Annotated in this window: 53 protein-coding genes and 5 pseudogenes (1 of these 58 cut by a window edge); 21 read left to right on the top strand and 37 right to left on the bottom strand. The window is 61.2% G+C overall.

What is annotated here, in order from left to right:
• A protein-coding gene (locus ABIE33_RS27230; protein ID WP_429130898.1) for an ABC transporter substrate-binding protein crosses the window boundary here: on the top strand, window positions 1-1,173 show its 3' portion. Its footprint begins 447 nt before the window's first position; only the last 1,173 of its 1,620 coding nucleotides appear in the window; its start codon lies off the left edge, out of view; its stop codon occupies window positions 1,171-1,173.
• A 166-nt stretch (window positions 1,174-1,339) separates the two neighbouring features.
• Window positions 1,340-1,561 (top strand): hypothetical protein, encoded by a 222-nt coding sequence (locus ABIE33_RS27225; protein WP_429130897.1) that lies wholly within the window; start codon window positions 1,340-1,342, stop codon window positions 1,559-1,561.
• A gap of 242 nt (window positions 1,562-1,803) precedes the next feature.
• On the opposite strand, the gene ABIE33_RS27220 is transcribed toward ABIE33_RS27225, so the two are convergent.
• Window positions 1,804-2,277 (bottom strand): hypothetical protein, encoded by a 474-nt coding sequence (locus ABIE33_RS27220; protein WP_429130896.1) that lies wholly within the window; start codon window positions 2,275-2,277, stop codon window positions 1,804-1,806.
• Between the two features lie 352 nt (window positions 2,278-2,629).
• On the opposite strand from ABIE33_RS27220, the gene ABIE33_RS27215 reads away from it, so the two are divergent.
• The gene (locus ABIE33_RS27215; RefSeq protein ID WP_429130895.1) at window positions 2,630-3,607 is read left to right on the top strand and encodes an AraC family transcriptional regulator ligand-binding domain-containing protein; all 978 of its coding nucleotides are present in this window, start codon (window positions 2,630-2,632) and stop codon (window positions 3,605-3,607) included.
• Window positions 3,608-3,669: 62 nt separating this feature from the next.
• Here ABIE33_RS27215 and ABIE33_RS27210 read toward each other — a convergent pair whose 3' ends face one another.
• From ABIE33_RS27210 to ABIE33_RS27180, 7 genes and pseudogenes are all read right to left on the bottom strand, one after another.
• Window positions 3,670-5,679, bottom strand: coding sequence for a mechanosensitive ion channel domain-containing protein (locus tag ABIE33_RS27210; protein WP_429130894.1), 2,010 nt, complete (start codon window positions 5,677-5,679; stop codon window positions 3,670-3,672).
• Between the two features lie 150 nt (window positions 5,680-5,829).
• Entirely contained in the window at window positions 5,830-7,272 is a 1,443-nt protein-coding gene (locus ABIE33_RS27205; protein ID WP_429130893.1) for a DUF1254 domain-containing protein, read from the bottom strand.
• 46 nt (window positions 7,273-7,318) lie between these two features.
• Window positions 7,319-7,588 (bottom strand): hypothetical protein, encoded by a 270-nt coding sequence (locus tag ABIE33_RS27200; protein WP_429130918.1) that lies wholly within the window; start codon window positions 7,586-7,588, stop codon window positions 7,319-7,321.
• 53 nt (window positions 7,589-7,641) lie between these two features.
• Window positions 7,642-8,442, bottom strand: a complete 801-nt coding sequence (locus ABIE33_RS27195; protein WP_429130892.1) for a DUF2092 domain-containing protein — start codon at window positions 8,440-8,442, stop codon at window positions 7,642-7,644.
• A gap of 425 nt (window positions 8,443-8,867) precedes the next feature.
• Window positions 8,868-10,040, bottom strand: coding sequence for a Fic family protein (locus ABIE33_RS27190; RefSeq protein WP_429130891.1), 1,173 nt, complete (start codon window positions 10,038-10,040; stop codon window positions 8,868-8,870).
• Window positions 10,041-10,382: 342 nt separating this feature from the next.
• Window positions 10,383-10,875, bottom strand: a pseudogene (locus ABIE33_RS27185) (alpha/beta fold hydrolase); the annotation flags it as partial.
• A 4-nt stretch (window positions 10,876-10,879) separates the two neighbouring features.
• Window positions 10,880-11,530: a hydrolase gene (locus ABIE33_RS27180; RefSeq protein WP_429130890.1), complete on the bottom strand. Its 651-nt coding sequence runs from the start codon at window positions 11,528-11,530 to the stop codon at window positions 10,880-10,882.
• A 154-nt stretch (window positions 11,531-11,684) separates the two neighbouring features.
• Here ABIE33_RS27180 and ABIE33_RS27175 point away from each other — a divergent pair, with 154 nt between their 5' ends.
• The 5 genes and pseudogenes from ABIE33_RS27175 to ABIE33_RS27155 all read left to right on the top strand — a co-directional run bounded on the left by ABIE33_RS27175 (window position 11,685) and on the right by ABIE33_RS27155 (window position 15,289).
• Window positions 11,685-12,578, top strand: coding sequence for a LysR family transcriptional regulator (locus ABIE33_RS27175; protein WP_429130889.1), 894 nt, complete (start codon window positions 11,685-11,687; stop codon window positions 12,576-12,578).
• A gap of 85 nt (window positions 12,579-12,663) precedes the next feature.
• Window positions 12,664-13,422: pseudogene (locus tag ABIE33_RS27170) on the top strand (ATP-binding cassette domain-containing protein); the annotation flags it as partial.
• A 252-nt stretch (window positions 13,423-13,674) separates the two neighbouring features.
• Window positions 13,675-14,256 carry an intradiol ring-cleavage dioxygenase gene (locus ABIE33_RS27165; RefSeq protein ID WP_429130888.1) on the top strand — a complete coding sequence of 194 codons (582 nt, stop codon included), beginning with the start codon at window positions 13,675-13,677 and terminating at the stop codon, window positions 14,254-14,256.
• A gap of 22 nt (window positions 14,257-14,278) precedes the next feature.
• Window positions 14,279-14,700: pseudogene (locus ABIE33_RS27160) on the top strand (GSU2403 family nucleotidyltransferase fold protein); the annotation flags it as partial.
• A gap of 253 nt (window positions 14,701-14,953) precedes the next feature.
• Window positions 14,954-15,289, top strand: a complete 336-nt coding sequence (locus ABIE33_RS27155; protein WP_429130887.1) for a hypothetical protein — start codon at window positions 14,954-14,956, stop codon at window positions 15,287-15,289.
• Between the two features lie 25 nt (window positions 15,290-15,314).
• On the opposite strand, the gene ABIE33_RS27150 is transcribed toward ABIE33_RS27155, so the two are convergent.
• The 3 genes from ABIE33_RS27150 to ABIE33_RS27140 form a co-directional block, all read right to left on the bottom strand.
• Window positions 15,315-15,458, bottom strand: a complete 144-nt coding sequence (locus tag ABIE33_RS27150; RefSeq protein WP_429130886.1) for a hypothetical protein — start codon at window positions 15,456-15,458, stop codon at window positions 15,315-15,317.
• Window positions 15,459-15,577: 119 nt separating this feature from the next.
• Window positions 15,578-16,558: a DUF2950 domain-containing protein gene (locus tag ABIE33_RS27145; RefSeq protein ID WP_429130885.1), complete on the bottom strand. Its 981-nt coding sequence runs from the start codon at window positions 16,556-16,558 to the stop codon at window positions 15,578-15,580.
• Window positions 16,559-16,579: 21 nt separating this feature from the next.
• Window positions 16,580-17,956 (bottom strand): DUF3300 domain-containing protein, encoded by a 1,377-nt coding sequence (locus ABIE33_RS27140; protein WP_429130884.1) that lies wholly within the window; start codon window positions 17,954-17,956, stop codon window positions 16,580-16,582.
• A gap of 397 nt (window positions 17,957-18,353) precedes the next feature.
• Here ABIE33_RS27140 and ABIE33_RS27135 point away from each other — a divergent pair, with 397 nt between their 5' ends.
• The 9 genes and pseudogenes from ABIE33_RS27135 (at window position 18,354) to ABIE33_RS27095 (ending at window position 26,424) form a co-directional block, all read left to right on the top strand.
• A complete protein-coding gene (locus ABIE33_RS27135) occupies window positions 18,354-18,662 on the top strand; it encodes a type II toxin-antitoxin system RelB/DinJ family antitoxin (protein WP_429130883.1) in 309 nt (102 codons plus the stop codon).
• Window positions 18,659-18,951, top strand: a pseudogene (locus ABIE33_RS27130) (type II toxin-antitoxin system RelE/ParE family toxin). Before ABIE33_RS27135 ends, ABIE33_RS27130 begins: the two are co-directional and overlap by 4 nt.
• A 268-nt stretch (window positions 18,952-19,219) precedes the next feature.
• Window positions 19,220-20,476, top strand: coding sequence for an ABC transporter substrate-binding protein (locus ABIE33_RS27125; RefSeq protein ID WP_429130882.1), 1,257 nt, complete (start codon window positions 19,220-19,222; stop codon window positions 20,474-20,476).
• 62 nt (window positions 20,477-20,538) lie between these two features.
• On the top strand, window positions 20,539-21,408 hold the full coding sequence (locus tag ABIE33_RS27120) for a carbohydrate ABC transporter permease (RefSeq protein WP_429130881.1): 870 nt from the start codon (window positions 20,539-20,541) through the stop codon (window positions 21,406-21,408).
• A complete protein-coding gene (locus ABIE33_RS27115; protein ID WP_429130880.1) occupies window positions 21,398-22,207 on the top strand; it encodes a carbohydrate ABC transporter permease in 810 nt (269 codons plus the stop codon). Before ABIE33_RS27120 ends, ABIE33_RS27115 begins: the two co-directional genes overlap by 11 nt.
• Window positions 22,208-22,226: 19 nt before the next feature.
• The gene (locus tag ABIE33_RS27110; protein ID WP_429130879.1) at window positions 22,227-22,976 is read left to right on the top strand and encodes a glycerophosphodiester phosphodiesterase family protein; all 750 of its coding nucleotides are present in this window, start codon (window positions 22,227-22,229) and stop codon (window positions 22,974-22,976) included.
• Complete coding sequence (locus tag ABIE33_RS27105) at window positions 22,973-24,034, top strand: ABC transporter ATP-binding protein (protein ID WP_429130878.1); 1,062 nt, start codon at window positions 22,973-22,975, stop codon at window positions 24,032-24,034. Before ABIE33_RS27110 ends, ABIE33_RS27105 begins: the two co-directional genes overlap by 4 nt.
• Window positions 24,035-24,041: 7 nt before the next feature.
• A complete protein-coding gene (locus tag ABIE33_RS27100; protein WP_429130877.1) occupies window positions 24,042-24,920 on the top strand; it encodes a MurR/RpiR family transcriptional regulator in 879 nt (292 codons plus the stop codon).
• 571 nt (window positions 24,921-25,491) lie between these two features.
• Complete coding sequence (locus ABIE33_RS27095) at window positions 25,492-26,424, top strand: nucleotidyltransferase and HEPN domain-containing protein (protein ID WP_429130876.1); 933 nt, start codon at window positions 25,492-25,494, stop codon at window positions 26,422-26,424.
• A 370-nt stretch (window positions 26,425-26,794) separates the two neighbouring features.
• Here ABIE33_RS27095 and ABIE33_RS27090 read toward each other — a convergent pair whose 3' ends face one another.
• The 9 genes from ABIE33_RS27090 to ABIE33_RS27050 form a co-directional block, all read right to left on the bottom strand.
• Window positions 26,795-27,010 (bottom strand): hypothetical protein, encoded by a 216-nt coding sequence (locus tag ABIE33_RS27090; RefSeq protein WP_429130875.1) that lies wholly within the window; start codon window positions 27,008-27,010, stop codon window positions 26,795-26,797.
• 76 nt (window positions 27,011-27,086) lie between these two features.
• Complete coding sequence (locus ABIE33_RS27085; protein WP_429130874.1) at window positions 27,087-27,773, bottom strand: Crp/Fnr family transcriptional regulator; 687 nt, start codon at window positions 27,771-27,773, stop codon at window positions 27,087-27,089.
• 98 nt (window positions 27,774-27,871) lie between these two features.
• The gene (locus ABIE33_RS27080) at window positions 27,872-28,249 is read right to left on the bottom strand and encodes a hypothetical protein (RefSeq protein ID WP_429130873.1); all 378 of its coding nucleotides are present in this window, start codon (window positions 28,247-28,249) and stop codon (window positions 27,872-27,874) included.
• 131 nt (window positions 28,250-28,380) lie between these two features.
• Window positions 28,381-29,886 carry a tripartite tricarboxylate transporter permease gene (locus ABIE33_RS27075; protein ID WP_429130872.1) on the bottom strand — a complete coding sequence of 502 codons (1,506 nt, stop codon included), beginning with the start codon at window positions 29,884-29,886 and terminating at the stop codon, window positions 28,381-28,383.
• 10 nt (window positions 29,887-29,896) lie between these two features.
• Window positions 29,897-30,358, bottom strand: coding sequence for a tripartite tricarboxylate transporter TctB family protein (locus ABIE33_RS27070; RefSeq protein WP_429130871.1), 462 nt, complete (start codon window positions 30,356-30,358; stop codon window positions 29,897-29,899).
• A 240-nt stretch (window positions 30,359-30,598) separates the two neighbouring features.
• On the bottom strand, window positions 30,599-31,576 hold the full coding sequence (locus tag ABIE33_RS27065) for a tripartite tricarboxylate transporter substrate-binding protein (protein ID WP_429130870.1): 978 nt from the start codon (window positions 31,574-31,576) through the stop codon (window positions 30,599-30,601).
• Between the two features lie 256 nt (window positions 31,577-31,832).
• Entirely contained in the window at window positions 31,833-32,624 is a 792-nt protein-coding gene (locus ABIE33_RS27060) for a pseudouridine synthase (protein ID WP_429130869.1), read from the bottom strand.
• Between the two features lie 62 nt (window positions 32,625-32,686).
• On the bottom strand, window positions 32,687-34,249 hold the full coding sequence (locus ABIE33_RS27055) for a D-aminopeptidase (protein ID WP_429130868.1): 1,563 nt from the start codon (window positions 34,247-34,249) through the stop codon (window positions 32,687-32,689).
• Window positions 34,250-34,355: 106 nt separating this feature from the next.
• Window positions 34,356-36,074 (bottom strand): ABC transporter ATP-binding protein, encoded by a 1,719-nt coding sequence (locus ABIE33_RS27050; protein ID WP_429130867.1) that lies wholly within the window; start codon window positions 36,072-36,074, stop codon window positions 34,356-34,358.
• 61 nt (window positions 36,075-36,135) lie between these two features.
• On the opposite strand from ABIE33_RS27050, the gene ABIE33_RS27045 reads away from it, so the two are divergent.
• Window positions 36,136-36,609, top strand: a complete 474-nt coding sequence (locus tag ABIE33_RS27045) for a DUF6074 family protein (RefSeq protein ID WP_429130866.1) — start codon at window positions 36,136-36,138, stop codon at window positions 36,607-36,609.
• A gap of 77 nt (window positions 36,610-36,686) precedes the next feature.
• Here ABIE33_RS27045 and ABIE33_RS27040 read toward each other — a convergent pair whose 3' ends face one another.
• From ABIE33_RS27040 to ABIE33_RS27030, 3 genes and pseudogenes are all read right to left on the bottom strand, one after another.
• Window positions 36,687-37,187 (bottom strand): DUF1097 domain-containing protein, encoded by a 501-nt coding sequence (locus ABIE33_RS27040; RefSeq protein WP_429130865.1) that lies wholly within the window; start codon window positions 37,185-37,187, stop codon window positions 36,687-36,689.
• 50 nt (window positions 37,188-37,237) lie between these two features.
• Window positions 37,238-38,132 (bottom strand): annotated as a pseudogene (locus ABIE33_RS27035) (SDR family NAD(P)-dependent oxidoreductase).
• Window positions 38,133-38,188: 56 nt separating this feature from the next.
• The gene (locus ABIE33_RS27030; RefSeq protein ID WP_429130864.1) at window positions 38,189-38,929 is read right to left on the bottom strand and encodes an SDR family oxidoreductase; all 741 of its coding nucleotides are present in this window, start codon (window positions 38,927-38,929) and stop codon (window positions 38,189-38,191) included.
• Between the two features lie 116 nt (window positions 38,930-39,045).
• Here ABIE33_RS27030 and ABIE33_RS27025 point away from each other — a divergent pair, with 116 nt between their 5' ends.
• Window positions 39,046-39,975: a LysR family transcriptional regulator gene (locus ABIE33_RS27025; protein WP_429130863.1), complete on the top strand. Its 930-nt coding sequence runs from the start codon at window positions 39,046-39,048 to the stop codon at window positions 39,973-39,975.
• Here the strand turns inward: ABIE33_RS27025 and ABIE33_RS27020 are convergent.
• From ABIE33_RS27020 to ABIE33_RS26995, 6 genes are all read right to left on the bottom strand, one after another.
• On the bottom strand, window positions 39,944-41,164 hold the full coding sequence (locus ABIE33_RS27020; RefSeq protein ID WP_429130862.1) for an adenylate/guanylate cyclase domain-containing protein: 1,221 nt from the start codon (window positions 41,162-41,164) through the stop codon (window positions 39,944-39,946). The two genes, ABIE33_RS27025 and ABIE33_RS27020, sit on opposite strands and share 32 nt — an antisense overlap.
• 129 nt (window positions 41,165-41,293) lie before the next feature.
• Window positions 41,294-42,196 carry an AraC family transcriptional regulator gene (locus tag ABIE33_RS27015; protein ID WP_429130861.1) on the bottom strand — a complete coding sequence of 301 codons (903 nt, stop codon included), beginning with the start codon at window positions 42,194-42,196 and terminating at the stop codon, window positions 41,294-41,296.
• A gap of 119 nt (window positions 42,197-42,315) precedes the next feature.
• The gene (locus ABIE33_RS27010) at window positions 42,316-42,642 is read right to left on the bottom strand and encodes an Atu4866 domain-containing protein (protein ID WP_429130917.1); all 327 of its coding nucleotides are present in this window, start codon (window positions 42,640-42,642) and stop codon (window positions 42,316-42,318) included.
• A 49-nt stretch (window positions 42,643-42,691) separates the two neighbouring features.
• Window positions 42,692-43,426, bottom strand: a complete 735-nt coding sequence (locus ABIE33_RS27005; protein ID WP_429130860.1) for an SDR family oxidoreductase — start codon at window positions 43,424-43,426, stop codon at window positions 42,692-42,694.
• 166 nt (window positions 43,427-43,592) lie between these two features.
• Window positions 43,593-45,653 (bottom strand): pyridoxamine 5'-phosphate oxidase family protein, encoded by a 2,061-nt coding sequence (locus ABIE33_RS27000; protein WP_429130859.1) that lies wholly within the window; start codon window positions 45,651-45,653, stop codon window positions 43,593-43,595.
• A 59-nt stretch (window positions 45,654-45,712) separates the two neighbouring features.
• Complete coding sequence (locus ABIE33_RS26995; protein ID WP_429130858.1) at window positions 45,713-46,324, bottom strand: glutathione S-transferase family protein; 612 nt, start codon at window positions 46,322-46,324, stop codon at window positions 45,713-45,715.
• Window positions 46,325-46,552: 228 nt separating this feature from the next.
• Between ABIE33_RS26995 and ABIE33_RS26990 the strand changes: the two genes are divergently transcribed.
• Window positions 46,553-47,446, top strand: a complete 894-nt coding sequence (locus ABIE33_RS26990) for a LysR family transcriptional regulator (protein ID WP_429130857.1) — start codon at window positions 46,553-46,555, stop codon at window positions 47,444-47,446.
• Window positions 47,447-47,482: 36 nt separating this feature from the next.
• On the opposite strand, the gene ABIE33_RS26985 is transcribed toward ABIE33_RS26990, so the two are convergent.
• The 8 genes from ABIE33_RS26985 to ABIE33_RS26950 all read right to left on the bottom strand — a co-directional run bounded on the left by ABIE33_RS26985 (window position 47,483) and on the right by ABIE33_RS26950 (window position 55,249).
• Window positions 47,483-48,430 carry a DUF817 domain-containing protein gene (locus ABIE33_RS26985; protein WP_429130916.1) on the bottom strand — a complete coding sequence of 316 codons (948 nt, stop codon included), beginning with the start codon at window positions 48,428-48,430 and terminating at the stop codon, window positions 47,483-47,485.
• 154 nt (window positions 48,431-48,584) lie between these two features.
• On the bottom strand, window positions 48,585-49,865 hold the full coding sequence (locus tag ABIE33_RS26980) for a TRAP transporter large permease (RefSeq protein WP_429130856.1): 1,281 nt from the start codon (window positions 49,863-49,865) through the stop codon (window positions 48,585-48,587).
• On the bottom strand, window positions 49,865-50,386 hold the full coding sequence (locus ABIE33_RS26975) for a TRAP transporter small permease (protein ID WP_429130855.1): 522 nt from the start codon (window positions 50,384-50,386) through the stop codon (window positions 49,865-49,867). Before ABIE33_RS26975 ends, ABIE33_RS26980 begins: the two co-directional genes overlap by 1 nt.
• 79 nt (window positions 50,387-50,465) lie before the next feature.
• Entirely contained in the window at window positions 50,466-51,440 is a 975-nt protein-coding gene (locus tag ABIE33_RS26970) for a TRAP transporter substrate-binding protein (protein ID WP_429130854.1), read from the bottom strand.
• A 60-nt stretch (window positions 51,441-51,500) separates the two neighbouring features.
• Complete coding sequence (locus ABIE33_RS26965) at window positions 51,501-52,382, bottom strand: amidohydrolase family protein (RefSeq protein ID WP_429130853.1); 882 nt, start codon at window positions 52,380-52,382, stop codon at window positions 51,501-51,503.
• Between the two features lies 1 nt (window position 52,383).
• On the bottom strand, window positions 52,384-53,520 hold the full coding sequence (locus tag ABIE33_RS26960; RefSeq protein WP_429130852.1) for a mandelate racemase/muconate lactonizing enzyme family protein: 1,137 nt from the start codon (window positions 53,518-53,520) through the stop codon (window positions 52,384-52,386).
• 1 nt (window position 53,521) lies between these two features.
• Complete coding sequence (gene kdgD / locus ABIE33_RS26955; RefSeq protein WP_429130851.1) at window positions 53,522-54,427, bottom strand: 5-dehydro-4-deoxyglucarate dehydratase; 906 nt, start codon at window positions 54,425-54,427, stop codon at window positions 53,522-53,524.
• 69 nt (window positions 54,428-54,496) lie between these two features.
• The gene (locus ABIE33_RS26950; protein ID WP_429130850.1) at window positions 54,497-55,249 is read right to left on the bottom strand and encodes a FadR/GntR family transcriptional regulator; all 753 of its coding nucleotides are present in this window, start codon (window positions 55,247-55,249) and stop codon (window positions 54,497-54,499) included.
• Between the two features lie 190 nt (window positions 55,250-55,439).
• Here ABIE33_RS26950 and ABIE33_RS26945 point away from each other — a divergent pair, with 190 nt between their 5' ends.
• Window positions 55,440-56,237, top strand: coding sequence for an NAD-dependent epimerase/dehydratase family protein (locus ABIE33_RS26945; RefSeq protein WP_429130849.1), 798 nt, complete (start codon window positions 55,440-55,442; stop codon window positions 56,235-56,237).
• Window positions 56,238-56,244: the final 7 nt, after the last annotated feature.

The following is a 56,244-nucleotide window of genomic DNA, read 5'->3' as shown; positions in this document are numbered from 1 at the left end:
ATGGAAATGCCGGCGGTCATCAAGGAGATCGTCAAGATCGATGACAAGACCGTCACGTTCGTGCTGAACCAGCCGGATGCGTCGCTTCCTTCGAAGCTTGCGCTGAACTTCGGCTCGATCGTGTCGAAGGAATATGCCGACAAGCTTGCAGCAGAGGGACGACGTGAGAACCTCGACCGCAAACCGGTTGGTACCGGTCCGTTCCGCTTTGTCGACTACCAGCAGGACGCGGCGATCCGCTTTGCGGCGAATGCCGACTATTGGGATGGGGCGCCGAAGATCGACAACCTAATCTTTGCGATCACCACCGATGCGACCACGCGCATGCAGAAACTTCAGGCCGGCGAATGCCATGTCGCGCCATATCCGGCACCTGCTGACGTGGCTGGTCTGAAGGCAAATCCGGACCTCAATGTGCTGGAACAGCCGGGTCTCAACGTGTCCTATCTGGCGATGAACACGTTGGTTGCGCCGTTTGACAAGCTGGAGGTGCGCCGCGCCATCAACATGGCGATCGATCGGAAAGCGATCGTCGATTCCGTCTATCAGGGCATGGGCCAGATCGCCCAAAGCATCCTTCCGCCGACCATGTGGGGCTATAACGGCAGTATCGACGGCTACGGTTACGACGTCGAGGCGGCAAAGAAGCTGCTCGACGAGGCCGGCGTCAAGGATCTGAGCATGAAGATCTGGGCGATGCCCGTCAGTCGTCCCTATATGCCGAATGCACGCCGAGCGGCGGAACTGATGCAGGCGGATCTCGCCAAGGTCGACATCAAGGTCGAGATCGTCTCCTACGAATGGGGCGAGTATCTGAAGAAATCGCGCGACAAGGCGCGGGACGGCGCCATCATCCTCGGCGGTACGAGCGACAACGGCGACCCGGACAACCTGCTCAGCTACTTCTTCAGTTGCGCCGGCGTCGGCGGCAGCAACAATGCCAACTGGTGCTACATGCCGCTGGACGAGATCTTCCAGAAGGCACGAGCCGGCTCGAACCAAAGCGAGCGGACAAAGCTCTACGAAGAAGCGCAGGCAATCATCAGCGACCAGGCGCCCTGGGTGCCGATCGCCCATTCCACCGTCATTCTGCCGATGTCGAAAAAGGTAAAGAACTATGTGATGGAGCCCTTGGGCTCACACCGCTTCGAGAAGGTCGACATCGAAGAATAAATCCCCGCAACTTGGCTGTCCTAGCGCGCCGGCACCTGCCGGCGCGCTAGGACAGCGGGCAGCCAGGTGCGTGAGCTTTTACGTGGATTTCGGACCAACGTGGGCCGCCGAGAAGCTGATCGAGCGCCACCGGACTGCCGTCAGCAAGGAGACCTGCGTTTAGTGGATGATGGAAGCCGGTATCCGGGCGTCGCGCTGCGAAAGTGAAAAGCGGGTTTTGCAGCTGCGCGGCCAGGGCGATTGGTACGGTGCCGAGGCAATAGCTGGACGTTCACTGACAAAACCGTTGATCACGGAACTCTGGTTCGAATCTACTCAAGGCGATCATTGGCATTTCGGCCATCAAGCCGAAGGCTCGCAGAACGCCGGAAGCGACAAGAAGGGCTAGGGACAAAAAGGCTCTGCAAAGAACTTCGCAGGGGCGAGATCGGTCAGGCACAAGGCCCGGATTGTTTGTCCGACCACCGTCATGGTGCCACGGTCGTGATGATCGACCAGATGGCCGGCGAGAGGCGTAAGCAACAACCTCGCCACGCTGAATGAAACATCACAGCACGCCCCACCAAGCGGGAGCCGCCAACGTGGAAAGCTAGGCGACTTTAACGCCTAACTCTTGCAACGTAACAAGCTTTAGGATTCTTGCGGTCGCAAAAGCCGCCGGTCGACGATGGTCAGGGCAAGTGAAGCCGCCAAACTGACACCGAGAACGATCATGGTGCCAGCCACTTCCAGCTGCGTTGCCGCGATGGGCAAAACAGCCAGGATAGCCAGATTGTTGAGGCTTTCAGAAACTGCCAGAACCTGACCTTTGTCAGCGTCGCTGCGGGTGGCGAGCATGGACGTGCTCGCTGGCGCGGCGAGGCCAAGCGCAAATCCCCAGATGACAAGACAGACAAGCCCTCCTGCTAAGGGAAGTGGCGCGAGCATGAATGTGCTGATCGCCAAAACAAGAAGTGCGAGGGCCACCACAAGCGTCACGTCGTCTTTTCGGCAAAGGCGGCTGACGGGGCCAATGCCGAGATTACCAATTGTAAGCCCGAAGCCGAACGCCGACACCGAAACTCGACTGCGCCAACACTTAGGCCATGACGTGTTGGTTTTCACGCTTTTGGCGGCCTTTCTCGCAACAGCGCGTCGCAACCGCTATTCGTTCCCAGGATGACTAACGGGCCATGCCTGTGGCTTGGAAGCCCGCGGCAAAGACTTCCGGCCCGATAAGTTAGACGCCGCCATCTGCGTATCGAGGGAGACTGAATAATGCGTGTGCACGTTATATCTATCCCGATTTACGGATATCACTTGCCAAATCTCCCGGCGGTCGAATATGTGAGAACCATCCATTTTACGCCAATACCATTTTCAGGAACCATTTCAGATCGCCGCGATTCCCGTGATCTCGAGCCATGTCTTGCAAGGCTTGCCCGCGTTCGTTCGAAGCGAGCTCGGGGGGCGAGCGTTGCTGCGTGCCAATCGCGCCGCGGGCTTCGACGTAGAGCTGATCGAGGATCGCAATGTCTACATTCCTCAGCAGTCCGTGGTTTGCTTCGTCGAAGCCATGGCGAGGGCATTGGGCGACGCGAATCTCGGTCTCCTGCTCGTGCCCAATATGGACGTTTCCGCGTATGGCAGCTTCGGGCGTTTTATCACTGAAGCAGACACGCTCGGCGAGGCGATCAAACGAAGTATCGTGGCGCTGCAGTATCACAGTACTTTTGACAATTTGACGGTCACCACAACGAAGGAGGAACTACGCTTTGGCTACAAATTCGCTCTGGCCGGGTCTCGGGGTTATGAGTCGGTCGCATGTGCTGCCGCTGGCGAACTGCTGAGTCTCTTCAAGGCATATCTGCCTGAACATTGGCACCCCCTTCGCATCGAACTTGACATCCCGACCCCGAGCCATACCTCGCTTTTTGAGGACGTGTTTCAATGCCCGGTGATATTCAATGCGCCAGCAGTGGCGGTCGTCGTTGAGCGGCATCGGTTGATGGCTGCGTCGCGACGAACATCTCGGTCGATCGTGACTCTCGAGGACGTGGCTCGCGATCGTCCAGGGGGTGCACCTCGGAGTTTGTTGGAAATCGCCACTGCACAGATTCGGGCACAGCTACTCGCGGGCGATGTGTCGATCGAGGATGCTGCGCGGACAATGGACACGAGCGTTCGGACGCTGCAGCGTGAACTTCGACAGGCAGGAGCCGACTTCCGTAGCCTGACCAGCGCAGTGAGAATGCAACGTGCGACGGAAATGTTGCGCGACGGGGCCGTCTCGATCACCAACATTTCGGAGGATCTGGGCTATTCCTCTCCCGCTGGCTTTTCCCGCGCTTTTCGGAAGGCTACCGGATTTGGACCTCGCGAGTTTCGCGTCAGAGAGAACCTATCCACTGCTGATCCCGACAGCGAATCCGCAGCACAAACTAGCGACCCATAGTCGAACCGCTAAAAGCAATTGCCTCATTCCCCTTCACGTGGCTTTCGACGCGATCAAGCTGGCTAGGCCGTGCCTGGTGCAGCCGTCTTATCTGGGCGCTGCCGCGCGGCCAGCGTCGCGGCGGCTGTCTCCTTGTCGTCACCGCTGACTTGAACCACCGGCTGAGCAAAGTCGATCCCATTGCCATGGAAAGCCTGCATCAGCATCGCGTAAGCCTTCCGACGGATCATTGTCTGTTCCCCAGGCTTGCAGGTGAAGGCGATACCAAGTTCGATTCCGTATTCACCGATCTGCTCGACGCCCTTGAGCTTGAGCGGCTCGATAAAGAACGAACCGAGTTCCGGATCGGCCTGCAATTGCGCGCCGATCTCCTTGATGAGCTTGCGGACTTTATCAACATCGGTTTTGAAAGGGACACGGATGCGGAATTTGTCGACAGTCCAATCGCGGCTGGCATTCTTGATCGCGCCAAGCGAACCAAAGGGTACGGTGAAGATTGGCCCACGGTGGTGCCGCAGCCGCACGGAACGAAGGCTGAAGGATTCCACGACGCCCGTATAGTTTCCTGCTTCGATGTATTCCCCGACCCGGAAGGCATCGTCCAGTAGATAGAAAATACCGCTGACCACGTCCTTGACCAAGGTCTGCGAGCCGAATCCAATTGCAACGCCGACCACGCCCGCGCCTGCGACCAGCGGGCCGACTTTGACGCCCATCTCCGAAAGAACCGTGAGCACCGCGACACACAGAAGTGCTGCTGCCAAGGCGTTGCGGAAAACAGGCAGCAAAGTGCGAAGCCGGCTTTCTCGCGCGAGCGCGTTCGATGGGAGCGCCGCTTCATCGCCAACGTCGCTCAGCTTGCGGGTAATGTAGGCTTTTGCCAATTGCCAGACGAAGTCGATGATGAGCAGAATCACGACGCTGTTGAATGCCCCGGCAATGATCGTCCGGATCAATGTCACTTCACCGGAAACAAAAGGGAAATTGTGGCGCCAAACGAATGCGACCCAGTCGACCGCTGCAATAAGGATAATGGCCCGCGTTCCGCGGACGAGCAGGACCGTCTTAGCGTCCGGTAGGTCCCCTCCGCTCGAACGCGAGGGCGAGAAAGAAAGGGTTAGGCTGTCGGCAATCGACAAAGCGCGGGGCACGAGGACAAGCATCATGCCGAGCCAGAATAAAGCCAGGAAGTCGCCGCACCAGAGCAGCCACAGGACGACCGCGCCCGAGATGCCCATGGCGCGAGAGACACGGCCTTGCAAAGATCCGACATCGCTGGAGCGCTCACGCCAGATCAAGGCGATTGCTATAACGACAAGCGGAATGGACAATCCGATAGCGAGAGCCGACCGGACGCCGGCTTCAACCAGCCGCTCGCATATGGCCGAGAATGCCATCGTTGCCGCCAGCATTGCGACGAATATCCGGATCCGCGAATAGGAGCGTGCCGATACTACGGATGCGGCCAGCGCGATGCGGAAGAGCGCGGTCGCGAGCCTGTAGGTGATCAATGCGACGAGCGAGTAGAGTACGACCACACGCATGAGTGGCGGCCAGTTGAACAGGAAAAAGAGGATTGCAGCGGTCGCCGTGTATATCGAAAGCGTCAGAAACTCCGTGTAGGCTTGCATCCAAGGAGGGTTGGGCAAGGGTGCCGCTGGCAGTGAACGACGAAAGATCCATTCGGTGCCAAACGCAATGCCTGCGATGATAACGAACATCAGCGCCGCGGGCACCAAACCGCTGCTCCGTGCCTCTTGCCGAACCGCAGACATGACGCGGGAAAGTTCATCCCCGATCCGTGGCACTGCGGCAAGAAGTGCATTGAAACGGGCGCGTGAGCGGGCCTCCCATTCCTCGATGAACCACACTGCCTCATTGTCGCGGGGCTCGGAAACGGCCGCTTGCTTCTGCTCTAGCCAGACTCTTACGTCCTCATCCTCGAGAAGACGCAGCAGTTCGTCTACCTTGGACGGTTGCGCAATTCGGGCCGCAGGCGTTTGCGCCTGTAGGTTCGTAAGCCCACAAAGGCACAGGAACAAACTGAATAGCAAAGGCCGAAGAACGTACATAAAAGCTCGGTCCACTGGATCAGACCCCATTTGTCAAGAATTGGTCTCCAAAAACCAAAGACAGGGCCGAAACTAACGTGGTTTCACGATAGTTCGTGTTTGCAGCCGCCACGAACCGGAGCCGTGGCGGCTGCATGCACGCCGACAGAATCAGCTCACCTTCTTCACCGGCGGTATCGTCCAAGAACCATCAATGATGGAGGGACTGCTCTCGTTGGGCCAGTAGAGCCGCATCATGAGGATGAACTTTCCCTTGGGCGCCGGGAGCCAGTTCGATTCCTTGTCCGGTCCGGGTGCTTCGTGTTGGATAAACAGGTCGATCGAGCCATCCGGATTTGCTTTGAGCGGCTGCCGTGCGCTGATGGAGTAGCGGTTCAACGGATTGTCGACAAAGAAGTAGTCCGCATCATACATGGTCAATGACCAGAATCCCGAAACCGGTGGCGTAAGTCCCTTCTTGAACGTGAGAACGTAATTCTCGGACCCGTTATATGCCCGCTTGATCACCCCGTCGCCGGACTTCAGCGAGGTCGGATAGATCGCATCTTGCGGCCGGTTCGCCCCAAGACCGATCGCAGTGATCAAGGCACGCTGGACGTAGTTGGTGCCATAAATCCCCGTCTTCGTCGTGAAGCCCCAGCCGTCGATGTCCTGTACGTCGCCGTCGCTGAATTTGAAATGCGTCATGATGCGCGCGAAGCCGAGCTGAGGGACGCGCTTCACAAAAGCAGGATCGAACTTGGCCTTGTCGAAGTCCTGTCCAGGAACGATGCCGAGTTCGGCGAGCTTTGCGACCATAGGTGCATCCGCGTCGGTCGGCGGGTTTCTTTTCAGGAGCTCGGCAAAGAGGGTGAAGTACTCGATGGCGTCCATGCTGTTGACTTGCTCGCGAACGGCAGTCTCCATATCGATCGACGGGTCGACCTTGCCTTTGGGAGCCGTCCAATCCTTGCCCCACGCGCTCAAGGGATAGAGTTTGACCTCATCCTGAAGCTTATGGACTTCGGCGTAGTCCTCCTGGGTCCCCGTGCAATAGATGCGTCCAAGCAGCCAGACGATGCTCGTCGGAGATCTATATTGGGTCACGCCTTCGGGCAGTGTTCCTTCCCAGCCTGGCCCGGTAACAACAAACGTCTGGGCCTCGGTGCCTGTGGTGCGTTTTCCGGGGACGTCGAAGACAGTTGTCCAGCCATCCAGCATCGGAAACAGGGCATACCGGTCTTTCAAATCGGGCAGGCTCACCACCCAAGGCTCGTCCCCCACATCAAAGAAAGCCGTCGTATAAAGAGTGTCGGCGTTAGGTGCGGTCACGTCGCGAAACTTGGCGTCTGGATATTGGCGCAGCTTGATCAGATGCCCCATGGGGCCACGGGTTCCTTCGGGTTCCGCGACGTTGGTAATCACGCGCCTGGTCACTTCCATCGTCACCAGAGGATAGGCATAAATGTACGCTTCGACGGCGAGCGCGAATTCATCGAGCCCTTCCGGCAAATCTGCCACCAAACCGTCGGCGGCAGCAGCAGGCCTAGCGAGAGAGCCTGCCGCCAGTATTCCAAGACCGGCGGCCGTCAAGTCACGACGCGTAATATCCATTCTGTCCCTCCATCGAAAAATTGAGTTGCGATGTAATGCACTGAGTTCAGTCGATGTAAACGACGACGTAACGCCCGCCGTACGGTTGGTAGTAGACCCCGCCGCAACGCCACACCGCGGTGCCATTGACACTAGTGCTGACGCAGCCCGCGGGCAGTGCGGCGACATACATCGTGGAGCGGCGGATCACTCGGCGCGTGGTACGGCGAGCAACACCGGCGACACTTCCTGGTGTCAGCGGGCGTCCCACGACCGCCTGCGCCTCGGATACGAACGAGCCGAACGGCGCGGGAACGAGAGTGTCTGCCGCAAGCATCCCTAGACCGGCGATGGCGACTGAAAGGATCTTTCCGTGCAGCTTGCGCGTCGTCATTGCACCGTCTCCAGAGAAAGCTCGCCGGTGACATCGGCGTGGACGTGTTCCAGCTTGTTGGCAGCCGCTGGCGGCGTGAATTTAAACCTCGCGGCTTCGATCTCATCCGACTTCCAGTTGCTGAGCCGTAGCGAATATTGTGGCGCCCCGGTCGTCCATTTCGTCGTGATGACATACTTGAGCGGCAAAGGCTTGCTGCCCTTGCTGATCCAGATCTGCCAGTCAACGATATCGGTTCTGAAGGCGAGATGATCGCACTCCACCCCGTTGACGAATGCCGATCCGACAACGGTTCCGACGGTCACGCCGTCGGTCAGGACCGTATAGGGGTCGCTTGCCAGCAGGTCGGCCCCCGGAGCGTCAAGTCCGGTGGCGGCGCGAAGCTCCTCGGTCGCATCTTCAACACCGTGGCCGGGACTCTGCAACTGCGCGTAAACGTTCAGGATTTTGTCGTGCAGCGATATCGTGTTGCCGTCAAATATCACCTCCGCCTGGGCAAAGGGGCCCATGCGCCTCATCCGGAAGCCCTTGGCGCGATCGAGTGCGATGGAGCCGGATGCGCTGTATTGGATCTTCTGGCCCTCCAGATTGACGACTTCCTGATCAGCGTCATAGTCGACACTAAGTGTTGGCATTGACTTGAGATTTTCGCTCATCGCGGCCATGATCCGATCAGCCTCCGGCTCGATTCTGTCTTGCGCCGATACCGGCCAAGCCATCACACTACCAGCAACCACTAACATCCCTGTAAATCGGCGCCGCCAAGCCGCGCCAAGTAACCTCAGTCCGCCATTCATTCGCTCACCCAGAAGGCTCGTTGATTTCGCTTGCGGGCCAGGACTCGCAACAGTTCTTGCTCCTGCGAACAACTTGGTTGCGAAGGCCTCCCAGCCCGTGGCATTACTGCTGTATTGGCCGCGTTTCTTCTTACCATTTCACGCCAAGTTGCACTTTCAATGTTACATTCAGCGCCCGCGTTCGGAATAAGGGCGAAGAGTTCGGGGCATGCCGACGCGGACGTTGCAGCGACACTTAAAATTCTGCGGTTGATTTTGAGGATTACCGGTCGCGTCGCAGTGAGGCGATCCGGCTGCTCTGCGAAGGCGTTCACAGCATAAGCGACATCGCCTTTAAGGTGGGTTACAGCGATGCCGCACACCATATTCAGTTAATGTTCCCGTTTTGTGCGTTCAATGTCGCATAATGTATCGACGGGAACTCCTTAGCCGTTCGCTCCGTCGCTGAGTATTTCCATGTAGGCGCGGTAGACGAACACTCGGCCACGGCGCCGACCCGTCGCTTCTTCAACAATCCCGAGTCGCTGGAGTTGCTCGAGGGCCGCGTTAACGGTCGGCATTGTCAGGCCGCTCCGCTTCATTGCTGTGGAGGCGGTCAAGTATGGGCTGGTGCGCATGGTTTCGTGGATCTGAAGGACCGATCCCGTACGTTCAGACTCTCTTATGATGCGTTCGCGGTCGCCCTCGAACAGTCGTGCAATTTGGTTGGCGGTCTCAAACGCTTGTTCCGCTGTTTCGGCGATTCCGTCGAGAAAGAACTCGAGCCAAGCTTCCCAGGTGCCGTATTCGCGGACTTCCTGCAGCAGGCGGTAATAGTCGGACCTGCGGGATTTGAAATAGAGGCTGAGGTAAAGCAAGGGTTGTCGAAGTACGCCCGTGGCGCAAAGGAATAGCGTGATCAGGAGTCGACCGAGACGACCGTTGCCGTCCAGGAAAGGGTGGATGGTCTCAAACTGAACGTGGATGAGCCCCGCCTTGATCAGAGGGGGAATGTCGGGCGTGTCCGAATGAACGAACCTCTCCCATTCCCCGAGACAATTCATGACTTCGTTGGGAGGAGGGGGCACGAACATGGCGTTTCCCGGCCGAGTTCCACCGATCCAGTTCTGTGACGTGCGGAATTCGCCGGGGCTCTTCGTCCCACCGCGGCCGCTGTCCAACAATCGTTGATGCATCTCCCGAATAAGGCGCAGGGATAATGGGAGTTGTTCCAGGCGCTCGAGGCCGAACATCATGGCATCGACGTAATTGGAGACTTCGCGAATATCGTCGACGGGCTCGCCGCCAATCGCCTCCGTTTCGAAGCGTAGCAGGTCGGAAAGCGTCAATTGGGTGCCCTCTATCTGAGATGAAAGGACCGCCTCTTTGCGCACGTACATGTAGAGGAACAGTTCCTTGTTGGGCAGCAACACGGAAACACCGTCCAGCCGTCCGAGCGCACGCTCGGCCGCGCTGAGACGAGTGAGCAGGCCACGGATCGCGATTGGCGGAACCGGAGGAAGGGGAGGCGGCACAAACGCCTTGATGCGTTCGCCACCTACGGCGGTTTCGACCAAGCGGCCAAGCCGTCCATTGGTGTTGGGGTCTTTGCTGACCATAGCCTCCCCGAGTCGATTGTTGTGCTGAAGTTAAATAGCATTGACCCTTAATAAAGGAAACCGCATTTTTGTTAATTAACGCTTTCGCTTAATTAACAATAGGGCAATCGAAGCTGGTTCGAATCCCTTCAAGGCGAGAGACGCATCCGGACGGGGCGACATGTTGCCGGCTTCCGGCCGACTCAGTCGGGTGGAGTTCATTCGCGTTACTGCCTTTGCTCTGAACACCGAGGAAGCGTCAGGAGCGTATACTTGGCCAGCGTGACCCCTGCGTGTCAATTGGGGCCGATGGCAGACCGTCTGGCGGGACGGGGCCGGGAGCCACGCCCCGCAGCCACTTCTGTTCGTGATGAACTCCAGAAGGTCAGCGTTCAGCACATCAGCGTTCACTGTCAGCATCCCGTGCGAGAAACCGGGATAGGTCTTCAACGAACCGTTCGGCAGCAGCTTGACCGCCTTCAAAGCCGAGGCGGCGATCGGAACGACCTGGTCGTCCTCACCGTGCAGCACCAGCGTCGGCGGTGATCGTCTTGAGGTCATCGATCTGGTCGGTTTCCGAGAAGGCCTTGATGCCATCGTAGTGCGCCTTGGCGCTCCCCATCATGCCCTGCCGCCACCAGTTCTGGAGCACGCCTTAATGGACCGCCGCGCCCTCGCGGTTGAAGCCGTAGAACGGGCCTGACGGGACGTCGCGGAAGAACTGTGCACGGTTGCCGGCCAGTGCCGTCCGAAAGCCGTCGAAGACCGCCATCGGCGTGCCTTTGGGGTTGTCGGCGGTCTTCAGCACCAGCGGCGGGATGGCGGCAACGAGGACGGCTGCTTTGGCCACCCGGCCCGGGTCAGCCTTCGCTCGGCACCGGCGTGTTGAGAAGCTGCTGCTCCCAAAGATACGCGATGCCGCTGCCGCCGAAGTGCTGGATGAGAATCTCGGTCAGCTCCTCGACATGCTCGGTGCGCGCCCAATCGCGTTGCCATTCGCCAGCGAGCGCCATCACGGTCATCACGTTCGCGCCGGCCGAGGCCATGCGCAGGATGGCAACTTCGTGAGACTCCTTCGAAATCCCGCCCGACGCGTCGGTGATCACGGTGACGTCCCAGCCTTCGCCGGCGGCCTGGATGACAGGCATTGCGACGCAGACCTCGGTCCACAGGCCGGCGATGATCAGTTGCTTGCGGCCGGTCGCCTTGACGACGTTCACCACATTCTCGTCCTGCCAGGTGTTCACCCAGGTGCGATCGATGACTTCCTGGTCCGGAAATACGTCGGTGATCTGCTTAAAGAGAAGTCCACCGCGCGCCGCGATCACGCTGGTGAGAATGGTCGGAACATTGAAGGCTCTTGCTAGCTTCGCCAGCGCGGTCGTGTTGTTGACCACCATATGCGGATCGTGGCTGTTCAGGTTCGCGAGTTGATACGGTTGGTGATCGATCAGAACGAGGACCGAATCTTCGGGACGAAGAAGCGAATCGAGGCCGTTACGAGGGGGCATCAAGACTTCCTTTCTCTGCCGCTGTGGACGGCGATGGGTTCACGGGAGACATGCGCCAGCGGGTGACGTTGCCAAGACGCAATTTGCTGTTCCTTTTGGTGGTGCGGTAGTGCCATAGTCGGGCAAGCTGTGTCGCGAAATAAGGAACGCCGGAATGGACATCGAAGACCTACAGACATTCGTCGCAGTGGCCGATGCCGGGGGCGTATCGGCCGCCGCGCGCCGGCTTGGCGTCTCCAAATCGATCGTCAGCCGGCGACTCTTCCGGGTCGAAGCGGAGCTTGGCGTCCAGCTTCTTGCACGAACGACCCGCGGCGCCGCGCTCACGGAAGCGGGAATCACGTTCAGGGACCATGCGGCCAGAGCCAGCGCCGAGATTGACACCGCCAAGGAAACGATCCTCCCCACCGGTGAGTTGCGCGGCCGCCTGAGGGTTGCCATGCCGCTTACGTTCGGCCCGACCCACTTCGCCCCCGTGCTTGCGGACATGGCGCGCCAGCACCCGCAGCTTCACATCCATACCTCCTACAGCGATCGCTTCGTCGATCTCATCGCAGAGGGTTTTGATTGCGCGATTCGGGGTGCCTACCTCCAAGACTCAAACCTGATCGCGAAGCGCGTTGGGCCGATCCATGGCAAGCTTGTCGCCAGCCCGGATTACATCAAAGCGCACGGGTCACCTGAGACCCTGGACGAACTCGTCACGCATCAGGCCCTCATGCAGGGAACGGAAGCCTGGCAGTTCATGGATCGCGACAAGATCGTCACGGTTCAGCCGCAGGGCAGGTTCAAGGCCGACAGCGCCACGGCGCTTGCCGCTGCGGCGGCGGCAGGTCTCGGCATCGCCTGGCTCCCCGATTGCATCACATATGGATATGTGGCCTCCGGCGCTCTGGTCCCGATCATGACACGCTATCCGGTCCCTCCGGGGGCGGCGTATGTCGTCCGCCCGCCGGGTCAGCATCCCACGCGGAAAGTGCGTGTGCTTACCGAAATGCTGACTGAGTACTTCAAACGGAACCCGGACGTTTGGGGTCTCGACCGTTGAAACACGGGACGAAGCCTTATCAACCAGACCGATGTTCCCATACCCTTTTCCAGTTCGCGCCACGAGACGAATTCCAGGCCTCGATGGCAAGTCGACGACGGGGCGTTCGATCACCCGGCTGGTCGAACCGACTGCCGGAACGATCCTGCTCGACGGCGACGATGTGATGGGGCTTCGGCGCGGACGGTTGCGCAGGATGCGGCGCACTGTCCAGATGGTTTTCCAGGAGCCGTTCGCCAGTCTCGACCCTCGCATGACAATTGGTCCGGCGGTGATGGAGCCTTTCATCGAGCACGGTCTCGGCACGAAGCTGCAAGCACGCGACAAGGCGGCGGAACTTCTGAAACGCGTCGGACTCAACCCGGATCTAATGCGGCGCTATCCGCACGAGTTTTCCGGCGGTCAGCGGCAGCGTATCGCCATCGCGCGGTCCCTCATGCTCGATCCGAAGGTAATCGTGGCCGACGAGGCGGTGTCGGCGCTTGACGTGTCGATCAAGGCACAGGTCTGCAACCTGCTCCTCGACCTCCAGCAGAGCTTCAATCTCGCCTATCTGTTCATCAGCCACGACATGGCCGTCGTGGCGCGGGTGAGCCATCGGGTCGCCGTGATGTATCTTGGCGAGATCGTCGAAATAGGCCCGCGCCAGGCGGTGTTTGAAAACCCGCAGCATTCCTATACGCGGAAACTGATGGCGGCCGTCCCCGTGCCGGACCCGGCGCGGCGCAATGTCAAGCGTTCCATCACGACCGACGAGATCAGAAGTCCGGCGCAGTCCATCGACTATGTACCACCCAAGCGCCAGTACCGCCAGGTCTCGCCAGGACACCTCGTCCAGGTCTGACTTCGGAATTGGGTACCGTCCGAGTGGGTCTTGATCCGGAGAATGTATCGCCTGGACTCAAATCGATGGTCAGAGCGCCGCGTGGGCAAGCCTGCCTTGAGGAGGTATTGCCGGAACGGTTCCAGTTGCTCCGGACGCTCCAACAGCAGCCTCGCCTGATGAAGTTGTCGGTCGATTTCTGCGAGCGTCCGCCCCATTTCTGCCCAATGGAGCCGCAACGATCTTGGTTTCCATGTTTGGGAGATACACGCCATGCCGACCCGGCGACATTTCCTTATCAGCTTCATTGCCACGCCGATTGTGCTACCGAGACTCGGTCATGCAGCCGGCGCTCCTGCGGAGCTGCCGCTTACGGCTACTTGCAATGATGACGACGATCTGACGCCAGCGCAGACCGAAGGCCCGTATTTCACGCCGCAGAGCCCGGAAAAACATGACTTCGCGAGCGATGCACCAGGCGGTGAAAGGATGACGCTTGCTGGTTACGTGCTAACCAAGAATTGCCAGCCCGTGGCAAAGGCGCTGATCGAGTTATGGCATGCCAATGAGATCGGCGACTACGACAATAGCGGATACAAACTCCGCGGACATCAATTCACCGATGCCGAAGGTAAATGGTGGTTCGAGACGATCGTGCCAGGGATCTATCCTGGTCGCACGCGGCATTATCACGTGAAAGTCCAACGGCCCGGCGGTAACGTGCTGACGACGCAGCTGTATTTTGCCGGTGAGCCGGACAATGAACGTGACCGCATATTCAACGCAGCCTTGCTGCTCGATATTAGGGCGACGAGCGACGGAAAATTCGGCCGCTACGATTTCATAGTGGCGTAACCGGCGCCTTCCATCCGCTGTCATCGGAACCATCGACTTGATCTATCAAACGATGCTCGCGGAACTGGGCCAGCGGTCGCTTGATGCGGCGTGGACGGCGGACTTTCCACCTCAAGGCCGCTTCACGCCCGTCACAGTGAAGGCACGTCGCTACTGGTATTTCGACATTCCCGATGGACATGGCGGCAAGACACGTCGGTACGTTGGCCCCGCGGATGACCCCGAAATTTCAAAGCGCGTCGCAGACTTTCAAGCCCAGAAAGACGATCTCCGCGCTCGCCGTCGCCTGGTTACCACTCTCACCCGCGAAGGCGGCATGATTGCGCCCGACAAGATGTCAGGAGATATTGTCGCTGGCGGGAGGAGGCCTCTTCCGGCTGCGCGGCCTTTTGATCGGGCACGGTGGCGTTCCAACGTTACGCCGGGCTGCTCGGCGTGCGTCTAGTCCGTGATATAAGATGATGAATAATTCGGTATGCTTCATACGCTTTTCCATATCATCATTGCGCCTGCCTCCGCAACGACGCGATCCGGATATCACCGTTCTGGTCATACGTCTCGGCCCACGCCAGGTCGGACGACATTAGAGACGCGGCCGAACGAATGGCTCGAGAGGAACTCGGTCACGTTGAGACGCGAGCGGCGGCGTGCATTTCATCAGGAACGAGGCCAGGCGCTTGCGGTCGACAAAAGCGATTTGCCGATCCTCGAGCAGAGGTTGTCGGGCCCCCTCAAGTCGATGGCGGGACTATCAACGCTAGACGGCGGCGGCGGCCTGCAGGCTCTTTCAAATGAAGCCGACCTGAGGTCGGAATCGATGCGGGAACACCCGCTTTTGACCACCCCGCGCCCCGCGAAGGCGACACAAAAGGCAGTCGAAAGCGCGCTGCCGCTCTGTGAATTCCTGGCAAACTGCTACCTCGACATCGGAGATCGCGCGGCCAATGAGGAGGATGCTGATCGGGCCCGCGAGTTCGCCTCGCAGGTCATTCACTGTCTTCGGGCGCTTCGAGGTCGCCGACTGTCGACATGATCACTGACCCTCTTCCTCATCCGTATCAGCATCCGGCCACGGCGGAGACGATGCGGTTCATCTCCTTCGGGATGCCGAGCGGCGCCACGATGATCGTCGAGCCGATCGTGCCCCAGATATAGGTTACCGCATAGGCGATCGGGATCTGTTCGGCGAAGTCTTTGTCCAAGCGAAACCTGGTCCGTGGCAACGCCAATCGCGCCCGAGATCGCCTACGAGCCGGTGTACATCCCGGCGCGGTAGCCGAGCGGAAGCCCGGTGATCAGCGCGCAGGGATAGGCTCCACCTTCAATCTGCGGTGACAGCCCATTTGTCATCGGGATCAAAACGATCGATGAAAGGCATGATCTGTTCGGTGCTCGGCCCCAGGTCCCGCTCATAAACGATGCCCTGCTGGTTGACGACAAAGGTCTTGACGCCCGTCTCGGCATAACTGACCGGCCAGGCGATCAAGGCGAAACCGCCGATCATGTTCCCGTTTATGACATAGTCATAACGGCCGCCGGCGATGTTGTCGCCTTGCGATGTCAGGATTCGGAACCGGTAACCGAAATAGCCTTCGCCGGCCTTCGCCTTTTCCAGCGCCGCTTCGCTGATCGCGTCGCCGACCGGGCTTTCGCCATCGCCCTGATCGGAGGGCCAATAGAGTCCGTCCGTCTGGCCAGGTGTACTGATCAGCTTCTGTGCATATTCGAGCACGCCATCGGCGTCGCGATCCTGCGAGGCATATTCCTTCTGGGCATCGACATAGGCCTGTACCGTATCGATCGCCTCGAGCTCGTTCTCGCCGACGCGACGATTGACGATCTCCTCAAGCCCGACATAGGTGTCGAAAGCCCATTTGCCGTCCTCGCCCTTGGTGATCGGGAAGGGCAGCGGCCACAGCCGATCACCGATCTGAAGGATCTTGCGCCCTTCGAGATCGCGCACGACGACATTGCGGGCCGCGCCTTCGCGAATGAGCGCGAAGGTATCCGTCGCCCCTTCACCGGCCTTCAGCTTTTCCGCATTCAGCCCCAGAAGCTTCGCCAGACCATCGAAGTCGTTGGCGGCAAGCTTCGACTTGAAGTCGTCGACCGCCTTGGTGGGATCATCGAAGACCGGCGGATCGTCGTCGGCTGCATAGGCATCGAGGCCCGCAGCCATTTGATCTGTTGGCGCTTGTTCCGCCGGCATCTGTGTCTGCGAGAAGGTCGCGTTCAGTGGCACGGTGGCCAGCGAGAGAGCGATCGCCGTTCCGAGGAGAAACGGATGAAAGAGCTTTGCCATGGTCGTTCTCCTGTGATCCGTTCAACGTCCGCGTCCGCCGCCGCGACCACCGCCGCCACGATGCATCGGCGGTCTGCCCCCGCCGCGGCTCATCTGTGGACGCCCGCCGCCACGGTGGCCACCGCCCATGCTCTGACCGCCGCGGCGTGACGAGTTGATTTCACGCCTCCCGGGATTGACGTTGCCGAGGCCCGAGGGTTTGTTGGGTCGGTTCTGCGCCTTGGCGGCCATCTTCTTCTTGCCGCCCTGACGGTTGACCTGAGAGGGCTTTTTGCCGGCCGGCCGATTGATGCTCGGCTTTCCGTCTCCGGCCCGGGCCTTCGCGATCGCCTGCCCGCCACCGGCGCCACCTGGGCGGGCCGCCGGTCTCTGTTGCGCCTTCAAGCCGTCGAGCGTGCTCTTGCGGACATCCCTAATCTGGCCGGCACCGCCACCGCCCGGGCGCGCGTTCGGCCGATCGCGGTTGATCTCGGCGGCGCGGTTGCGCAGGTTGTTGTTGCCGTTCGCCTTGATGTTGTTCTTGATGCTGTTTCGGTCGAAATGCTGAAGTTGGTCGCGGTCGAAGTTGATCTTGCTGCGATCGACATTCTTCCAGTCGATGTCGTTCCACTTGAGCTTGCCGTTGATGTTGTTGAAGCAGTTGTTGCAGTCGATGTCGATGTCGCCGCCATTCCAGCGGCCGCCCCAGACGCCCCAATCGTCCCAGTCGACAATTGCAGCGAAGGCCGCACCGGTCACCGCGCCGGCGAAGAAGGCTGCTCCGGGATACCAATAGGCCGGATAGGGTTCGTCATAGTAGCCGATCGGCGCCGGTGCGTAGTCCGGCTCATACAGCATCTCCGGTGGATACTGTGGCACGTAGATCGTTTCGGGGTTTGCCGCCTGGATGACGACATTGTCACCCTCCTGCACCACCTTCACCTTGTCGTCGGTCTTGATGATGTTCTTGGCGACGGCCTCGTCGCGCAACTGCTGTATCGCGACCAGCACATCTTTCTGCTGATTGGCAATCGCGTCGCCGAAAGACTGCGTCCACTCGAGGTCTTCGCTCATCATCTTGACGATCTGGGGGTAGTTCAGCAGAGAGATGACGCTGCCATCCCAGTCGTCTTTCGGCTTCATGTCGGGCTTCTTTTCGCGGGCCTCGAGGAAGCGCTCCGCCTCGACGATCTGCAGCGGATAGAGTGCCGCGGCTGATATCAACGCCACCAACTCGTCCGGATAAAGCGCGATCCGCGCGACCAGCACTTCGAGCTCGTCGTCGCTGAGTGGTTCCGGCGCCGTCTGCTGCTCAGCGGCCGGCGCACTCGCCGTCTGCTGGGCCATGACGGCAGTAATGGGTGTTGAAACCAGTATCGTCACTGCGCTGCCGAGCGCGATGATCATTTTCCGGATCATAAGTCACCTCCGAGCAAAAAGGGGCACTAATCCCGTCTCAATATTGAAGTGCTCATCGCCCGCTGCGAGAGCCGCAAGGGGTGCACAGTCGCGATGCCTTCCTCAAACAAAGGTCATTACCAAGCAATCCGATCGTCGCACGGCTTCTCCCCGTGATTGTTCCCTTCGTATAATGAGGAAAGCGTCGGGTTAGGGAAGAACGTAACAGTTACATTGGGCTTCTTTGTGCGATCGTCGTTGTTTTTTGGAAGGTCGCTGGCGATTGGAAGCACGTTGTCCGCCCGAGGATCGCCCGACGATCATTGTAGTGTGTCTGTTTCCGTTCTGGCGTCTGGGATCGCATAATGTATCGACGGAAACGTCGCGGCCCGACGGTTCACCATTCGCGGCGATACTGATGGCCGCAAATGCACTGGTCCAGACGCGGATTGACGCCGACATTAAGGACCGCGCCACCGCCGTCCTACAGAACATGGGACTGACAGTCTCGGATGCTGTTCGAATCCTTCTGACCCGGACGGCGAACGAAGGCTCACTGCCGCTGGAAATGGTTAGTAGCAGTGACGCCCACGATGCCTGGTTCCGCGCCAAGGTGTTGCAGGCTCTCGACGACATGCGACCCGATTTCGAGGATGCTGATGTTGAGGCTCGCTTCCGCGAGCGCCGGGCGGCGGCTCTGCGTAAGGCAGGGGCCGGCGACCGATGAGGCTTGTCTGGGCGCAGTATGCGCTTCACGATCGAGAGGCTACTTTCAGCTACGTTGAAAGCGAAAATCCGGGGGCGGCGGTCCACGTCGACGAGGAGATTGCGCGAGCCGTTCGACGTCTCCTCGACTTTCCCGAAAGCGGTCGTCCCGTTCGAGTTGAGGGCACGCGTGAGCTGTAGTTCCGCGCACACCCTACGTCGCGGCTTACCTGGTGACAGCGGACCGGATTCGCATTCTGCGCATCCTGCATGGCGCCCAGATATGGCCTTTCGAGTTCGGCGACGAGTGATTCCGACCGCGAGCCACTTCTTTGGTTGCCGTCGGTTCGTTTCTTTTCAAGAGCTTAGGGATGCATAGTCGAACCCGGAGGCGCATCGGCCATCCATCGATCCTCTCATGTGGGTGGAAGTTCGCGACGTCGTCGTAGTTCGCTCGATCCGAAAGGTGCATGTCGGCTGCACTGCCCGTCATCAAACCTTCGCATGGGTTTCACGAAAGTGTCTCTCGCAATTGCTAGATCGGCAGCATTGCAATTGCTTTTGCAGAGGAGATCCAGATTGTCACGATTGCAGAGCACAGTCGCAGCCAGCATCATCGCCTTTGTGGCGAGTGTCGGCGTAGCCGAAGCCGCCACGACGGTGAAGTTTTGGCATAGTTTCAACAAGTCCAATGGCGAAGCTCTGGACAAGATCATCACGCAGTTCGAAGCGGCCAATCCGGACATCGATGTCGAAGCCGAGTTCATCGGCAATTACAACGACATCGTCGCCAAGCTGCAGGCTGCCATTCCGGCCCAGCGCGCACCGGACGCGGTCATACTCGAAGTCACCCGTTACGGCCTGTTTGCGAACAACAACATTCTGACCGATCTGACGCCTTATTTTGATGCCGATCCGCTGAAAGCCGATCTTTACGACTACGCCCGGGAAGTCGGCGTCATCAATGGCAAGAATTATGTCGTGCCGTTCAATTCCTCGACGCCCGTTCTTTATTTCAACAAGGACATCTTCGCCCGTGCAGGCCTATCGGCTGACACGCCGCTGAAGACTTTCGATGAGATCCTGGCGGCCGCAAGGACGATCAGCGACGAACTCGGTTCGGAGGGCATCTCGGGCATCGCTGCGCCCGGCCAGTTCGCCCGCTGGGGCCTGGTTATGGCAAACGACAGCGAACTGGTCGCTCCGAAGACCGGCGAAATCCTGCTCGACAAACCCAACACGATCGAAGCCTACCAGTGGATGGCCTCACTGGTTCATGAAAACAAGGTCGCGTCTGCCGATGGCGTGACGGAGGAAGACAACGGCCGTGACGCCTTCCTGGCCAAGAAGGTCGGCATCATGTTCAATTCGACCGGCAATTACGGCGAGGCCAAGAAGGCGATCGGCGACAACCTCGCCGTCCGGCCGATGCCCTGCAACAAAGCTTGCTCGGTTCCGATCGGCGGTGCCGGCATCGGCCTCATGGCGACCTCGCCGAAGGAGGTTCAGGACGCGGCCTACAAGTTCGTAAGCCACGCAGCTTCTCCGGAAGCGAACGCGATCTGGTTTGCCGCAACCGGTTACCTGCCGATCAACAAGAAGAGTGTTGCCCTTCCGGTTGCCGCCGAAGCTCTGGCAACACAGCCCGGCATCGACGTGGCAATCGAGTCGCTGCCGAACGCCCACGGCCGTGCACGCACGACCGTAGTCACGTGGATGCGCTCCACCGAATACAAGATGTGGCAGGCCATGGCGCTTGGTCAGCGAAGCGTCGATGAGACGATGAAGGACTTCGCGGAGCAGACCCGGGCCGAAGAAAAGCGCGTCAGCAACTGATCCTCTTGCAAGGGCACCGGTGGACGGGACTCGCTCCCGCTCTGCCGGTGCGTTTCATCGCCATGCTTCGCAAACTCACACCTTATCTGTTCGTGGCACCGCTGATGATCTCCATCGCGGTGTTCACCTACATTCCGATCATCGCGAGCCTCAATCTCAGCGTTCGTGACTGGAATTTCCTGTCCCCCGACATGCCTTTCGTCGGCCTGCGCAACTACCAACAGCTGCTATCTTCGCGCGAACTTTGGAATTCGCTTTGGGTGACGACCCTTTTTGCCGTGCTTTCCGTGCCGTTGCGACTTGGCTTTGCGCTCGTTATCGCCAGCTATCTGGTCAGGGAAACGCTGCATTTCCGTCTCCTGCGTGGTGCGCTCTTCCTCCCGGCGGTCACATCGACCGTCTCCATCGCCGTGGTGTTCTCCTGGGTGTTCTCCACCGACTACGGCATGGTCAACGCGATCCTCGACACGCTCGGCCTTGGCAAGGTGCCGTGGCTGCAGGATCCTCACCTGGCGCTTTGGGTGCTGATCTTTGTCAACACCTGGAAGCAACTGGGCTACGATGTTGTCATCTATATAGCCGGATTGCAGGCAATCCCGAGGGAGCTTTACGATGCCGCGGCCGTGGACGGCGGCCGTCGCCTGCATGTGTTTCGCCGCGTGACGCTGCCTCTGGTCATGCCGACCACCTATTTCCTCCTCGTGATCTCGGTGATCGAGGCTTTCCAGGTCTTCACCATCGTCAATGTGATGACGCGCGGCGGCCCGGCCGGCGCAACGGACATGCTGGTCAACCTGCTCTACGAAATCGGTTTCGTGCTGTTCGACATCGGACGAGGTTCGGCACTCGCCGTCATGTTGTTCGTCCTGCTGGTCGCACTCGCCATCCTCAAATCCCGCATCATCGGCAGGAAGGTTCATTATGAAGCCTGAAAATCCCGGCCTTGCTGGCCTTGCCCTCGTGGCGGGCTTGCTGTTCCTCTCGCCTGTGCTCTATTCCATCTGGATATCCTTCCAGACTGCCGACGCCTATTATGCGGGCGAGGTGGGGCTCACGCTTGATAATTACGGGCGTGCCGTCGGGCAGTACAATTTTGCCCGCTATCTGCTCAACAGCCTGATCGTGTCCGGTCTAGTGACGGTTCTCGGCATCACATTCGCCACAATGGCGGCCTTCGCCTTTGCCCGTTATTCCTTCCGGGGCGGCAACCTCCTCTTCGGTGCCACTGTTGCGACGCTGATGATCCCGAGCCACATCAGCCTGATCCCCAATTATCTGTCACTTGCGAAGGTCGGATTGCTGGATACATACGCGGGCCTCATCCTGCCGGCAATCTCCAACGGCTTTGCGGCCTTCTTCCTGCGCCAATATATCCGCGGCATTCCGAAGGCTCTGGACGAGGCCGCCTACATGGACGGCGCAAAGCCGCTGCAGGTGCTCTGGCGCATCATCGTCCCGCTCTCGCGGCCGGCGATCTGGTCCATGGCGCTCTATATCTTCATGACCGAGTGGAACAGTTACATCTGGCCGCTCGTGGCCGTCGGCGACCAGGATCTTTACACGCTTCAGGTCGGACTGGCTCGGCTTTACCGCATCAACCCCGGCGAGGGGCTGGTCGACTGGCCGCTTGTCATGGCCGCCTCCACGATCACCATTCTTCCGGTCCTCCTCGGCTTCCTTCTGGTGGAGCGCCACCTGGTGCGCGGCATCACCATGGGCGCCGTCAAGTAAAACAAGGATATCAAAAGGCATGACACGCATCGCATCACATCGCGGCGGTACGCTCGAATTCGGCGACAGTACGTTGCAAGGTTTCACCGCAACCTCGAAAATGGCGCTGGAAGAGGTGGAGTTCGACGTTCACCCGACTGCCGACGGCGCCATCGTCGTGCATCACGATCCGACGCTCGACGCCACGACGGATATGAGCGGGACCATCACCCAGATGACGCTGGCCGAGATCAGAAAAGCCACGATCTGCTACGGTGCCGGCAGCCATCCGCTGACGCTGGAGGAACTCTGCTTGCTCTATGCGGATAGCTGCGTCGGTTTTCGCTGCGAGATCAAACCCGGCGTCGATGGTCTTCCCTATGAAGATTTCGTACCGCGTGTCATTTCGGTGCTTCAGCATCACGCCATGCTGGAGCGCACCATCTTTTCCTCGTTTCTCGTTCGCTCCCTCGATGAACTCGCCGAAGCCACCGATCGCCCGCGCCTCTGGCTGGTCAGCCCTGCGGTCCTACGGCAACTCGGACCTGAGACCGTTGTCGAAGTGGCACAATCGCATGGCATTGCCGAGGTCGGTGTTCACGTGGACACGGCGGATGTCGCCCTGAAGGAGCTGTTTGTGACCGCCGGCATCGATTTCGGCTGCTGGGCGGCTCATACACGCGAGCAGATCCAGAAGGTGCTTAATCTCGATGTAAAGGTCTTTACGACAGACCGCCCTACGCTGGCGATCTCGACACGGGAAGCCCACCGCGTGAGGGTATCGGCATGAGCGGAATCTCCCTTCGCGACATCCGCAAAGCCTATCCCAGTGGGCCACGAATCCTCCATGGCGTTTCGCTGGATATAAGGCCGGGCGAATTCGTGGTGATCGTCGGCCCGTCCGGCTGCGGAAAGTCCACGCTGCTGCGTCTCATCGCCGGACTGGATCGCTGCGAGGACGGCAAGATCGAGATCGGCGGTCGCCTCGCCAACGATCTGGCTCCGCAGGATCGCGACATCGCCATGATCTTTCAGAACTATGCGCTCTATCCACATATGACGGTGCGGGAGAATATCGCGTTCGGCTTGGAGTTGCGCGGGATGCGCAGGGCGGAGCGCAATGAGCGGGCCGAAAGCGTGGCCAAGACTTTACAGCTCGAACCGTATCTAAATCGCAAGCCAGGCGCTTTGTCGGGTGGCCAGCGTCAACGTGTTGCCATGGGGCGGGCGATGGCCCGCAACGCCTCCATCTTCCTGATGGACGAACCGCTGTCAAACCTCGACAATGCGCTTCGCATCACCATGCGCACCGAAATCAAGGAACTGCACCGCCAGCTAGGCGCGACGATGGTCTATGTCACACATGACCAGACAGAGGCCCTGTCGCTGGCGGACCGGGTTGCCGTCATGAAAGATGGCCACCTCCTGCAATTCGACCGGCCGGATGTTATCTATGACAGCCCGCGCAACCGTTTCGTCGCGAGCTTCCTTGGCTCCCCGCCGATCAACTTCGTTGCCGCCGACGCGCTTCCCGGCTGGCAGGGGGCGCAAGGATTGTCCGCCGGGCTGAGGCCGGAAATCCTCACGATACATGGTGAAAGGCCGGAGGTGCCCGCGCTGACCGCACGCCTTGTTCTTTCCGAAATGACTGGATCGGACACGCTGCTTCATTGCGACACCCCTGCCGGCCGAATGACAGTGATAGCAGCACGCCGCGATTTGCCGAAGGACACGGAAACCTTCTGGATCTCCTATGATCTTGACCGGGCCCTGTTTTTCGATAGCCAAAGTGGAGACCGCGTCGATCTTGTCAATGCCGGTCAGGGCATCACCATGGGGAAAGGCTGACGAACCGATGGACAAGCAGGACGCGCCGCTCGCGCTCAGCGATCTGATCAGCCGCCATTCGACACGATTGACCGAAGCCGATACGCGCCTCCTTGATGTCCTGATCCAGGATCCGATCCGCGCCGCCATGGAAAACGGCAAAGATGTTTCTTCGAGGGCGGGCGTGCATCCGGCCTCCGCCGTCAGGCTTGCGCGGCGTCTGGGCTTCAAAGGCTATCCGGAGTTTCGCGGCTTTTTGCAATCCAGCCTGACGGAAGGCGGCAACGATTTCGAAAGTCCCGCCGCGCGCATGGCCGCCCGTCTCGTCCGTGCCGAAGACAATGGACTGCTGGCATCGGTGCTCGATAGTGAAATCGCGGCTCTGCAGCAGGCGCGAAACGCCGTTTCGGACGCCGATATTCGTGCCTTTTCGGAGTGCCTGCGACACAGCCGCAGGATCTTTGTCTTCGGACGCGGTCATTTTGCGGCGCTTTCGTCGCTGATCGCCCTGCGTCTCAACCGTTCAGGTTACGAAGCAATCGATCTCGCCAGCCAGATGCATCAACTGGTCGAGGTGCTGACGACGCTTTCTTCCGAGGACGTCGTCTGGCTTCTGGCCTTTCGCAGGGCGCCGCCGCTTCTCCAGGAAGTGCGCGATCTCGCAGCAAAGCGCGGTGCCAAGACATTGGCCGTAACAGATGTCGGGGGCACCCGCATCGATCCTGCGCCGAACCATCAGATCCTTGTATCGCGGGGTAGTCCGGGTGAATCGCAGTCGCTCGTCGTTCCCATGACGATCGCCAACGCGGTCATCTTGGACCTTGCGTCGATTGACGATGGTCGCTCAATTAAAGCCCTCAGCGAGTTTCGATCATTCAGGGCGGCGTCACGTCTGACTACGGGTTGATGCGAAGTAGCAGGAAACCCTTCAAAATTCGAGCCTGAGCAACAATGGTTCGCATCCCATCAAGGCGACTACAGCACGGCGACCGGAACTACCCACATCCACCGTATCGCGCAGAACATTGACGCGGACACTTCCGACAAGTCCATTGGATTGCGCCTGCAGTTCCTCCAGTTCCTCGTCGTTGGCACTTTCGGTGCTTGCGGATATTGCGGCAGCCCGCTTGGCAAACGTTTGGGTGAGAGGCTCGCCGCCCAGTCTATTGTAACGAACCCAGCAGCCGTCCCATTCTGTGCTCAAAAGATCGCAGAATGTATCGATCGGAACACGCGCGCGAATATAAGCGCTCTAGGCCGCCGATTGTGAAGCTAGTGCGAAGAATCATTACGGATGCTTCGTTGAATTGGCCGGCATCTTTGGGCAAGTTATCAGCAACTCGAACGGTGCGTCCCCACGCGAAGGACTGACTGTCTGTTGATGAAGGCGGGAACTCGACCCGTCTGGGTTGCACACTACGTTTGACCGACTAAAATCGGGTGGGCCTGTCGCCCGCGAAGCGAAAGTTCTTCCGACAATGATGAAATCCAGCCTTGATCACTTGCCCGAGCCGAAGCGGCAGCAGCTTGCCCGAGCGATTGAGATCCTGCGCGAGGAGTTCGCGGATGCCCTGGCGGGAGGCGATGCGGAATTCAAGAAGAAAGGCCGGATCCTCAAGGTGATCCTGTTTGGCTCCTACGCACGCGGCGATTGGGTGGATGAGGAGCACATCGGCAAGGGCTATCGCTCCGATTACGACCTGCTGGTTGTCGTCAATAATCGCAAGCTGACGGATTTCACCGCATACTGGAACAACGCTGCTGACCGGCTTCTGAACGACCGCATCCTGAAGGGGATGCAAGTATCATTCATTGTTCACTCGCGCCGCGAGGTGAACGAGGAGCTCAGGCGCGGAAAGGACTTCTTCTGCGACATTCGCCAGCAAGGCATTGTGCTTTACGAGGTCGATAGCGAGCCGCTGGTGGAACCGAGGCCGATTAGCCGTGAACAGCAGTTCAAGATCGCACGCGAACATTACGAAAGTCGACTTCCTCATGCCATAGGCTTCCTCAAGGTTGCACGGTTTTGCATATCCGAAGGCGATGCCGCCCTCGCTGCTTTCCAGCTCCATCAAGCGATCGAGCATGCCTACTCAACCGTGCTTCTTGTTCTAAAGAATTATGGTCCACCGACGCACAACCTACGGTCCCTGCGCGGGTTTTCCGAAGATCTGGACCGTCGGCTCGCAGACGCTTGGCCACAAGACCGGCAGCGCTACTCGGCCTGGTTCAATACAATCAATGAGGCCTATGTGAAGGCCCGGTATTCCAAGCATTACCAGATAAGCGAAGAGGCGCTTTCCTTCCTGATCGAGCGTACGCAGGTTCTTCATGCGCTGGTAAAAACGGTGTGCGAAAACCATCTGATCACGCTGGCTGGCGAAATCGCCGAGGAAAAGTCAAGGCGATGATCCGGTGTCGGCTTTTGGGGCTGGAAGCAGACGTGCAGCGTTTGACATGAAGGGGCGGCCGCAAGTGGGTGAAGCCGGCCGTGGGTGTTCCCTCGATGGAAGGGTTATGCCCCGGGTTCGTGGCAAACCACTTCGATGTTGTGCCCGTCCAGGCCCTCGAGCAACTGCGGCTGTCGCCAAAGGGGAGACAGTTTATCGCTTCGCCGTGGCGTCCGTTGCGGATGCTTGCGCATGAGTCGAAAGTACGGTCTCGATGGTCACGCCCGCCAGGTGCGTGTCCCATTGTGTCGGCGCGCCGAACTGGCCGCAATCCACGATCATGTCGCGTGTTTTTCTCGCGACAGCCACAGTTTCACGCGATCGGCGTCCGCTAGCCCGTGGTGATCAGGATCAGGAGAACGAAGACCGCCAGCACCATGGCGAGCGCGGGAATGATGATGGCGGGATAGCCGAAGGTAGTGATTGCCAGCAGCCAGATCAGCATACAGTTGATGAGAAACAGCACCTTGGCCGTGCCAGAGCCCCGCACCGCTTCCTTGAGCATCCAGCCGAACACCGGCACGTGATAGACCATTTTTGCAATCATTGTTTTCAAACCTTTCTTTCAGGCGCGGGGCGCGAAGGCCGCCGTGATCTGTTGGGGTAGCTGGTTTTGCGCGAGGTCAGTCCCTGCGCACCAACCCTGCCATCGCCCGCAATTGCGGTTCGTCGAGGATGCGCACCGTCTTCGGGTGGTTGAAGTCGATCAGGCCGTCGCGCTTGAAGCGGTTGAGGCAGCGGCTGACGGTCTCGACCGTCAGGCCCAGCCAATCCGCAAGATCGGCGCGCGAGAGATAGAGGTTGAAGCTGAACCGTGCGGCACTGGCGGCGCGACCGCGCCATGCGAACTGGTCGGCAAGATCGATGAGCGCCGTTGCGACCTTCTCGGTCGCGGTCTTGCGGCCGAGCAGCGTCGCATGTGCCTGCATCCGATGCAGCGTCGCCTTGAGTTCGGCGGCGACACCTGGCCCGTGGTCGCCGTCTTCGATCTGGCTGCCGGCGAGCGTCTCTATCCGGGCAAAGGTCAGTGTTTCGGCGGTAGCGATATTGCGGCCGTCATGGGTGAAGCCGAACAGCCGTCCCGGGCCGAGCACGTCGGTGATCTGGCGACGTCCGTCGTCCAGCAATTGCGACAGGGCGACGCAGCCGTCGACGACGCGGTAGAGATGGCGGTTTCGCCCACCCTGGAAGAGCAAGGTGGCGTGCTCTCCCACCAGACGCTGCCGGTTGGGGGAGAGCTTCGTCGTCGAAAAATTTGGTGGCGGCGGGGGCGGAAGCGTTGTTTCCGCGAAAGTGATCGTCTCGGGCATGGTGGGCGATCCGTATTGCGATCTCGTCGGGATCGCCGCTATGCGACGCACCGGAGACCAGACATCAGCGTTCTGTCACGATCGGTCGTGACAGGGGCTCAGGCGTGGGAGCTTGATGCTGGTGGCCCGCGTGGGCTCGCATTGGGCGGGAGTTGCGATCGGGCGGATGCAACCGGCTGTTCCGGCGGCAGCAGCATTTCTGTCTTGCGGACGATCGTGTCCGCCGCATCGGCCGGTGCGGCCAGAAGGGCCCAGAAGACGCGACAGGCGCCGCAAAAATGGCTGTGGGAGAGGGGTTTGCCGCTGCCGTCGTCGTCACCGGCTCCGGGCAGGCATAGATCGGGCAACGAACCATCGGGCAGTGCAAACTGCGCGCGCTCCGTCGAGGAAAGCGTAGTTGCCGCTGCGGGCGCCTGGTGCGCGAAGCCGAGAAGCAGCACGGCCAATGCGCAAAACATGCGCATGACCTGCTGCATTCTGATCCTCGTGCGAGGCTTCATTCTATCTGCCTATCCCTGTGCCAATCTGCTGGCTCAGGGATAGGCGACGTTATTGACAAACCTCAATGTGGCAAACCGCGCAGGGGCAGAATGCCGCATCCGGTCGCTCATTCTTCCTCGACGAAGACCTGCTCGCGCTTGGCCTTGACGCTCGGCAGGAACACCACCACCAGCACCATCGCTGCTATGAAAAGCAGGATCGCGCTGATCGGGCGGGTGACAAAGGTGGTCGGGTCGCCACGCGACAGGATCATCGCCCGTCGGAGGTTTTCTTCCAGCAACGGACCGAGCACGAAGCCGAGCAGCAGCGGCGCCGGCTCGCAACGCAGCTTCAAGAGCAGGTAGCCGACGAGGCCGAAGAAGGCGACGGCGTAGAGGTCGTAGACGTTGGAGTTGACGCTGTAGACGCCGATCGAGCAGAACGCCATGATGATCGGGAAGAGCACGTAGTACGGGATTTTCAACAGCCGCACCCACAGCCCGATCAGCGGCAGGTTCAAAACCACCAGCATCAGGTTGCCGATCCACATCGAGGCGATAATACCCCAGAAGAGGGCCGGCTGTTCGGATGCGACGTTCGGGCCAGGTACGATGCCCTGGATGATCATCGCGCCGATCATCAGCGCCATCACCGGGTTTGCTGGGATGCCGAGTGTCAGGAGCGGGATGAACGAGGTCTGGGCGCCGGCATTGTTGGCGCTTTCCGGGCCGGCGACGCCGGCGATGGCGCCGTGGCCGAATTCCTCGGGTCGGTCGGAGACGCGCTTTTCGACGGTATAGGAGGCGAAGGCCGCGAGGATCGCGCCGCCGCCGGGCAGGATGCCGAGGGCCGAGCCGATCGCCGTGCCGCGCAGGACCGGGCCGACCATGCGCTTGAAATCGTCGCGCGTCGGCATCAGGTCCGTGACCTTGGCCATCAGCACTTCGCGCGTGCGTTCGTTTTCAAGATTGCGCAGGATTTCGGCGATGCCGAAGACGCCGACCGCAAGAGCAACGAAATTCAGGCCATCCGAATACTCTCGGATCCCGAGCGTGAAGCGCGGTGTGCCGGTGTAGATGTCGGTACCGACGAGGCCAAGCAAGAGCCCGAGCGCCACCATCGCCAAGGCCTTGACGATCGATCCGTGTGCCAGGGCGATCGAGGACACCAGGCCGACGATCATCAGCGAGAAATATTCCGCCGCGCCGAACTTCAGCGCGATCTCGGTCAGGGGCGGAGCGAAGACCGCGACCAGAAAGGTCGAGACCGTGCCCGCGAAGAACGAGCCGAGCGCGGCGATTGCAAGCGCTGCACCGGCGCGACCCTTGCGGGCCATCTGGTAGCCGTCGATCGCCGTTACGGCGGAGGAGGATTCGCCCGGCATGTTGATGAGGATCGCGGTGGTCGAGCCGCCGTACTGCGCACCGTAATAGATGCCGGCGAGCATGATCAGCGAGGAGACTGGCTCCAGCTGAAAGGTGATCGGCAGCAACATGGCGATGGTTGCCGTTGCGCCGATCCCGGGCAGCACGCCGATCAGCGTGCCGAGCAGCACGCCGATCAGACAAAAGAACAGGTTTTCCGGCGAGGCGGCCGTGGAGAAGCCGAGTGCGAGATTGTTGAAAAGATCCATCATCCGTCTCCTAGAACTGGGTCCAGGGGCCGAAGCGCTGGAAGGGCAGGCCGAGGCCGTAGCTGAAGACCGCGACCGAAAAGGCAGTGAGCGCCAGCGACAGCGCGATGGCGGTCAGCGGTTTCATGCGGCCGGAGGCAAAGCAGGCGATGAGGGCCGTAAAGAACAGCGACGGCACGAAGCCGAGCCCGCGCACCGTCAGGCCGAAAAAAATCGGCGCCGGCAGGATGAAGAGCATGCCGCGAACCGCGATCGCCCCGATCGGTTCTCCCTGGACCCGGGTCGACTGGACGAGGATCACGATGCCGAGAAGCGTCAGGATGGCGGCGAGCACCAGCGGGAAATAGCCCGGCCCCATGCGAAACGTGGTGCCGAGCTCGAGGTTGAAGGCTTGCCAGGCAAAGAACAGCCCGACAGCCGTCAGGATGCCGCCGCAAAGCGCATTGGTGGTGTCGAAGGAGATTGATTTCATCGTGTCCCCATTTGGTTTTGCGCTGAGCACCGGCCGGGAAGGGCCAAACTCAAGCTCGGACTGCCAGTTGCCGGTGGCGTCGTGCGGTGACTATGACCGGGCAACACCTTGAAGGTGTGACCGAAGCCGACTGCCGGCGCGAACGCCCTTCTGCTTTAGCGAATGCTATGTCTCAGGCGGCAAACCCGCCACGATCCAGGTCCCTTGGGCGGAAGGATCGTGACGGGCGGCTGTGTCGTGTCAGTCGGCGTACTGGCCTGCGGCTTCGATCACCGGCTTCCAGCGGGTGATTTCGCTTTCAAGCTTTGCCTTCAGCGCCGCCGGGGTCGCATCGGCTTCGCTCGACGGCTCGGTGCCGAGTTCGCCGAAGCGGGCGACGACGTTCGGATCCTTGAGAGCCACCTGCAGCGACTTCGAAAGACGTTCGTTCACTTCGGCCGGCGTGCCCTTCGGCGTATAGACGCCGTGCCAGATGCCGACCTGCAGGCCAGGAAGGCCGGCTTCCGATGTCGTCGGCAGATCCGGGAAGACCTTGAGACGCTCTGGCGATGTGACGGCGTAGGCCTTGATCGTGCCGCCCTGGATCTGCTTGGTGGTGTTGGTGGTCTGGTCGCACATGATGTCGACCTGGCCGCCGAGCAGGTCGGTCATCGCCGGACCAGTGCCCTTGTAGGGAACGGTGGTCAGCGGCGTTTCTATAGCGCTCATGAACATCATGCCGCAGAGGTGCGAGGCAGCGCCGATCCCGGCATTGGCAACCGTGACCGTGTCCTTGTTCGCCTTGGCGTATTCGACGAGGCCCTTGAGATCGGCCGGCTCGAGATCCTTGCGTGCGACGATGGTCATCGGCACCTCGGTGACGAGGCCGACATATTCGAACGCGTTCAGCGTGTCGTAGGCGAGCTTGCGGTAGAGCGTGGCGCTGGTCGCCATGCCGATATGGTGGAGCAGTACCGTGTAGCCATCCGGATCGGCCTGGGCGACGCGACCGGCGCCCAATGTCCCGCCGGCGCCGCCGACGTTTTCAACGATGATCTGCTGGCCGAGATCCTTCGACATGGATTCGGCGACGAGGCGTGCCACGGTATCCGTCGGGCCGCCGGCCGAGAACGGAACGACCATGGTGATCGAGCGTTCGGGATAGGTCTGCGCATTGGCGGAAGCGGCAAACAGGGACAGGGCGGCAACGGCGCCAAGAAGCGCATTCAGGGTTTTCATCTTTTCCTCCCGGATGAAATATCGACCAGCCAGCAAGGCTCCTCCCCTGCCGATTCTGGTTGACCCATTTGCAAACGCAATCTTAGCACAGACAACGGGTTAGCTACGCATTGTCGCGCATTTCTGCCGCGAGTTGTCTGAATTTGGGTGGATTTGGAAACAAGGGGTCTGCGTGATGGGTGGATTTCCACCCATTGCAAGCGTCACGGGTCACCGTGGCTTTGGCGGCGCCGGCCTCCGAAGGGCCGATCGGCGGTTACTGTTGTCCGGTACGCTGCCTCAGATACTGCACTTCGTCTGTTGTCAGAGGGCGCGTCGCGCCCTTCGCAAGTTTCCCAAGCGCGATGTCGCCGATCGAGACGCGCACGAGCCGAAGGACTTCGAAGCCGAGGACGTCGAGCATCCGGCGGATCTGGCGATTGCGCCCTTCGTGCAGTTCAACCTCGATCCAGCTGTTCTTCTCGCCTCCTCTTAACTGTTCGGCGCGCGCGGCGCGCAAGTGCTCGCCGCCCTCGTCGACACCGTTTACCATCGCGCTCAGCTTGGCGTCGCCGATCTCGCCCGAGATCTGCACGTGATAGACCTTGCCGAGATGGGTTTCCGGGTCGAGCAGGCGCTGGGCAAGCACCGTGTCGTTGGTGAAGAGCAGCAGGCCCTCGCTGGCCTTGTCCAGCCGACCGACCGGCGAGAGGAACTGTGCATCGCCCTTGCTCAGGCAATCAAAGACGGTCTGGCGCCCCTCCGGGTCGTGCCGCGTCGTTACCAGGCCACGCGGCTTGTTGAGCATCAGGTAGATCTTGTCTTCCGCCAGAACGGCCTTGCCGTCGACGGAGATTCGGTCCTTTTCGATGTCGACCCATTGGGCAAGATCGGTGGTCTTGCGTCCGCCGATGCTGACACGGCCCTCGAGCACCAGCTTTTCCGCCTGCGTTCGCGAGCAGTAGCCGAGTTTGGACAGCGCGCGGGCGACGGTCACGCGTTTGCCGACCTCGCCGGTCATCCGGGCAGTACCGTCACCTCGTCCTGCTATCGGCCGCTTCTGCCTCACTTCGGGTCGTCTCCGTCTATCTCTGACCGCTGGCGCATCTCGCGTGACCTCGGAACTGTCGTTCAGCCGACCTTGATATAGTCGATCTGCCGGGCAAGCCAGCATCCGATCGTCAGGCCGGAAATGGCGCCCTGTCCGTCGCGGTGGATCCGCACGGTCCAGTCTCCCGGCGCGGGCGCGTCCATCGACCGCTTGCAGCTGAGCAACCAGATATCGTCGGCAACCGGCTGCATCGCATGCATCGCTCCCTTGCCGAGCATGCCGTTAAAGCCGGCAAAGAAGACGCCGTTGGTTGAGATGATCTCGATGTCGGCGTCGAGGTCTACGGAGTGGTAGCGCCCGGCTATGTCCGGTTTTGCCTTGCCAGCGACTCTTTTGGCGGTCGTCTCCAGGTTTTCTCGCTCCCGCTCCATGCGCAGGCCGGTGCCGTTCGCGGTCAGTGAGACCGCCCCGGAGCGGGCGATACCGTCCGTTCCAATTTGCAGAGATTCTCCTGCCGTCGCGAACCGCAACTCGAGCCGCCCCGCTCCCATTGGTCGCGTCGACAGCGCAAGCCCGGTCTCCGGTTCGAGATAGGTGCCGAATTGCTTGATGTCCCAGTCGCCGGCTGCCGCCTCGGTATCGCGGTGACCGAGTGCGGCCTTCATCAGCGCCGTCGCCGCGGCGTGGGCGTCGGCCTCGTGGTTGAACATCACCACGATCGAGAGGCGTTCACTCGCCGCGTGGAGGCGGCGGCTGCGAAAGCCGCGCAAGGCGCCGCCGTGGCCGGTGATCGCGACGTCGCCGATCCTTTCATGGGCAAGACCGAAGCCGTAAGGTGCTGCCCGACCATCCGCATAGGTCTGCGGCGCGGAAAGCCGGCGGTAGAGGCCGCCTTCATCATCACGCGTCCGATCGATGAAGCACTCCCAGGCGAGCATATCGTCGAGCGTTGCGGAAATGCCGGCGTCGCCGGCCCAATAGATCCGGTTCGCGGCCTCGAAATACCCCGTCGTTTCGTTTCCCTCGTACCCGACGACGCCGTTCGGCGAGACGCTGGTATCGGGGGTGAGAGCGGCGGTTGCCATGCCGGCCGGACCGAACGTGCTGCGATCATAGAGTTCAAACAGTGATTTGCCCGAAAAGTCTTCGATGAGGTCGGCGAGGATACGGTAGTTCCCGTTCGAATAGGAATAGCGCGTGCCGGGCTCAAAATGCGTCGAGCGGGCGCTAGACAGCAGCGGCCGGGCGTCCTCGCGACGGAAGACGCCGTCGGCCATGGCACCCTGCAGCACGGTCAGCGCCCAGTAGTCGCGCAGGCCCGACTGGTTGTGGCAGAGATGCGCAACGCTCGGGCGCTTGCCTTGGAGCCGTGGCAGGTAGGCATCGAGTGCGGCATCGAGCCTGGCCGGATCGCCAATCGCGTCGAGCAGCACCGCGCAGGTGAACTGTTTGCTGATCGAGCAGATCGGCAGCAGCGTGCCTGCCGCCATCGGCTTGCGTGCGGTAAGATCGGCATAGCCCCAGACGTGCTTGAGCACGACCTCGCCATCCCTGACGATACCGACGACGCCGCCCGGCCCCCTGTACTGTTGCGGCAAGGCGAGGACGGCTTGTTCGAGGGCGGAAAGATCCAGGGTGTTCATGGTGTGCATGCCAGTCGGTCGGGAAGGAAACCTGCCGCCCGGACGGGCGGTTCGGTTTCGTACCTACCGCTCCGTCAAGGCAGTTGCAACCACGCTCCGCCCAGCCTCAACGCAATCCCGCCTGGGCGTGATAGAGCCGGCTATAGGTGCCCTTGGCCGCCAGCAGCTTGTCGTGCGGTCCTTGTTCGCTGATGCCGTTCGCGTCGACGACAATGATGCGGTCCGCGTCGCGGATCGTCGCCAGGCGATGGGCGATGACCAAGGTGGTTCGGCCCTTCGAAAGTTCGGCAAGCGATTGCTGGATCGCCTTTTCGGTTTCTGTGTCGAGTGCTGACGTGGCTTCGTCGAGGATCAGGATCGAGGGGTTCTTCAGGAACATCCGGGCGATTGCCAGGCGCTGCTTCTGACCGCCGGAAAGCTTGACGCCGCGCTCCCCGATGACGGTGTCCATCCCCTCGGACAGCGCTGCGATCATGCCGTCGAGCTTGGCCCGGCGGGCGGCATCGAGGATATCAGCTTCGCTTGCACCCAGGCGCCCATAGGCGATGTTGTCGCGGATGGTGCCGGCGAACAGGAAGACATCCTGCTGCACGATGCCGATCTGTCCGCGAAGCGAGGCGAGCTTGATGTCGCGGATGTCGATGCCGTCGACGGTGATGCTGCCTTCGGCGACTTCGTAGAAGCGCGGCAGCAGCGAGCAGATCGTCGTCTTGCCGGCGCCCGAGGGGCCGACGAAGGCGACGGTTTCTCCGGCCTTGATCGTCAGATCGATGTTGGAGATCGTCGGCTTGTCAGCGCTGTAGCCGAAGGAGACATTGCGATAGGTGATGTCGCCGCGCAGGCCCGACACGTCGACGGCGCCCGGACGATCTTCGATATCGGGCTCGGTCTCCATCAGCTCAATGAAGCGTCGGAAGCCGGCGATGCCCTTGGGATAGGTCTCGATGACCGAGTTGATCTTCTCGACCGGGCGGAAGAAGACGCCGACCAGAAGCAGGAAGCCGATGAAACCGCCATTGCTCAATTGTCCGGTCAGCACGAAGTAGCTGCCGGTGATCATGACGATCAATTGCGTCAGCCGCATGCTCATGTAGCTGAGCGAGGTGCTTGCGGCCATGATGCGGTAGGCCTCGAGCTTCGTCCGGCGGTAGTTCTGGTTGTCGGTCTCAAACAGGCTGCGCTCGTGCTCTTCGTTGGCGAAGGCCTGGACCACGCGGATACCGCCGACGTTTTCCTCGATGCGGGCGTTGAAGTCGCCGACGCGGCCATAAAGATTGCGGAAGTTGTTGGCCATCCGGCCGCCGTAGCGGCTGGTGACCCAGGCGGTGATCGGCACGACGGCTGCCGTGATCAGCGCCAATTTCCAGTGCACGGTCATCATCAAAAGCAGCGCCCCAATGAAGGTCATGATCGCGATGAACAGGTCCTCGGGGCCATGATGGGCGACTTCGCCAATTTCTTCGAGGTCCTTCGTCAGGCGGCCGACGAGATGGCCGGTCTTCTGGTTGTCGAAGAAGCTGAAGGAAAGCTTCTGCAAGTGGTCGAAAGCCATGCGGCGCATGTCGGTTTCGATGTTGATGCCGAGCATGTGGCCCCAATAGGTGACCGTCGCCATCAAGCCGGTATTGACGAGATAGACGACGAAAAGACCGACGGAGGCGAGCAGGATCAGTGTCCATTCCTGGCTCGGCAGCAGCTGGTCGACGAACAGCTTGACCGCGACCGGAAAGCCGAGTTCCAGCAGGCCGGACAACACCGCGCAGGTGAAGTCGAGAATGAAGAGGCCGCGATAGGGCCGGTAGAACGCAAAGAAGCGCTTCAACATGACAACCGCACTCACATGGATAGCCGCTTGGGGCCGGCTGTAAAATCTGAGCTCAAATGTCATGTTTTTAGCCGGAAGCCAACAGATATGCGACCGAAAAAGCGATTTGATGCCGTCCGGCGGCGCACCAACCCGGGCGTGTGTTCCCCGGATGAGACGGAACGAGGGGCAAGGGAAGAAAACGTTAACCATAAGCTCCGTAGAAGAGGGAATCACCAGGGGAGCGAATGAAGCAATGGCAGGCGATCGATCAGATGAAGCAGCGGTGTTTGGCGGACGTGATGTCGTCCCGTTTCCGATGGCAAGAAGACTGAGCACCATTCGCATCTGCGCTGCCGAACTCGAAGACCTCCATGGTGACGACGCCGTGCAATTTTGGCGGCGCGAATGCCGGACGCTTGCCGACGAGCTGCTTGCGCTCGGCTGCTCCGACGCGGAAATGCGCGAGCAAGTCATGGCGTTCCAGGCGGAGGTCCAGGCCGAACTCTGGCAGCGCCACCAGTCCCGGCTTTCCGCCGGTGCCTTAAGCCAGTAATTCGCCAGCTCGGCCCCGGCATCTGTCGAACTTGCCAACTACGGATGGCTCCGGCGTGTCCGTCGGAGCCATGATCGTCAGCGTGCAATGGCGCCCTGCAAGCGATGCGCCAGCCAAGCGGCCGCGCAGCCGAGCGCGGCGACGCTCGCCAGCTCGCAAAATGCGAGCCACCCGGGCTCGATATGCGCCGCAAAGAATGTGATCAGCCCAAGAAAATAGGCGGGCACGTTGTTGACGGGGGCAGCCGCGCGCAAGGACACTACGATCATCGCGACGACGAAGACGACCGGCCCGAAGGCCAGGGCGCCCATGATTGGCATCAGCACCTGGAGCGCGAGGGCCGCAGCGATGCCGATGGCGATGCCGGCGGCAAGGCAGAGGTAGCTCGTCAATGCCTCGCGTGCCGTGTGGCCGCGGCTAAAGAAGGCGACCCACCCCATGAACATCGCCCAGACGGGCCAGCCGACACTTGCCGAGGTCGTGGCAGCTAAGGCGGCAGTGGTTGCCGCCACGAGCGTCAGCAGATTGAATTTCCAGGCGAGGGGCGCTCGGTCCGTTGGTTGTGTTTGAGCGGTCATGACATATCCTCGAAATGGGTTAAACGGGCGCTGTCACCGGACAGCAAGGGTCAGGCTCGCGGCTTTTCGATTGACAGCAGGTCGGCAATGCCGATGCGCCGGGCGAAGTCGATGCGCATGCGCTCGGCGATCTCGATCACTTCGGCAGCACCATCTCCGACGAAATCGATGACCGACCGGGCGGGGCGCGATCCTTCCGGCAAGCCGACGATGCGAACGACTTCGTCGGCAACGGCCTGTGGATCGGCATGATCGGGTGTCAGTTCGCTCAGGCGCTCGCCGACCCGGTCCAGGAGGCCGTCATAGCGGGCGTAGGCCGCAACCGTTTCCTTGTCCGCCGGACGACCGGCGGTCGGGAAATGGTTGGTTCCGCGGGTAAAGGCGCCGGGCACGACGATCGAGGTCTCGATACCGAAACGCACGAGTTCGTAGGACAGGGTGACGGCAAGGGAATCCATTGCGGCCTTGGCAGCGGCATAGGGCCCCATGAAAGGCGGGAAACCGCCCTTGGTGGTGGTGCTGCTGATCCATAGGACGAGGCCGTGTTCACGCTTGCGCATTTCGGGAAGCACGGCGCGGTTGACCCGCTGCTCCCCGAAGAGGTTGGTATCGAAAACTTTGATCAGTTCCTCCGGCGTGAACGCCTCGGTCGGCCCGATGACGATGGCCGACATTGTGCATGACGACGTCGATGCGGCCCTGTTCGGCGATGATCGCCGCAACGGCGGCGTCGGCGGACGACTGGGACAACACGTCGAGTTCGAGCGGCCGCAGATCATATCCGCCCCGCTTGGCGGCGTCGCGCATCTGCGCGGCGCGGTCGCTGTTGCGGCTGTCGATGCCGCGCATGGAGGCGTAGACTGTGTGCCCGGCACGGGCCAGCGCTTCTGCGGACAGTTTGCCGATACCGGGGCCGGCGCCGGTGACGAGAATGACGGAGGACATGGTTCTTTTCCTTGGTTCGACGAGAGGTGGGGGTCGAGGAGGGACGGCCGCGAATGTCAGGCAACGCCGCCGTTGGCGCGCAGGACCTGGCCGTTGACCCAGCCGGCATCGGGACCGACCAGGAAGGCCACGACACTGGCGATGTCGTCCGGCTGGCCGAGCCGCTCAAGCGGCGGCATCTTGGCAAACTGGGCGACAAGTTCGTCGCTTTTGCCCGACAGGAACAGATCGGTCGCAATCGGGCCCGGCGCCACGGTGTTGACTGTGATGTCGCGGCCGCGAAGCTCCTTGGCAAAGACGTGCGTTAGCGCTTCGACGGCGGCCTTGGTGGCGTTGTAGACGGCATAGCCCGGCAAGTTGAGGGCGAGCGTCGTCGAGGAGAAGTTGACGATCCGGCCGCCGCTACGCATGCGTTTTGAGGCTTCGCGCAGGGTGTTGAAGGTGCCCTTGGTGTTGATGGCGAAGTGACGGTCGAATTCCTCGTCGCTGGTTTCGGCAAGGGGCGCCGTCTTCAGGATGCCGGCGTTGTTGACGAGCACATCGATGCCGCCGAAGGCAGCCTCGGTTGCGTCGAACAGGCGCTTCACCGCTTCAGGATCGGCGACATCGGCCTTGGCGGTCAGGGCGCGGCCGCCCTTTTCCTCGATCTTGCGTGCCAGTTTCTCGGCGGAAGCGGCGTCACCGGCGTAGTTGATGACGACCGTGAAGCCGTCGGCGGCCAGGCGTTCGGCAATCGCCGCACCGATGCCGCGCGAGGCGCCGGTAACGATGGCGACCCTGTTGGTTTGTTCTTGCATGATGTTTCTCCTTCGTTACGAAGCGGCTTGGCTTGGTTGGCGAGGAGAAGATGACGTCTTTCGAAATTCGGATAATCATGCATAATCTGGCAACATAATCCGGAGATTGCGAACAAATGGATAGAGTCGATGCCATGCGCGTGTTCTCGCGCGTCGTCGAAAGGCGCAGTTTCACGCAAGCCGCTGATGATCTCGGCCTCCCGCGCTCAACGGTAACCGATGCGGTCAAGCAGCTGGAAGCACGGCTGGGCGTTCGCTTGCTGCAGCGCACGACACGCCATGTCAGCCCGACATTGGATGGTGCGGCCTACCACCAGCGCTGCATCTCCATTCTCGACGATATCGAAGATGCCGAAGGTGCCTTTGCCGGCGCCAGGCCCAAAGGCCTGCTTCGCATCGACGTGCATGGAACCCTGGCACGCCACTTCGTGCTGCCGAGCCTGCCCGGATTTCTAGCTGCTTACCCGGAGATCGAACTCTACATGAGCGAGGGCGACCGGCTGGTCGATCTTATCCGGGAAGGCATCGATTGTGTGCTGCGGGTCGGCGAGCCACAAGACAGTGATATGATCGGGCGGCGCATGACGATGCTGGACGAGATCACCTGCGCGTCGCCCGATTACATCGCCCGTCACGGCAGGCCCGAAAGCTTCGACGGGCTGGCGGGGCACCGCATGGTCGGCTTCCGTTCGTCGACTTCAGGCGCTCCGATGCCGCTCGAATTCAAGGTCGGGGGCAAGGTCGACCATGTCGCGCTGCCGGTGACGGTCGCGGTCAACGCTGCCGAAAGCTTCGTTGCCGCCGCAAGGTTGGGGCTCGGGCTCATTCAGGTGCCGCGATACCATGTCGAGCGGGACCTCAATGCGGGGACGCTGGTCGAAGTGCTCGAAAACTGCCGCCCTACGCCGACGCCGGTTTTTCTGCTCTATCCGCGCAACCGTCAGCTTTCGCCGCGCGTGCGCGTCTTCATCGACTGGTTGGCAGGCGTGTTCGCCGAGGGCAACAACCGGGGCGTTAATCCGTCGGCAGTTCCGGATCCCAGGTGAACAGCTCCTTGGCCCGGGCGATGCCGCGCAGGGCAAACCGCCCGAGGGAAACAGCGTCTGCCTGAAGCTCAGGCGGGCACGCCTCGACAAAGTCTGCCGACATGATCACCTGTCGTTCGACCGAGCGGCACATCGAGGCGATGCGGCTGACTTCGTTGACCGCGGGGCCGACGACGGTGAAGTCGAGACGGTTCTGGCTGCCGATATTTCCGTAGAAGACCTCGCCGATGTGCAGGCCGAGATAGACGTCGGTCGTCGGCTTTCCCTCCTCTTGCCGGCGCGCATTCAGCGCCACCAGCATGCGCCGCAATTGCCGCTCGGCCGCCGTCGCGTTGGCGCAGGCGGTCGTTGGCGCCTCGGCATTGAAGATGGCAAGCACGCCGTCGCCGATCAGCTTGAGCACGCTGCCGCCGTGATCGTGGATGGCCGAGATGACCATCCCCGAATAATCGTTGAGGAACGGGATGATATCTTCCGGCGCGGCCGTGTCGGAGATCCGCGTGTAGTTGCGCAGATCCGAAAACCACATGACGGTTTCGATGCGCTCGGCCTCCCCACGCACGATGCTGCCCTTAACTACGCGCCGGCCGGCATCGGCGCCGAGATAGACATCGGCGAGCGTGCTGATGATCCGGACGCAGGACGTGGTCTTTACCGCGAGCGCAAGGGTAGGCAGGAGAATGCGAAGGGCGGCGATATCGTCTTCGGCAAAGCCGCTTTTTCGGCGTGTGGTCCAGTAGGAATAGAAGCAATCCATCTCGCCGACGCGGCCCTCGTCGGTGAAGTGATGGATCATGTTGATGCAATCGGTGTGGCCTTCTTCCTTCAGGCGGTCGAGCACATGATATTGCACCGAATGCTCATTGGCGAGGCGTACGCGCCGCTCCGGCTCGCGCGCTGTCAGCATGTGGTAGAAGATCGAGCGATGCCAATTCGCCTGCGCTTCTCCGCCGGTGGTCGAGGAATACTGCACGACCTCCGGCGTCTCGTCGCTTTCGCGGTTCCACTGGAAGGCGCGGCCCTCGAATTCCGGATGCAACGTGTCGATCAGTCCCTGGCCACGGGCAATGTCCATGCCCGCGGCAACGCAGCGCTCGCAGAACCCGGCAAGCATCTCGGGCTCTTGCAGGCCCTTCAGGCCCTCTTCCGACAGCCAGAGGATGATGTCGCGGATTTGTTGGTCGTTCATAGCGGGTCCCGCCCTAGAGCTGCCGGTGGCTCGGCGCTGGCATCAGCCAAATGCATTATCAATAGCCAATCCCGGCATGAGAACAAGCAACCCTTCAGGCACCGGCGCGGTTCCAGCACCTGAAGCGATTCAGGCCTCAAGCAGATAGGATGGCGCCGCCCGCAGCCGCGCGATGTCGCGGAGCGGCGGCGCACCGAAAAGACGGGCGTATTCGCGCGAAAACTGCGAAGGACTGTCGTAGCCCACATGATGTCCGGCCGTGGCGGCGTCGATCGCCTGGCTGAGGATCAATCGTCGAGCCTCCTGCAGGCGGAGCTGCTTTTGATATTGCAGCGGGCTCATCGCCGTCACTACCTTAAAATGCTGATGAAAGGACGAGAGGCTCATATTGGCTCTGGCTGCGAGATCCTCGATGCGCAGCGGCTTGCGGAAATCGCGTTTGATGAGGCCGATCGCACGGTTGACCTGGGTCAGCTTGCTCTCGGAACGGGCAATCTGGCGCAGACGATGGCCCTGCTCACCCATCAGTAGACGGTACAGGATCTCGCGCTCCGCCAGCGGCGCCAGCACGGCGATTTCATCCGGTCGATCGAGCAGGCGCAGCAGCCGGACGATCGCGTCGAGCAGCTCGGGGGCGGTATCGCTGAGGAACAGGCCTGGCCCGGGCAAGCCGCCATCGATCGGCGAGGAGCCGGCCTCCAGCACCAATGCGCTCAACATCGTCGGGTCGAGGTCGAGGCGCAGGCAGAGATAGGGCTTTTCTGCTGAAGCATCGATGACCTGGCCGACGACCGGCAGATCGACGGAAACGGTGAGATATCGGTTGGGATCGTAGGTATGGACCGTGTCGCCGAGCATCACCTGCTTGGATCCTTGTGCAATGAAGCAGACGGCGGGCTCGTGCAATGTGTGGATCGGCTCGGTCGGGCTCGACGATCGGATCAGGATGAGGCGCGGAATCGCTGTCGACAGCACGCCGTCGATGCCGCTGTTGCGCTCCATCAGATGCTGGAATTCTTCGAGATCGCCCAAGGCCGTTTTCCTTCGTGCGGGGGTTGGCGTCCGGCAGAGGCTGGCCTTTTCCGGGCGCGAGTTCAACGGGATGAATGGTTTGGCAGCGGCTGATGTCGTCAGCCGCTGCTGCCTTCGGCCTAGTCTTCCCGGCGCAGGATCATGCCGGCATGGTAGAGCACACCGTCGATAAAGTCGCCGTCGGCGGTAAAACCGGTATCGTCGACATAGTCGATATGATTGCCGGTCACCCGGTAACGGCCCTGGTAGGCGCTCTGCCGTTTGCCGCGCGCTTCGTCATAGCGGCCATCGAGCAGGAGGTGGTGGCGGATATGCCCATCTTCGGTAACCCACATGCCGACATAAGGGTGCGGTGTCTGTCGCATGGTTTTCTCCTGTGCGGATAACGGATCTGGCGAGAGAGTAGAAAGGACAAGGCCAATCACCATCCCAGGTCCCAATGCCATCAATGTTCGAAAAGTGCGGTTCATCTGCGGGCGCTCCCCTTGAACCGGCTCAGTGCGGGCTTGCCGTCGGGCGGACGATGATTTCGCTGACATCGACATCTTCAGGCTGCTCGATGGCATAGGCGATTGCTCGGGCTATTGCGGTGGCCGGGATGGCGATGCGCCGGAAGTCGCGCATTGCGCCGCGAGCAGTCTCGTCGGAGATGCTCTCGGCCAGTTCCGATTCGGTGACGCCGGGCGAGATCACGCTGACGCGGATGCGATCGGTTTCCTGGCGAAGGCCATCGGAGATCGCCCGGACGGCAAATTTCGTCGCACAGTAGACGGCGGCGGTCGGCGAGACGGCGTGACCGCCGATCGACGACAGGTTGACGATCTGACCGCTGCCCTGCTCGTTCATGACAGGCAGGCTGGCGGCAATGCCGTTCAGTACGCCGCGGATGTTGACATCGATCATCCGGTTCCACTCGTCGACCTTGAGGGCGCAAAGCGGCGACAGCGGCATGACGCCGGCATTGTTGACGATGACGTCGAGCCGTCCGAACTCCGAAACGACATGGGCGACGAAGGCCTGCATATCGGCAAGGTCGGTGACATCAAGCGCCTTGAAGCTGACGGTGCCGCCGGCCGCCCGGATCTCGACGGCAAGGGTCGCCAGCCGATCGGTGCGGCGGGCGCCGAGGACGACGCGGGCACCGGCGGCGGCCAGATATCGGGCGGCCGCCTCGCCAATGCCGCTGCTGGCACCGGTGATGGCGACGACTTTTCCTTGAAGCTCGGACATGTTTGGTTCCTTTCGCGATGGGCCGAGGATCTCCCCGGCTCTGAAAGTCACCATGCGCTCTCTCGTCGCTGGAGCGGTAGAACAGCACTCCGGCATTCTTGCACGATTCTACGAATGCTCGCCGCGGTGATGGCCGATGCGTCGCCGGGCGACTGCTGGTTTGGGCCTAGACAGCCAACTGGAGTGCCCGCCCATCATTTTCCGCCGGCACGGCGCAGCAGATCAGCGCCTCGCCTTGCCTGACCTCGAACGACGGCTGCTGGGGATAGGCGACTTCGCCTTCCAGAACCCGCGTGCTGCAGCTGCCGCAACTGCCGTTGCGGCAACCATATTCGGGCGAAAGGCCGCGGGTTTCGGCAAGGTCGAGTAGAGTGCCCTCGCCCGGTTGCCAGCGGGCTTCCTTGCCGGAGGCGGCAAAAATCACGCGGACCGATGTGTTGGCGGGCGGCTTCGACACCGTCGGCAATCCTGCGTCGAGGCTGCGGGTCAGCGAAGACAGGCCGAATGTCTCTGCATGGATGCGGGCGTCGGCGACATCAAGCGCACGCAGCCCGTCATAGAGCGATTGCATGAAAGCCCGCGGACCACAGAGATAGAAATCGTAGTCGTCGAAGGGCAGGATCGATTGCAGCAGTGGGATGTCGATGCGCCCGGCGGCGTCGTAATCCTCGCCCTTCCATGCGCCATCCGGTCGGCTGAGCACGCGCGTCAGGCGGATCTTGCCTTGGCCGGCCTTGATGAGGGACGCGGTCTCCTGGTCGAAGGCGCGTTCATCGAGACTGCGGGCGGATTGGAACAGCCATGTCGGGCGGATACGCCGCTTGCGTGAGCCGTCATAAAGGATGTGCCGCAGCATCGCGATCATCGGGGTGATGCCGACGCCGGCCGCAAGCAGCACCGCCGGCCGGCGCTCGGTCGCGTCGATGAAGAAGCTGCCGGCCGGTGCACGGGCCTCGACCATATCGCCGGCGCCGAGGCCATGGAGGAACGAGGAGACGGCGCCGGCGCGTTTGACGCTGATCCGGTAGGCACCGTCGGAGGGGGCGGCCGAAAGCGTGTAGCTGCGAACAATCGCCTTGCCTTCCATCCTGACGCGGAGCGACAGATGCTGGCCGGCACGAAATGGTACCAGTCCCGCGTCGTCAGCCGGCTCAAGGTAGAGCGAGCGGATGGTTGTGCTCTCCGCCTGCGTACGTATGACCCGAAACGGCCGCCATTCTCCGGCGCGTGCTGCGGCGCGCAGGCGTTCCTCCGTCTGCTGCCAATCGCCCGTCATCAGCGAATTGGGTGACCGACCAGCCTCGCCGAACGACCAGCGAAGCGCCGAGCCATCCGGCCGATAGATCACCTGCCGCGGTCGGAAACGCCAGATGCGTTCGGCGCCCTGGAACGCGTCGATTTCCGGCGAGGCGAGGATGACGTCGGCGTCACCCGTCATTTGCAGCATGTCCCCGGTCGTAAAATCGACGAAGAGCAGGCCCGCCTTGGGGTTGAGCATGAAATTGCCAAGCGTGTTGAAAAACAGGTTGCCGGCGAAATCAGGGATCGTCAGCACGCCATCCTCACTGACGCGAACAAAGCCGGTCTTGCCGCCGCGATGCGAGACGTCCACCTGACGCTCGCCGTTGTCGCGGTCGACATAGGAGGCGACGAAGAACGTGTCGGCATTGGCGATGATCAACTTCGCACGGGCATCGAGGCTGTCGAGACGAACGGGATGGGCAATCGGCGGCGCGCTCGGTTCGCGCACGAATGAAAAGTCCCGCAACTGGATATATTGCGGACAGTTGCCGAAGCTCTGGCCGACCGCGACGGTAAAGCGATCGTCATTCATCCGCCGGATTGTGCCGTTCAACCGATTCCGGCGTCGCGTTTCCAGCTGGATGCCGAGCAAGGCGATGGCGTCGCCATCCTCCATGCCCATATCGGCCGGGTCATTCCGGTCGCGCGGCAGCTGAACATCAAGGGCGTGCGCGCCCGGTGCCTGCATGAATCCCGGTTCGCCAGCCTGCAGACTTGCCCAGACATCGCCGGCGGGATCGACGGCTCCAAGCACGATGAAAGGCAACAGCGGATAGAACTGTTGATGCTGCTCGGGCATGAACGTGCGAACGAAATTGCGGCCCGGCGCATCCATACGGTCGACGACGCCGAGGCTGCGTTGAATGGCAAGTTCGCCCTCATGCCAGGGGGACGCGGCGCGGGTCGGCTCGATCTTGTCCGGCATCGGTGGCTTCCTTTCTGACTTAAAGGGCCAGGGCGGAGCAACCCGCCCTGGCAGCGCAATCATGCGGCAAGGCCTGCTGCCGTTTTCTGGAAGCCGACGAAGCCGGGCAGGACTTCGATCCGCCCCAGCCAGTTCCGAACATTGGCATAGCCGTTGAGGTCGACGTTGCCCTCAGGCGCACTCGAGACATAGCTGTAGAGCGCGATGTCGGCGATGGTCGGCCGGCTGCCCAAGAGGAAATCACGCTCAGTGAGTTCGGTCTCGATCAGCTCCAAAATGCGATGCGCTCTCGCGATCACCTCTTCGGGGCGAAGGCTTGCACCGAAGACGGTCACAAGCCGTGCGGCGGCCGGGCCGTAGGCGATCTCGCCGGCGGCGACCGAAAGCCACTTCTGCACCTTCGCTGCGCCGACGGCATCTTCCGGCAGCCAGTCGGTGCGGCCGAGCTTCTTGGCGAGATAGACGATGATGGCGTTGGAGTCGGTTACCACAGTGCCGTCGTCGTCGAGCACCGGAACCTGCCCGAAGGAATTAAGTTTGAGGAAATCCGGCGCCTTGTGGGCCCTTGCCACCAGGTCGACATCGACGAGTTCGTGCGGCACGCCCAGCAGAGCCAGCAAGAGCTGAGCGCGATGCGAGTGGCCCGAAAGCGGGTGGCGGTAGAGTTTCATGGTCATGTTCCCTTTTGGTAACGGCGTCCGTCGATCGGAAGCGCCGGCAGATGCATGATGCGCGTCACTCGGGCAGCGTCTGGCGATAGCGAAAGCCGGATCATCGCAGCTCGTTCGGCGCTCCCGGGCAGTTCGGAATGAACTGCCTTCTTCAGCAACCTATGCCCTTCCAGATTTTGGCTATAGAGTGCCTTCGTGAAAGATGGACTCTCGAATATTGGAAGGCATATGGACCGACTAGATGCAATGACCGTGCTTCTGCGTGTCGTCGAGGGCGGGAGCCTGTCTGCTGCGTCGCGACAATTGCGCATGCCGCTGGCGACAGTCAGTCGCAAGGTTTCGGAGCTTGAAGCCCACCTCGGTGCGCAATTGCTGACCAGGACCAACCGCCGCATCCAGCTGACGGAGGCCGGGCGATCCTATGTCGAAGCGGCGCGGGAAATTCTCGCGCGGGTGGAGGAGGCGGAGCGGGTGGCCGCCGGTGAGTACAGCGCGGTCAAGGGCGACCTGACGATGACGGCGCCGATCGTCTTCGGACGGCTGCACGTGTTGCCCGTCGTCGTCGATTTTCTGAAAGCCAACCCGGAGGTCAACATGCGTCTGTCGCTTGGTGATCGGCTCGTCAGCCTCGTTGACGACCACATCGATTTAGCGCTCAGGATCGGTAATCTGCCGGACAGCAATTTGATAGCCACTAAGCTCGGCACGATAAGGCGCGTCGTCTATGCGAGCCCGGGCTATGTCGCCCGACACGGCCAGCCGGGGGATCCGCACGAGCTTGCCGACCATGATTGCATCACGTTCGAAGGCTTGATGTCGAACCGCACCTGGAGTTTTGTCGATGACAAGGGCGAGATGACCGCACCGATCCGGTCACGCCTTGTGGTGAACACCGCGGAGGCTGCAGTCGACGCGGCGGTTGCCGGCCTCGGCCTGACGCGCGTTCTGTCCTATCAGGCGGCGCGCGCCGTCGCTGAAGGCTTGCTTGTGCCGGTGCTCGAACCTTTCGAGCACCCGGCGCTGCCGGTTCAACTGGTTTATCTGCCGCGGGGCCACGTGCCGATGAAACTCAGGGCCTTTGTCGATTTCGCCGCCCCTCGGCTGAGAGCCGTGCTAAAATGACGACGGCCGCACCTTCTTGCGGATCTTACGCTGATATCACGAGCTGATCTGTGGCGCCTCGCGGATGATGACGCCCCCATCCGCGGTTACCGCATGCGGGTCACGGGTCGACCGAGGCTGATGCATCGCTTGCAGCGGTCGCGGTCGGTGAACGAGCGTGACCAGCACGAAGGACAGGATCATCAGCAGATACCAGGCGCCCAGCTTCTGCAGCGATACCGGTGTCCAGCCGGCGTGCTGCGAGGGATAAATCCAGGCGCGCGACCAGGTTCCGATGTTTTCGGCAAACCAGATGAACAGGGCGATGAGCAGAAAACCAATGAGCAGCGGCATGCGGTGACGGAACCGGAAGACACGGTAGTGCACGGTCGTGCGCCAGAACAGGATCGCGATGATTGCAAACAGCAGATAGCGCAGATCGATGACGAAGTGGTGCGTGAAAAAGTTGGCATAGATGGCGAGAGCCAGCAGCACCGTTGCCCAGCGGGGTGGGTAATGGGTGTAATGCAGGTCGAGAATGCGGGTCACGCGCGCCAGGTAAGAGCCGACGGCCGCATACATGAACCCTGAAAAAAGCGGCACGCCGCCGATGCGAAAGAAACTGGGCTCAGGATAAATCCAGGAACCGACGGAGGTCTTGAAGATCTCCATGAGCGTGCCGACGATATGGAAGATCAGGATAACCTTGGCTTCGGCAATGGTCTCGAGCTTAAAGACCAGCATGAGAAGCTGGATGCCGAGCGCGGCGAGGAAAAGGAAATCGTAACGGGCAAAGCCCATTTCCTCCGGCCAGAACAGCTTGGTGGCGATCATCAGCGCCAGCAGGGTGCCGCCGAAAAGGCATGCGAATGCCTGCTTGATGCCGAAGACCAGCAACTCCGTCAGGCCGCCAAGCAAGCCGCCGGCCGGAAACCGGTCGAGCAGCCGATGCGCGGCCGCATCGATGCGCGCTTCGAGCGAAGTGAACCGTTTATCGTTCGACAACCGAGCCACGCGAATCGCCTCCTTGCCAGTGCCGCTGGTGCGATGCCGAGGCAATGCGGTCGAATTGTGGATCAGCCGGAGCTGGGCGGCCCGGCTGATCCACGCTCTCGCCTACGAGCAGAGTGTCGAACGCTTCGGCTTGTGGGAACCGCTGCTAGCGGAACAGGCTCGGCAGCCACAGGGATAGGCCGGGGATGTAAGTGACGAGCATCAACACGGCGATGCTTGCGCCGAAGAACGGCCAGATCGTGCGCATCGCCTCGCGGATCGAAATGCCGCCGACGGCGCAGCCGACGAAGAGCACGGTGCCGACCGGCGGCGTGTTGAGGCCGATGCCGGCATTCAAGATCATCACCACGCCGAAATGCACCGGGTCGATGCCGAACGCCTTGACGACAGGCAGAAGCACCGGCGTGCTGATGATGACCAGCGGCGCCATGTCCATGAAGGTGCCGAGCAGCAGCAGAATGACGTTGATGAGCAAAAGCACGATGATCGGATTGTCGGAGATCGCGCTGATTGCGGCGACCATACCCTGCTGGACCTGAAGAAACGCCATCAGCCAGCCGAAGGATGCGGCGGTGCCGATCACCAGCAGCACCATTGCGGTGGTGCGCACCGCCTGCAGCACCGCCTCGACGAAGCCTCTCCAATCGAGTTCGCGGTAGACGAGGAGCGCGACGAGCAAGGCGTAGAACACGGCGATGCACGAGCTCTCAGTCGCAGTGAACACGCCCGAGCGCACCCCGCCGAAGATGATGCCGATCAAAAGCAGCCCCGGAAGCGAAGCCAGCAGATAGAAGCCGAGGCGACGCAGGCCGGGGAACGGCTCCGACGGGTAACCCTTTTTTCGTGCCACCACATAGGCCGTGACCATCAGCGCTGCCGCGAGCAACAGGCCGGGGAGGATGCCGGCGGTAAAGAGATCGGCGACCGAGACGTTGCCGCCGGCTGCGATCGAATAGAGGATCATGTTGTGCGAGGGCGGGATCATCAGCGCGATGATCGCCGCGTTGACCGTGACGTTGACGGCATAGCTGCGATCATAACCGCGCGCCGCCATCTGCGGGATCATCAACCCGCCGACGGCGGAGGCGTCGGCAACGGCGGATCCAGAAATACCCCCAAACAGCGTCGAGGCGACGATATTGACCTGGCCGAGGCCGCCGCGCAGATGGCCGACGATGCCGGCGGCGAAGCGGATGAGGCGGTCGGCGATGCCGCCGCGCACCATCAGGTCGCCGGCAAAAATGAAGAACGGGATGGCCATCATCGCAAAGACATTCATGCCGGAGTTCATCTGCTGGAAGACGACGATCGGTGGCAGCCCCATGTAGATGACGGTCGCCAGTGAGGCGATGCCGAGGCAAAACGCGATCGGCATGCCGATCATCATCAGGATCGTGAAGGTGCCGAAGAGAATGCTGTAGGCCACTATGCTGCCTCCTGAATGACGACATCGGCAACGGGTGCCTCGCCCAGCAGAACATCGGCGAGCCGCTCAGCCGCAAACAGTGCGATCAGCAGGCCACCGGCGATCATCGGGAAGAAGTCGACGCCGCCGGGCCACCCGAGCACGGGGATCGTCGCAGCCCAGGTGCCCGCGGCAAGCAGGGTCGAGTAAAAACTCATGGCCAAGCCGAAGAGCACGATCAGGGAGAGGCTGACGAGGTCCATCAGACGCTGCACGGCAGGCGACGCCGAATGGCGTATGAAATCGAGACCCAGATGGACGCTCTCGCGCACACCGACGGCGGCTCCAAGCACGATGAACCAGGACATCAGATGCAGCGACAGCGGTTCCGACCAGCTGGGCGTGTCGTTGAGGACGTAGCGGGCGAAAACCTGCCATCCGACGATCACCGTCATCGTGACGAGACCCAGACCCGAGATGTAGAGCGAGAGCCGGCTGAGCCCGGCAAGCACGAGCCTGACGGCCCGCATGAAACGCCACATTGCCTTATCCTCCGTAGGCTGCCGACGGGAGGAGTGTCCGCTCCATTGGGTCGGACACTCCGTTGATCACGGGATGCCGCTAGTTGATGGCGCGGATCCGCTCAAGCAGGTCCTTCATCTGGGGGTCGGTGACAAAGCGATCGTAGACCGGCTTCATCGCCGCGGAGTACTCGGCCTTGTCGACGGTGATGACGTTGGCGCCGGCCGCACGGACCTTCTCCTCCGATGCCTTTTCCCGGGCCGTCCACAGTTCACGCATCTTCACCACCGATTCCTTCGCTGATTCCTTCAAAACCTTCTGGTCGTCAGGCGAAAGCTTGTCCCAGCTCAGCTTCGAGATCACCAGGATTTCCGGATTGAGGGAATGTTCGGTCAGGGTGTAGTTCTTGGCAACCTCGAAATGCCTGGAGGACTCGTAGGACGGCCAGTTGTTTTCGGCCGCATCGACGACGCCGGTCTCAAGCGACGAATAGACCTCGCCGAAAGGCATCGGCGTTGCGTTGGCGCCGAAGGCTTCCATCATCGCGATCCAGAGATCCGACTGCTGAACGCGAACCTTCATGCCCTTGAGATCGGCCAGCTTCTCGATCGGCTTCTTGGTGGAATAGAACGAGCGCGCGCCGGAATCGTAGAAGGCAAGCCCGATCAGGCCGTGCGGTTCGAAGGCGGCCAGCACCTCGTCGCCGATCGGTCCGTCGACGGTCTTGTGCATATGCTCAGTCGAGCGAAACAGGAATGGAAGCCCGAGCACGACGGTCTGCGGCACCAGGTTGTTGAACGGCGCGGCGTTGACGCGGTTCATGTCGATGACGCCGAAGCGCGTCTGCTCGATCGTGTCCTTTTCGCTGCCAAGTGCTGCATTGTTGGTGACGTCGATCTTGATGCGGCCGTTGGTGCGCTTGGCAACCAGTTCGCCCATGTATTTTACCGCATCAACGGTCGGATAACCGTCCGGGTGGATGTCGGCCGAGCGCAGCGTGATTTCCTGCGCCTGCAGGGTGCCGGCGCCAAGGGCAACGCCCAGGGCCAGGCAAAGCGTTTTTGCGATGTTCATTTTGTCCTCCTCCTTCTTGTAGCGCCGAAGCCTCCTCGCTCCGGACGAATGCGGGTGGCTTCAGGCACCTCCGTCCGTGAATGGCTTCAAGCCAAAGAGCCGTTCAGGGTTTTCGACGAGCACGCGATGACGGACCTCGGCATCGGGCAGCCAGCCCAGAACCGTGTCTGTCAGTTCGGCGTCGTCGGGATAGTCGGCGTTGGTCTTTGCAAGGTTGTGCGGCCAGTTGCTGCCCCACACGATGCGCTCCGGCGCATGTTCGGCAATCGCCCGCGAAAGGGCTGCGACGTCGGCAAAGTCGGGGCCGCCGACCTTTGAGGATTCGTAGACGCCGGCGAACTTGAACCAGCAGTTGCCGCCGTCGATCAGCCGCTTGACCGCGGCGATTTCAGGCCCATCCGGTGCCGCACCGGAGAAAAACTTACCGTGATGGTCGAGAACCCAGCGAGACCTCAGTTTCTTCAGTCTTGGTTCGTGCGCAAGGATGTGGCTGCCGTCGAACTGGATGGCCACCATCCAGTCGCGCGCGGCCGTGCGGTCATCGACGGCTTCGAGCTCGTCAAGGCCGACGGCGCCGCCGGGCAGATCCATGATCCTTGCGCCGATGACCCCTGCGGCCGACAGGGCGTCCAGTCCGGGCTCCGAGGTTTCCGCGCCGAAGGCGGCGACGCCACGGGCCAAAGGTCCCATTGCGTTCAGGCAGGCAATCAGGTTGGCATTGTCACGCTGATGCGCATTGCCTTGGGTGATGATGACCCTGCTTATCCCGAGCCAGCGCATGAGCTTTCTGTATTGATCCGCATCGGGCAGTGAGCCGGCGGGAAGTGCAGGCCCGCCGGCAAGGGCGGGAAAGCCGGGCAGATACATATGCATCTGCGTATCGACCGTGCCTTTTGGCAGCGCGATTTTTGGCGGGCGACCGGAGAGCGTTCTGACCAGCATCTCAATCATCCCTCATCCGGAACTCGGCAAGCGCATCGCGGTCGATTTCGATGCCAAGTCCCGGACCAGTGGGGATTTTGACGACCCCCTGGTCATGCTCGATCGGCGTTTTGATCACCGCCTGCCGGAACGGGTTTTCGGTACGATCGAATTCGAGGATTGGCTCGATCGGATTGACGCGCACCGGGTTGGGTACCATCGATGCCATGAACTGAAGGGCGGCAGCGATATGAACCGCCGTGCCCCAGACATGCGGCACGATGCGGACGCCATGAAGCGCCGCCATGTCGGCGACGCGGCGCGCCTCGGTGAAACCTCCAACGCCGGCCAGGTCGGGCTGGAGGATGTCGACGGCGCGTGTCTCGACCGGCTCGCGCATACCCCAGCGGCTGTGCCAGGTTTCGCCGCCGGCGACCGGTATCGGCTGGCCGGCACGCACCTCGCGATAGGCGCCGAGTTGCTCCGGCACCACCGGTTCCTCGAACCAGTCGATGTCAAGCTCGGCAGCCTTGCGGCCAAACTCGAGCGCTTCGAGCACGTCGTAGCCGTGATTGGCGTCGACCATCAGCCGCATGTCAGGCCCGACGGCCTTGCGAACGGCGCGAACCACTGCGAGATCCTCGCGCACGCCAAAACCGATCTTGATCTTGCTGGCATGAAAGCCCTCAGCGCGATAACGGGCGACTTCCGCGGCATTGTCCTCGATGCGGTCGATGCCATCACGTTTGAAGCTGCCGGTCGCATAGGCCCTTACCGTTTCCCGGAAGCGCCCACCGAGAAGCATCGAGACCGGGACGCCGAAATGTTTGCCCTTGATGTCCCAAAGCGCGATGTCGATGCCCGAGAGGGCTGTCAGCGCCAGGCCGCGCTGCCCCTGGTCGCGCAGCGCATTGTAGAGCCGCGCCCAGATCTTTTCGGTTTCAAGCGGCTCAATGCCCATGAGCCAGGGCGTATAGGCGGCGACCACCGCCGCATTGGGCCTTGCCGGCCCGAGGCATTCGCCCCATCCGGTGGTGCCGTCGTCGCAGACGATCTCCACCAGCACATGGGCGCGCCTGTCGAAGCGCATCGAGGCGCTTTCGAACGGCACCGCAAGGCGATGCTCCAGCAGATGCGTGTGGACGGCTGTGATTTTCATCCTAGCGTTTCCAGGGCGCGATGAGCGTTGCGAGCATGTCTTCTTCCTGCGCCGTCAGGTCGTCGAGCGGCGGACGCACGCCGCCCGCATCAAATCCCTGCAGCCGGACGCCGGCCTTGATCGCGGCGACGGCATAACCCTTGCGGCGGTTGCGGATGGCCATGAACGGGTAGAAGAAATCGCGCAGAATTTCTTCGCAGCGTGTCCGATTGCCGGCGCGCAACGCCTTGTAGAACTCGACCGCGAGCCCCGGCACGAAATTGAAGACGGCGGAAGAATAGGTGGTGAAACCCGCTCCGAGGTAAGCTTCGGCGAAGAGTTCAGCCGTCGGCATACCGCCGAGATAGGTGAGCCGGTCACCCATCGTCGCGGTGATCTGGCGGATGAGGCCGATATCCCCCGTTCCGTCCTTGAAGCCGATGAGGTTGGGGCATTCGTCGCAAAGACGTTTCAAGGTGTCGACCGCCAGCACCGAGTTGTCGCGGTTATAGACCATGACGCCGATGCCGACCGACTGGCAGATCTCTCTCACATGAACGAAGAGACCCTCCTGCGGCGCGTCGATCAGGTAATGCGGCAGAAGCAGGATGCCGTCCGCGCCTGATCTTTCGACCGCGCGCGCCAGTTCCACGCCGATCTCGGTGCCGAAGCCGCACCCGGAAACGATCGCGGTCTTGCCAGCCGCCTCCTTCGCGGCAGCAACGATGCCGGGGATTTCCTTCGGCGAAAGCGAAAAGAACTCGCCGGTTCCACCGGCAGCAAACAGCACCGGAGCATCGAAGCCGGACAGCCATTCGACATGCCGACGGTAGCTCTCGGGATGGAACTTTCGCTCGGCATCAAAATGCGTCACGGGGAATGACAACAGGCCGGCGCCAAGCGCGGCCTTGATTTCTTGCGGCGTCATGCTGGATTTCCTCTGCCTGCCTCCTCCGGCAAAGTTGTCGTACATGTATGATGAGCTTGTGTCAATAAATTATCGTACAGGTTTGCGCTGTTCGCGAAGCAGCGTCCGGTAGCGCGCCTGGCTACCGCGCAGATGGCGTCGCATCGCCTCGCGCGCGCCCTCTTCGTCACCGTTCGATATGGCGACGACGATGTCGTTGTGCTCATTGTCAAGCATGGCGATATAGGCGGATTGGTCCTGTTCGCTGTCGTCGTTGCGCAGAGCCCCGCGCGGGATGACGTTTCTGCCGATCATCGCCAGGAACTCGCGGAAACGCGGGTTATTGGTGGCCTCAGCTATGGCGAGGTGCAGGGCGAAATCGGCCTCGACGCTGGATACCCCGGCATTCAGGCAGGCGCGCACCGCATAGTGCCGTTCGATGATCACCTCTTCCTGCGCCGGCGACCGGCGAAGCGCGGCAAGCCCTGCGGCTTCTACCTCCACGGCCGTTCGCAACTCCAAAAGTTCGATCATCGAGGATACGCGCGCCGGGTCGACATCCTGCAGCGAGAGCGATACGGGGCCGGCGGCGGGCGGGGTCTCGAGTACGAAGACACCGGCGCCCTGGCGCGCCTCGACCAGCCGGTCCGCCCGAAGCGCGGCGATCGCCTCGCGCACGACCGTGCGGCTGACGCCGTGGGCCTCGGAGAGTTGCGCCTCGCTCGGCAGCTTGCTGCCCGGTGGAAACTGACCCGCAGCGATCGCCCGCCGCAACGTGTCGCCGAGCCTCGACGTCAACGTGCCTGTTCCGGTGCCCGGCTCCAGCTTCGTTTGAACGCTCATCTCGTCTCCTTCTTGCGGTCGTTGGCATATCTGCCGGCTCGCACTGTCCAACCTGTATGCCAAATTAATCGGGCTGTGGCACCACATATCCGATTTATTGACGTCATTGTATCAACCTGTATGATGAGTTGGGCTGAAATGCAATGCATCGATCCCGGCGGCACGGCGCGCCGGTTACGGAGGACGGGACTTGAAGCGATTGTTGATCACGGGTGCGGCGGGGGCATTGGGTCGCGCCATGCGGGGGCGTGTGGCCCATCTGGCCGAGGTCGTGCGCCTCTCGGATATTGCCGATCTTGGCACTGTGGCGGCACATGAGGAGATCATGTCGTGCGATCTCGGTGATGCAGCCGCTGTGCATCGGCTGGTCGAGGGCTGCGACGCCATTCTTCATCTCGGCGGGATCTCGGTCGAGGACAAGTTCTCCAAGATCCTCAATGCGAACCTGCTGGGTCTCTACAACCTCTATGAGGCAGCACGGGCGCATGGTCAGCCGCGCATCCTCTTTGCCAGTTCGAACCATACCGTCGGCTTCTACCGGCAGGACGAGCATGTGGAAACGGATGCGCCGATGCGCCCGGATGGCCTCTATGGCGTGTCGAAATGTTTCGGCGAGGCATTGGCTCGGATGTATTTCGAGAAATTCGGGCAAGAGACAGCCCTGGTTCGGATCGGCAGTTGCATGGAGAAGCCAACCAATCACCGCATGCTGTCGACCTGGATGTCCTATGACGATTTTGCCGCGCTGATCGCCTGCGTCTTCAGGGCGCCTATGCTCGGATGCCCGGTCCTATGGGGCATCTCGGACAATGACAGCCGCTGGTGGGATAATTCGCACGCCGCCTATCTCGGCTGGCGGCCGCGCGATAATGCCGAGCGCTTCCGCGCTGAGCTCGAGCTCTCCCCCGGCCGGCCGGAAGCATCGTCGCCGCTTGCGGTCTACCAGGGTGGAATGTTCACACAGGACCCGGTCTTTACCGAGGACTAACAGGTCG

It is taken from the genome of Ensifer sp. 4252 (genome assembly GCF_050434565.1).
GTDB lineage: Bacteria > Pseudomonadota > Alphaproteobacteria > Rhizobiales > Rhizobiaceae > Ensifer.
Note: the sequence above shows the minus strand (reverse complement) of the source record. Positions and strands in the feature narration are given on the sequence as shown.

Excerpts from the sequence above, each read along its gene's own strand:
- ABIE33_RS27225 (WP_429130897.1), top strand. The coding sequence starts at position 1,340 with ATGATGGAAGCCGGTATCCGGGCGTCGCGCTGCGAAAGTGAAAAGCGG.
- ABIE33_RS27210 (WP_429130894.1), bottom strand. The coding sequence starts at position 5,679 with ATGTACGTTCTTCGGCCTTTGCTATTCAGTTTGTTCCTGTGCCTTTGT.
- ABIE33_RS27205 (WP_429130893.1), bottom strand. The coding sequence starts at position 7,272 with ATGGATATTACGCGTCGTGACTTGACGGCCGCCGGTCTTGGAATACTG.
- ABIE33_RS27200 (WP_429130918.1), bottom strand. The coding sequence starts at position 7,588 with ATGCTTGCGGCAGACACTCTCGTTCCCGCGCCGTTCGGCTCGTTCGTA.
- ABIE33_RS27195 (WP_429130892.1), bottom strand. The coding sequence starts at position 8,442 with ATGAATGGCGGACTGAGGTTACTTGGCGCGGCTTGGCGGCGCCGATTT.
- ABIE33_RS27190 (WP_429130891.1), bottom strand. The coding sequence starts at position 10,040 with ATGGTCAGCAAAGACCCCAACACCAATGGACGGCTTGGCCGCTTGGTC.
- ABIE33_RS27180 (WP_429130890.1), bottom strand. The coding sequence starts at position 11,530 with ATGCCCCCTCGTAACGGCCTCGATTCGCTTCTTCGTCCCGAAGATTCG.
- ABIE33_RS27175 (WP_429130889.1), top strand. The coding sequence starts at position 11,685 with ATGGACATCGAAGACCTACAGACATTCGTCGCAGTGGCCGATGCCGGG.
- ABIE33_RS27165 (WP_429130888.1), top strand. The coding sequence starts at position 13,675 with ATGCCGACCCGGCGACATTTCCTTATCAGCTTCATTGCCACGCCGATT.
- ABIE33_RS27145 (WP_429130885.1), bottom strand. The coding sequence starts at position 16,558 with ATGGCAAAGCTCTTTCATCCGTTTCTCCTCGGAACGGCGATCGCTCTC.
- ABIE33_RS27140 (WP_429130884.1), bottom strand. The coding sequence starts at position 17,956 with ATGATCCGGAAAATGATCATCGCGCTCGGCAGCGCAGTGACGATACTG.
- ABIE33_RS27135 (WP_429130883.1), top strand. The coding sequence starts at position 18,354 with ATGGCCGCAAATGCACTGGTCCAGACGCGGATTGACGCCGACATTAAG.
- ABIE33_RS27120 (WP_429130881.1), top strand. The coding sequence starts at position 20,539 with ATGCTTCGCAAACTCACACCTTATCTGTTCGTGGCACCGCTGATGATC.
- ABIE33_RS27115 (WP_429130880.1), top strand. The coding sequence starts at position 21,398 with ATGAAGCCTGAAAATCCCGGCCTTGCTGGCCTTGCCCTCGTGGCGGGC.
- ABIE33_RS27110 (WP_429130879.1), top strand. The coding sequence starts at position 22,227 with ATGACACGCATCGCATCACATCGCGGCGGTACGCTCGAATTCGGCGAC.
- ABIE33_RS27105 (WP_429130878.1), top strand. The coding sequence starts at position 22,973 with ATGAGCGGAATCTCCCTTCGCGACATCCGCAAAGCCTATCCCAGTGGG.
- ABIE33_RS27100 (WP_429130877.1), top strand. The coding sequence starts at position 24,042 with ATGGACAAGCAGGACGCGCCGCTCGCGCTCAGCGATCTGATCAGCCGC.
- ABIE33_RS27095 (WP_429130876.1), top strand. The coding sequence starts at position 25,492 with ATGATGAAATCCAGCCTTGATCACTTGCCCGAGCCGAAGCGGCAGCAG.
- ABIE33_RS27090 (WP_429130875.1), bottom strand. The coding sequence starts at position 27,010 with ATGATTGCAAAAATGGTCTATCACGTGCCGGTGTTCGGCTGGATGCTC.
- ABIE33_RS27085 (WP_429130874.1), bottom strand. The coding sequence starts at position 27,773 with ATGCCCGAGACGATCACTTTCGCGGAAACAACGCTTCCGCCCCCGCCG.
- ABIE33_RS27080 (WP_429130873.1), bottom strand. The coding sequence starts at position 28,249 with ATGCAGCAGGTCATGCGCATGTTTTGCGCATTGGCCGTGCTGCTTCTC.
- ABIE33_RS27075 (WP_429130872.1), bottom strand. The coding sequence starts at position 29,886 with ATGGATCTTTTCAACAATCTCGCACTCGGCTTCTCCACGGCCGCCTCG.
- ABIE33_RS27070 (WP_429130871.1), bottom strand. The coding sequence starts at position 30,358 with ATGAAATCAATCTCCTTCGACACCACCAATGCGCTTTGCGGCGGCATC.
- ABIE33_RS27065 (WP_429130870.1), bottom strand. The coding sequence starts at position 31,576 with ATGAAAACCCTGAATGCGCTTCTTGGCGCCGTTGCCGCCCTGTCCCTG.
- ABIE33_RS27055 (WP_429130868.1), bottom strand. The coding sequence starts at position 34,249 with ATGAACACCCTGGATCTTTCCGCCCTCGAACAAGCCGTCCTCGCCTTG.
- ABIE33_RS27050 (WP_429130867.1), bottom strand. The coding sequence starts at position 36,074 with ATGTTGAAGCGCTTCTTTGCGTTCTACCGGCCCTATCGCGGCCTCTTC.
- ABIE33_RS27045 (WP_429130866.1), top strand. The coding sequence starts at position 36,136 with ATGTTTTTAGCCGGAAGCCAACAGATATGCGACCGAAAAAGCGATTTG.
- ABIE33_RS27040 (WP_429130865.1), bottom strand. The coding sequence starts at position 37,187 with ATGACCGCTCAAACACAACCAACGGACCGAGCGCCCCTCGCCTGGAAA.
- ABIE33_RS27030 (WP_429130864.1), bottom strand. The coding sequence starts at position 38,929 with ATGCAAGAACAAACCAACAGGGTCGCCATCGTTACCGGCGCCTCGCGC.
- ABIE33_RS27025 (WP_429130863.1), top strand. The coding sequence starts at position 39,046 with ATGGATAGAGTCGATGCCATGCGCGTGTTCTCGCGCGTCGTCGAAAGG.
- ABIE33_RS27020 (WP_429130862.1), bottom strand. The coding sequence starts at position 41,164 with ATGAACGACCAACAAATCCGCGACATCATCCTCTGGCTGTCGGAAGAG.
- ABIE33_RS27010 (WP_429130917.1), bottom strand. The coding sequence starts at position 42,642 with ATGGCATTGGGACCTGGGATGGTGATTGGCCTTGTCCTTTCTACTCTC.
- ABIE33_RS27005 (WP_429130860.1), bottom strand. The coding sequence starts at position 43,426 with ATGTCCGAGCTTCAAGGAAAAGTCGTCGCCATCACCGGTGCCAGCAGC.
- ABIE33_RS27000 (WP_429130859.1), bottom strand. The coding sequence starts at position 45,653 with ATGCCGGACAAGATCGAGCCGACCCGCGCCGCGTCCCCCTGGCATGAG.
- ABIE33_RS26995 (WP_429130858.1), bottom strand. The coding sequence starts at position 46,324 with ATGAAACTCTACCGCCACCCGCTTTCGGGCCACTCGCATCGCGCTCAG.
- ABIE33_RS26990 (WP_429130857.1), top strand. The coding sequence starts at position 46,553 with ATGGACCGACTAGATGCAATGACCGTGCTTCTGCGTGTCGTCGAGGGC.
- ABIE33_RS26975 (WP_429130855.1), bottom strand. The coding sequence starts at position 50,386 with ATGTGGCGTTTCATGCGGGCCGTCAGGCTCGTGCTTGCCGGGCTCAGC.
- ABIE33_RS26970 (WP_429130854.1), bottom strand. The coding sequence starts at position 51,440 with ATGAACATCGCAAAAACGCTTTGCCTGGCCCTGGGCGTTGCCCTTGGC.
- ABIE33_RS26965 (WP_429130853.1), bottom strand. The coding sequence starts at position 52,382 with ATGCTGGTCAGAACGCTCTCCGGTCGCCCGCCAAAAATCGCGCTGCCA.
- ABIE33_RS26960 (WP_429130852.1), bottom strand. The coding sequence starts at position 53,520 with ATGAAAATCACAGCCGTCCACACGCATCTGCTGGAGCATCGCCTTGCG.
- kdgD (WP_429130851.1), bottom strand. The coding sequence starts at position 54,427 with ATGACGCCGCAAGAAATCAAGGCCGCGCTTGGCGCCGGCCTGTTGTCA.
- ABIE33_RS26950 (WP_429130850.1), bottom strand. The coding sequence starts at position 55,249 with ATGAGCGTTCAAACGAAGCTGGAGCCGGGCACCGGAACAGGCACGTTG.